The 57,186-nt window shown below is 61.3% G+C and carries 53 protein-coding genes and 1 pseudogene (1 of these 54 only partly in view); 19 read left to right on the plus strand and 35 right to left on the minus strand.

Going from position 1 to position 57,186, the window contains the following annotated elements; translation table 11 throughout:
• Positions 1 to 288: 288 nt before the first annotated feature.
• From ACODSO_RS17195 to ACODSO_RS17220, 6 genes are all read right to left on the minus strand, one after another.
• Complete coding sequence (locus tag ACODSO_RS17195; RefSeq protein WP_489037983.1) at positions 289 to 1,941, minus strand: AMP-binding protein; 1,653 nt, start codon at positions 1,939 to 1,941, stop codon at positions 289 to 291.
• 21 nt (positions 1,942 to 1,962) lie between these two features.
• Positions 1,963 to 3,546, minus strand: a complete 1,584-nt coding sequence (gcvPB, locus tag ACODSO_RS17200) for an aminomethyl-transferring glycine dehydrogenase subunit GcvPB (RefSeq protein WP_489037984.1) — start codon at positions 3,544 to 3,546, stop codon at positions 1,963 to 1,965.
• Complete coding sequence (gene gcvPA, locus ACODSO_RS17205) at positions 3,543 to 4,946, minus strand: aminomethyl-transferring glycine dehydrogenase subunit GcvPA (RefSeq protein WP_489037985.1); 1,404 nt, start codon at positions 4,944 to 4,946, stop codon at positions 3,543 to 3,545. Before gcvPA ends, gcvPB begins: the two co-directional genes overlap by 4 nt.
• Before the next feature lie 35 nt (positions 4,947 to 4,981).
• A complete protein-coding gene (locus tag ACODSO_RS17210; protein ID WP_489037986.1) occupies positions 4,982 to 6,136 on the minus strand; it encodes an ATP-NAD kinase family protein in 1,155 nt (384 codons plus the stop codon).
• Positions 6,137 to 6,253: 117 nt separating this feature from the next.
• Complete coding sequence (locus tag ACODSO_RS17215; protein ID WP_489037987.1) at positions 6,254 to 7,060, minus strand: SDR family NAD(P)-dependent oxidoreductase; 807 nt, start codon at positions 7,058 to 7,060, stop codon at positions 6,254 to 6,256.
• A gap of 294 nt (positions 7,061 to 7,354) precedes the next feature.
• Complete coding sequence (locus ACODSO_RS17220; RefSeq protein ID WP_489037988.1) at positions 7,355 to 8,728, minus strand: APC family permease; 1,374 nt, start codon at positions 8,726 to 8,728, stop codon at positions 7,355 to 7,357.
• Between the two features lie 402 nt (positions 8,729 to 9,130).
• Here ACODSO_RS17220 and ACODSO_RS17225 point away from each other — a divergent pair, with 402 nt between their 5' ends.
• Together ACODSO_RS17225 and ACODSO_RS17230 are read left to right on the plus strand one after the other, a co-directional pair.
• Entirely contained in the window at positions 9,131 to 10,063 is a 933-nt protein-coding gene (locus ACODSO_RS17225; RefSeq protein ID WP_489037989.1) for a LysR family transcriptional regulator, read from the plus strand.
• Between the two features lie 248 nt (positions 10,064 to 10,311).
• On the plus strand, positions 10,312 to 10,581 hold the full coding sequence (locus ACODSO_RS17230) for a hypothetical protein (protein ID WP_489037990.1): 270 nt from the start codon (positions 10,312 to 10,314) through the stop codon (positions 10,579 to 10,581).
• 98 nt (positions 10,582 to 10,679) lie between these two features.
• Here ACODSO_RS17230 and ACODSO_RS17235 read toward each other — a convergent pair whose 3' ends face one another.
• The 6 genes from ACODSO_RS17235 to ACODSO_RS17260 all read right to left on the minus strand — a co-directional run bounded on the left by ACODSO_RS17235 (position 10,680) and on the right by ACODSO_RS17260 (position 17,870).
• Positions 10,680 to 11,345 (minus strand): TetR/AcrR family transcriptional regulator, encoded by a 666-nt coding sequence (locus ACODSO_RS17235; RefSeq protein WP_489037991.1) that lies wholly within the window; start codon positions 11,343 to 11,345, stop codon positions 10,680 to 10,682.
• A gap of 57 nt (positions 11,346 to 11,402) precedes the next feature.
• Positions 11,403 to 12,368 carry a zinc-binding dehydrogenase gene (locus ACODSO_RS17240; protein ID WP_489037992.1) on the minus strand — a complete coding sequence of 322 codons (966 nt, stop codon included), beginning with the start codon at positions 12,366 to 12,368 and terminating at the stop codon, positions 11,403 to 11,405.
• A 16-nt stretch (positions 12,369 to 12,384) separates the two neighbouring features.
• The gene (locus ACODSO_RS17245) at positions 12,385 to 13,512 is read right to left on the minus strand and encodes an NAD(P)-dependent alcohol dehydrogenase (protein ID WP_489037993.1); all 1,128 of its coding nucleotides are present in this window, start codon (positions 13,510 to 13,512) and stop codon (positions 12,385 to 12,387) included.
• A complete protein-coding gene (locus ACODSO_RS17250; RefSeq protein ID WP_489037994.1) occupies positions 13,509 to 14,987 on the minus strand; it encodes an aldehyde dehydrogenase in 1,479 nt (492 codons plus the stop codon). Before ACODSO_RS17250 ends, ACODSO_RS17245 begins: the two co-directional genes overlap by 4 nt.
• 64 nt (positions 14,988 to 15,051) lie before the next feature.
• The gene (locus ACODSO_RS17255; RefSeq protein ID WP_489037996.1) at positions 15,052 to 16,020 is read right to left on the minus strand and encodes an alpha/beta hydrolase; all 969 of its coding nucleotides are present in this window, start codon (positions 16,018 to 16,020) and stop codon (positions 15,052 to 15,054) included.
• A gap of 14 nt (positions 16,021 to 16,034) precedes the next feature.
• Entirely contained in the window at positions 16,035 to 17,870 is a 1,836-nt protein-coding gene (locus tag ACODSO_RS17260; protein WP_489037997.1) for a flavin-containing monooxygenase, read from the minus strand.
• 302 nt (positions 17,871 to 18,172) lie between these two features.
• Between ACODSO_RS17260 and ACODSO_RS17265 the strand changes: the two genes are divergently transcribed.
• The 3 genes from ACODSO_RS17265 (at position 18,173) to ACODSO_RS17275 (ending at position 22,314) form a co-directional block, all read left to right on the plus strand.
• Positions 18,173 to 19,705, plus strand: a complete 1,533-nt coding sequence (locus ACODSO_RS17265; RefSeq protein ID WP_489037998.1) for an acyl-CoA synthetase — start codon at positions 18,173 to 18,175, stop codon at positions 19,703 to 19,705.
• A gap of 22 nt (positions 19,706 to 19,727) precedes the next feature.
• Positions 19,728 to 21,248 carry a class I adenylate-forming enzyme family protein gene (locus ACODSO_RS17270; RefSeq protein WP_489037999.1) on the plus strand — a complete coding sequence of 507 codons (1,521 nt, stop codon included), beginning with the start codon at positions 19,728 to 19,730 and terminating at the stop codon, positions 21,246 to 21,248.
• 64 nt (positions 21,249 to 21,312) lie between these two features.
• The gene (locus ACODSO_RS17275; RefSeq protein WP_489038000.1) at positions 21,313 to 22,314 is read left to right on the plus strand and encodes a zinc-binding dehydrogenase; all 1,002 of its coding nucleotides are present in this window, start codon (positions 21,313 to 21,315) and stop codon (positions 22,312 to 22,314) included.
• Between the two features lie 163 nt (positions 22,315 to 22,477).
• On the opposite strand, the gene ACODSO_RS17280 is transcribed toward ACODSO_RS17275, so the two are convergent.
• From ACODSO_RS17280 to ACODSO_RS17305, 6 genes are all read right to left on the minus strand, one after another.
• The gene (locus ACODSO_RS17280; protein WP_489038001.1) at positions 22,478 to 23,974 is read right to left on the minus strand and encodes a DUF4389 domain-containing protein; all 1,497 of its coding nucleotides are present in this window, start codon (positions 23,972 to 23,974) and stop codon (positions 22,478 to 22,480) included.
• Positions 23,975 to 24,280: 306 nt separating this feature from the next.
• Positions 24,281 to 25,315: a zinc-binding dehydrogenase gene (locus ACODSO_RS17285; RefSeq protein ID WP_489038002.1), complete on the minus strand. Its 1,035-nt coding sequence runs from the start codon at positions 25,313 to 25,315 to the stop codon at positions 24,281 to 24,283.
• On the minus strand, positions 25,291 to 26,883 hold the full coding sequence (gene phnE / locus ACODSO_RS17290) for a phosphonate ABC transporter, permease protein PhnE (RefSeq protein WP_489038003.1): 1,593 nt from the start codon (positions 26,881 to 26,883) through the stop codon (positions 25,291 to 25,293). The genes ACODSO_RS17285 and phnE overlap by 25 nt, the downstream gene beginning before the upstream one ends.
• The gene (phnC, locus tag ACODSO_RS17295) at positions 26,880 to 27,671 is read right to left on the minus strand and encodes a phosphonate ABC transporter ATP-binding protein (RefSeq protein WP_489038074.1); all 792 of its coding nucleotides are present in this window, start codon (positions 27,669 to 27,671) and stop codon (positions 26,880 to 26,882) included. The genes phnE and phnC overlap by 4 nt, the downstream gene beginning before the upstream one ends.
• Positions 27,672 to 27,685: 14 nt before the next feature.
• On the minus strand, positions 27,686 to 28,654 hold the full coding sequence (locus tag ACODSO_RS17300) for a phosphate/phosphite/phosphonate ABC transporter substrate-binding protein (RefSeq protein ID WP_489038004.1): 969 nt from the start codon (positions 28,652 to 28,654) through the stop codon (positions 27,686 to 27,688).
• 41 nt (positions 28,655 to 28,695) lie between these two features.
• On the minus strand, positions 28,696 to 29,394 hold the full coding sequence (locus ACODSO_RS17305; protein ID WP_489038005.1) for a phosphonatase-like hydrolase: 699 nt from the start codon (positions 29,392 to 29,394) through the stop codon (positions 28,696 to 28,698).
• 108 nt (positions 29,395 to 29,502) lie between these two features.
• Between ACODSO_RS17305 and ACODSO_RS17310 the strand changes: the two genes are divergently transcribed.
• Both ACODSO_RS17310 and ACODSO_RS17315 read left to right on the plus strand, forming a co-directional pair.
• Complete coding sequence (locus ACODSO_RS17310) at positions 29,503 to 30,216, plus strand: GntR family transcriptional regulator (protein WP_489038006.1); 714 nt, start codon at positions 29,503 to 29,505, stop codon at positions 30,214 to 30,216.
• 27 nt (positions 30,217 to 30,243) lie between these two features.
• Entirely contained in the window at positions 30,244 to 31,386 is a 1,143-nt protein-coding gene (locus ACODSO_RS17315) for a TIGR03364 family FAD-dependent oxidoreductase (protein ID WP_489038008.1), read from the plus strand.
• 416 nt (positions 31,387 to 31,802) lie between these two features.
• On the opposite strand, the gene ACODSO_RS17320 is transcribed toward ACODSO_RS17315, so the two are convergent.
• The 3 genes from ACODSO_RS17320 to ACODSO_RS17330 form a co-directional block, all read right to left on the minus strand.
• Complete coding sequence (locus ACODSO_RS17320) at positions 31,803 to 32,111, minus strand: DUF1905 domain-containing protein (protein WP_489038009.1); 309 nt, start codon at positions 32,109 to 32,111, stop codon at positions 31,803 to 31,805.
• A gap of 172 nt (positions 32,112 to 32,283) precedes the next feature.
• Positions 32,284 to 32,883: a hypothetical protein gene (locus ACODSO_RS17325; protein WP_489038010.1), complete on the minus strand. Its 600-nt coding sequence runs from the start codon at positions 32,881 to 32,883 to the stop codon at positions 32,284 to 32,286.
• A 250-nt stretch (positions 32,884 to 33,133) separates the two neighbouring features.
• On the minus strand, positions 33,134 to 33,808 hold the full coding sequence (locus ACODSO_RS17330) for a TetR/AcrR family transcriptional regulator (protein ID WP_489038011.1): 675 nt from the start codon (positions 33,806 to 33,808) through the stop codon (positions 33,134 to 33,136).
• A 155-nt stretch (positions 33,809 to 33,963) separates the two neighbouring features.
• On the opposite strand from ACODSO_RS17330, the gene ACODSO_RS17335 reads away from it, so the two are divergent.
• The 7 genes from ACODSO_RS17335 (at position 33,964) to ACODSO_RS17365 (ending at position 40,397) form a co-directional block, all read left to right on the plus strand.
• Positions 33,964 to 35,166, plus strand: a complete 1,203-nt coding sequence (locus ACODSO_RS17335; protein WP_489038012.1) for a cytochrome P450 — start codon at positions 33,964 to 33,966, stop codon at positions 35,164 to 35,166.
• The gene (locus ACODSO_RS17340) at positions 35,163 to 35,360 is read left to right on the plus strand and encodes a ferredoxin (protein ID WP_489038013.1); all 198 of its coding nucleotides are present in this window, start codon (positions 35,163 to 35,165) and stop codon (positions 35,358 to 35,360) included. The genes ACODSO_RS17335 and ACODSO_RS17340 overlap by 4 nt, the downstream gene beginning before the upstream one ends.
• Positions 35,357 to 36,499, plus strand: coding sequence for an NAD(P)/FAD-dependent oxidoreductase (locus ACODSO_RS17345; protein ID WP_489038014.1), 1,143 nt, complete (start codon positions 35,357 to 35,359; stop codon positions 36,497 to 36,499). Before ACODSO_RS17340 ends, ACODSO_RS17345 begins: the two co-directional genes overlap by 4 nt.
• A gap of 10 nt (positions 36,500 to 36,509) precedes the next feature.
• Positions 36,510 to 36,902 (plus strand): hypothetical protein, encoded by a 393-nt coding sequence (locus tag ACODSO_RS17350; RefSeq protein WP_489038015.1) that lies wholly within the window; start codon positions 36,510 to 36,512, stop codon positions 36,900 to 36,902.
• Between the two features lie 288 nt (positions 36,903 to 37,190).
• Positions 37,191 to 38,816, plus strand: coding sequence for an FAD-dependent monooxygenase (locus ACODSO_RS17355; protein ID WP_489038016.1), 1,626 nt, complete (start codon positions 37,191 to 37,193; stop codon positions 38,814 to 38,816).
• A gap of 59 nt (positions 38,817 to 38,875) precedes the next feature.
• Positions 38,876 to 39,133, plus strand: coding sequence for a WhiB family transcriptional regulator (locus tag ACODSO_RS17360; RefSeq protein WP_489038075.1), 258 nt, complete (start codon positions 38,876 to 38,878; stop codon positions 39,131 to 39,133).
• A gap of 10 nt (positions 39,134 to 39,143) precedes the next feature.
• Complete coding sequence (locus tag ACODSO_RS17365; RefSeq protein WP_489038017.1) at positions 39,144 to 40,397, plus strand: MCE family protein; 1,254 nt, start codon at positions 39,144 to 39,146, stop codon at positions 40,395 to 40,397.
• A gap of 120 nt (positions 40,398 to 40,517) precedes the next feature.
• Here the strand turns inward: ACODSO_RS17365 and ACODSO_RS17370 are convergent, their stop codons facing one another.
• Positions 40,518 to 41,114, minus strand: coding sequence for a TetR/AcrR family transcriptional regulator (locus ACODSO_RS17370; protein WP_489038018.1), 597 nt, complete (start codon positions 41,112 to 41,114; stop codon positions 40,518 to 40,520).
• Positions 41,115 to 41,251: 137 nt separating this feature from the next.
• On the opposite strand from ACODSO_RS17370, the gene ACODSO_RS17375 reads away from it, so the two are divergent.
• The 4 genes from ACODSO_RS17375 to ACODSO_RS17390 all read left to right on the plus strand — a co-directional run bounded on the left by ACODSO_RS17375 (position 41,252) and on the right by ACODSO_RS17390 (position 44,704).
• Entirely contained in the window at positions 41,252 to 42,076 is an 825-nt protein-coding gene (locus ACODSO_RS17375; protein ID WP_489038019.1) for an enoyl-CoA hydratase/isomerase family protein, read from the plus strand.
• A complete protein-coding gene (locus ACODSO_RS17380) occupies positions 42,073 to 42,906 on the plus strand; it encodes an SDR family oxidoreductase (protein WP_489038020.1) in 834 nt (277 codons plus the stop codon). Before ACODSO_RS17375 ends, ACODSO_RS17380 begins: the two co-directional genes overlap by 4 nt.
• The gene (locus ACODSO_RS17385; protein ID WP_489038021.1) at positions 42,903 to 44,207 is read left to right on the plus strand and encodes an acyl-CoA dehydrogenase family protein; all 1,305 of its coding nucleotides are present in this window, start codon (positions 42,903 to 42,905) and stop codon (positions 44,205 to 44,207) included. Before ACODSO_RS17380 ends, ACODSO_RS17385 begins: the two co-directional genes overlap by 4 nt.
• 92 nt (positions 44,208 to 44,299) lie before the next feature.
• Positions 44,300 to 44,704, plus strand: coding sequence for a hypothetical protein (locus ACODSO_RS17390; protein WP_489038022.1), 405 nt, complete (start codon positions 44,300 to 44,302; stop codon positions 44,702 to 44,704).
• A 266-nt stretch (positions 44,705 to 44,970) separates the two neighbouring features.
• On the opposite strand, the gene ACODSO_RS17395 is transcribed toward ACODSO_RS17390, so the two are convergent.
• Positions 44,971 to 45,348 carry a hypothetical protein gene (locus ACODSO_RS17395; RefSeq protein ID WP_489038023.1) on the minus strand — a complete coding sequence of 126 codons (378 nt, stop codon included), beginning with the start codon at positions 45,346 to 45,348 and terminating at the stop codon, positions 44,971 to 44,973.
• Between the two features lie 831 nt (positions 45,349 to 46,179).
• Between ACODSO_RS17395 and istB the strand changes: the two are divergent.
• Positions 46,180 to 46,993, plus strand: a pseudogene (gene istB, locus ACODSO_RS17400) (IS21-like element helper ATPase IstB).
• A 106-nt stretch (positions 46,994 to 47,099) separates the two neighbouring features.
• Here istB and ACODSO_RS17405 read toward each other — a convergent pair.
• The 12 genes from ACODSO_RS17405 to ACODSO_RS17460 form a co-directional block, all read right to left on the minus strand.
• Positions 47,100 to 47,858 carry an SDR family NAD(P)-dependent oxidoreductase gene (locus tag ACODSO_RS17405; RefSeq protein ID WP_489038024.1) on the minus strand — a complete coding sequence of 253 codons (759 nt, stop codon included), beginning with the start codon at positions 47,856 to 47,858 and terminating at the stop codon, positions 47,100 to 47,102.
• 79 nt (positions 47,859 to 47,937) lie between these two features.
• Entirely contained in the window at positions 47,938 to 48,951 is a 1,014-nt protein-coding gene (locus ACODSO_RS17410) for a MaoC family dehydratase (protein ID WP_489038025.1), read from the minus strand.
• On the minus strand, positions 48,948 to 49,799 hold the full coding sequence (locus tag ACODSO_RS17415) for an HpcH/HpaI aldolase/citrate lyase family protein (RefSeq protein ID WP_489038026.1): 852 nt from the start codon (positions 49,797 to 49,799) through the stop codon (positions 48,948 to 48,950). Before ACODSO_RS17415 ends, ACODSO_RS17410 begins: the two co-directional genes overlap by 4 nt.
• Before the next feature lie 82 nt (positions 49,800 to 49,881).
• The gene (locus ACODSO_RS17420) at positions 49,882 to 50,676 is read right to left on the minus strand and encodes an SDR family NAD(P)-dependent oxidoreductase (protein ID WP_489038027.1); all 795 of its coding nucleotides are present in this window, start codon (positions 50,674 to 50,676) and stop codon (positions 49,882 to 49,884) included.
• Positions 50,640 to 51,455, minus strand: coding sequence for an alpha/beta fold hydrolase (locus tag ACODSO_RS17425; protein ID WP_489038029.1), 816 nt, complete (start codon positions 51,453 to 51,455; stop codon positions 50,640 to 50,642). The genes ACODSO_RS17420 and ACODSO_RS17425 overlap by 37 nt, the downstream gene beginning before the upstream one ends.
• Before the next feature lie 62 nt (positions 51,456 to 51,517).
• A complete protein-coding gene (locus ACODSO_RS17430) occupies positions 51,518 to 51,874 on the minus strand; it encodes a helix-turn-helix domain-containing protein (RefSeq protein ID WP_489038030.1) in 357 nt (118 codons plus the stop codon).
• Positions 51,871 to 52,674: an SDR family oxidoreductase gene (locus ACODSO_RS17435; protein WP_489038031.1), complete on the minus strand. Its 804-nt coding sequence runs from the start codon at positions 52,672 to 52,674 to the stop codon at positions 51,871 to 51,873. Before ACODSO_RS17435 ends, ACODSO_RS17430 begins: the two co-directional genes overlap by 4 nt.
• Positions 52,671 to 53,159, minus strand: a complete 489-nt coding sequence (locus ACODSO_RS17440) for a hypothetical protein (RefSeq protein ID WP_489038032.1) — start codon at positions 53,157 to 53,159, stop codon at positions 52,671 to 52,673. Before ACODSO_RS17440 ends, ACODSO_RS17435 begins: the two co-directional genes overlap by 4 nt.
• Complete coding sequence (locus ACODSO_RS17445) at positions 53,156 to 54,301, minus strand: thiolase family protein (protein WP_489038034.1); 1,146 nt, start codon at positions 54,299 to 54,301, stop codon at positions 53,156 to 53,158. Before ACODSO_RS17445 ends, ACODSO_RS17440 begins: the two co-directional genes overlap by 4 nt.
• A complete protein-coding gene (locus ACODSO_RS17450) occupies positions 54,298 to 54,690 on the minus strand; it encodes a Zn-ribbon domain-containing OB-fold protein (RefSeq protein ID WP_489038036.1) in 393 nt (130 codons plus the stop codon). Before ACODSO_RS17450 ends, ACODSO_RS17445 begins: the two co-directional genes overlap by 4 nt.
• Positions 54,691 to 55,836 carry an acyl-CoA dehydrogenase family protein gene (locus ACODSO_RS17455; RefSeq protein WP_489038037.1) on the minus strand — a complete coding sequence of 382 codons (1,146 nt, stop codon included), beginning with the start codon at positions 55,834 to 55,836 and terminating at the stop codon, positions 54,691 to 54,693.
• On the minus strand, positions 55,833 to 57,186 hold the 3' portion of the coding sequence (locus ACODSO_RS17460) for a class I adenylate-forming enzyme family protein (protein WP_489038039.1). Its footprint extends 344 nt past the window's final position; 1,354 of the gene's 1,698 nt are visible here — the last part of the coding sequence; its start codon lies off the right edge, out of view; the stop codon is at positions 55,833 to 55,835. The genes ACODSO_RS17455 and ACODSO_RS17460 overlap by 4 nt, the downstream gene beginning before the upstream one ends.

Genomic DNA, 57,186 nt, shown 5'->3' on the forward strand with positions numbered 1-57,186 from the left:
TTCTCGGACACGAAACTCACACAGACACTGGACTTCTACCTGGGGACCCAACCAATAGTTCGGATTCACACTGGGGACCTCGACCAATCGTTTCACGTCGTCGACAATCCTTTCGCGTGAGACCTCGATCGCTGCGAGTACCCGACGAACTGCATCTTCTGTCATGTCCGCGTCCTTTCGAGATTGGTGTGCTCGCTGAGCGATTAGCGAGTGGATTCTGTAACGGTCGGTCGTCGGACCCACCGATTCGCAGTCCTCTGTATGGGTAGATGGATTGGGTGGAAAGCATCAGCCTCGGATCCGCTCTCGCTCTCCACGCCATTCGCGGTCGCGCAACTCGTTCTTGCGAGTCTTCCCGGTCGAGGTCTTCGGTAACTCAATTAAAAATACAATCTCTCGTGGCGCTTTGAAGGCTGCAATGTGGTCTCGTACGTACTGCGTCAGATCGGAATCCGAGATTGTGGAATCTGTTCTGAGAACCACGAACGCTTTGGGTCGCTCTCCCCATTTCGTGTCCGGGACGCCGATCACGGCGACGTCCAACACCGACGGGTGGGACATGAGAACCTGCTCGACTTCGATCGTAGAGATGTTCTCGCCGCCGGAAATGACGATGTCTTTCGCGCGGTCCATGAGCTGTATATAGCTATCCGGGTGCATGACTCCCAGGTCACCAGAGTGGAACCAGCCCCCGGAAAAGGCCTCTGCGGTGGCCCCGTCATCGCCGAAATACCCTTTCATTACGATGTTTCCGCGCATCACGATCTCGCCCATCTCGATACCGTCGCTGGCGACGTCGATGAGTTCGCCATGCGGACCGCGTCCAGCGCGGACCACCCGCACTGGGCCGGAGGCGAGCATTCCCACTCCCTGACGCGCCAGCAGCCTCGCCAGTGTGTCCTCATCGAGCGCGGACCACTCTGCCTGGGGTTCGCAGACTGCACACGGGCCGTACGTCTCGGTCAGGCCGTACACGTGCACTATCTCGGCTCCGAGTGCTCTGACTGCCCGGATGGTGGTCGGGCTGGGTGGAGCTCCTGCGGTAGTGATAGTCAGGCTGCGGTCGAGTGGATGCGCCGCTTCGGCAGTGGCGAGCGTCGTGAGAACAGTCGGTGCACCACTCATGTGGTCGATCTTCTCGCTGTCGATGAGTGACCACATCGCGTCACCGCGAACCGCACGGATACATACGTGAGTTCCAGATGCGGCAGTGACCGCCCAAGGCCCGCACCAGCCATTGCAATGGAACATCGGCAAAGTCCACAGGTATTTGGTGTCGGTGTCGAAGTGCTGATGGTGAATCTGACTGAGAGAATTGAGGTACGCGCCGCGATGGGTGTACATCACTCCTTTCGGACGACCGGTGGTACCCGACGTGTAGTTGATCGAGATCGTTCGGGTCTCGTCGTCGACCTCCCACGGCAAAGGCTCTTCGGCCCCGCGTTCCATGAGTGCTGCATAGGTGATGTGAGACTGCTCGGTGTCCACGTAACCACCGTCCTGCTGCGGCAGTTGAACTTTCTCCCGCACTGTCAGCAGGGACGTATTCTGCAGTTGTTCGAGCAAGTCGACTTCACCGAGGAGAAGAACAGCCTCGGAATGGTTGCATATGTACTCGATTTCCGGTGGCGACAGTCGTGTGTTGATTGCGACCAGTACGCCGCCGATAAGCGGAACTGCATAGTGTGCCGCCAGCAATTCGGCCGAATTGGTTGCCAGATAGGCAACTCGGTCACCGGGTCCGACTCCTGACCCGCGCAGACCATGCGCAAGACGTGTCACTATGGACGCGAGGTCGGAATACGATATGCGCCGCTTGCCGTCGACGATCGCGGTCTTGTTGGGATGTACCTGGGCCGAGCGCTCGAGAAATTTCAGAGGCGTTATCGGCGTGTCCAGTCCTGTCACGAAGGCTCCTTCCATACGAAGCGGTGAGGTCATTATCGTTGCAAGTCAGCGTGTTCAGTCGATTGCCATCGACTGAATCTGCTTCGACTGGGTCCGTGCGGGCGTTCGCTGAAAGGCGCGCCAGGTCATCGCGCGCGTACTGGGGTCGTCGGTGACGCCCGGCTTCAATCGATGGATTGCGTGGTTATGTGGTGACGATTTCACGATTTCAGGATTCGAATAAGCTTCATCCGAAATTTGGGCGAGTACTGCAATCCATCGATCCAAGGACTCTTTTCCATACATCTCGCCGGCCTCGGGCGTGAAAGGCTCAGGTATAAGCCACGGTTCGTGGCTGGTCCACATCGCGTCGATTCCGAAGTCAGTCATACGGTTTTGCACGTCGTGCACGTCGACACCGGTGTCTTCTTTCAGAGTCTGCATGCTGTAACGCGTCATTTCGAGGCGGGGGCTCGTACTCTCTGGGTGCGATCGAGTCACCCCTCGGATTGCGAGTAGCCCCTTCTCCATGTAGTTGTTCCCCAAGACGGAGATGTCGGACGCTTGGGCTATCCCCTCGGCGCCCATTGCTCGCACCCATGCGTACGCTTTGAGAATCACAGGCACGTTGCCCCAGAATTCGCGTATCTTGCCGACACTGTTCGGGCGGTCGTCATCGAGGTGGTAGCGCTCACCGTCGAAGGTGACAAGCGGGGCGGGCAGGAACGGGGCGAGCTCAGCCGAACACCCGTAGGCGCCGGTGGCGGGGCCTCCGACGCCGCTCTTGGGTGCGCCAAAAGTTTTGTGAAGCATGAACATACATGCATCGAAACCAATTTCGCGGGGTCGAATCTTCGACATTGTTCCATTGAAATTGGCGCTGTCGTAGAAACAAAGGCCGCCGGCTTCGTGGACGATCTCCACCCACTCCTTCATCTCCGGGTTGTAGACGCCCATGTCATCGGGATTGCCGACCATCAAGGCGGCGGTCCGATTCGACACAGCAGCCGTCAGCGCATCAAGGGACGGGTAGCCGTTCTCGTCGAGCATCAACGTAATCACCTTGAAGCCTGCGGCGGCAGCCGTCGCGGCGTTGCAGGGGTGAGTTTGGATGGTTGTGATGATTTCGTTTCGCTGTTCCAGCTCACCCCGAGAGGCATGGTAGGCACGAGTGACCGAGGCGTTGACGAAAGCCGCTTCCGCACCTCCTCCAGCTTGAAAAACGAACTGGTCCATGCCTGAGAGCTCACGCAGGATGAGATCCATCCCGTGCACAAGTTCCAGTGTTCCCTGGAGCGTGTCCTCATGCTGCAGCGGATGTACCTCGGTGACTTCCGGCCGCCAGGCAAGTGCCTCGTTGACCTGCGGGTTGTATTTCATCGTGCATGTTCCGAACAGGCTGACACCCATCATTCCCAACGTCTGCTGTGACAAGCGCAGGTAGTGATACAGGACCTCGGGCTCGGACATCTCGGGCAACGCCGGACGGTCGCGTCGGCGGACGGCAGTGGGGATCAAGTCGACCACGGCGCCAACCCGTGCTTCGATGCCTTCCTCGGCCGGCGCGATCACCGCACCCCGACGGCCGGGGTAACCCATTTCCATGATGACCGGTTCGTTCCAAACCGGGGCCTGAATTTCGTTGACCCTAGTACTCATTGCGCAATCACCTTTCCGAGAGCGCCCACCAGGCGATCGATATCAGCTTTCGTTCGAATTTCTGTGACGCAATAGAGTGCGCTGGCACCTAACTCGGGGAACTCCGATGTCAGATTTTTCCCACCGAAGATCCCACTGTCCAACAATGCAGCGTTGATCTCGTCGACGGTCTTGCCCGTGTTATCGAAGTTGACGACGAACTCTTTGAAGAATCCCGATGGGAAGGCGACACGTATCCCTTCGATCTCGGACAACAACTGTGCCGCATAGTGCGAGCGCTGCAGGATCGTCCCCCCGATGTCCTCGAACCCTTGGGGACCCATCAACGCCATGTACGTGGTGGCAGCGATGGCCCACATGTACACCGAATGACCGGTCCAGTCGTTTCCTTTGTCTCGCAAACCATAGGAGGATTGCTCGAAGAGACTCAGACCGAATCCGTACTCCCCCGTTTTGATCGTTTCGGCAATGCTGATGAACAAAGTGGGGTACTGATGAGCGTAGCGATCCTCGTCGCGTGAGGCGATGAAACCACCGACTCCTCCGCCAGTGTGCATGTGAATGCCAAGCGGCTGAATTGTTCCGACAACGATGTCCGCGCCGAAGTCCACTGGAGATGAAAGAACGCCCAGTGAAATGGGATCGACACCGACGATCGTCTCCGCGCCCGCGGCACGCGCAATAGCCGCGATCTCGGCCCCTTGCTGCTCGATTACGCCGAGATAGGATGGCGTCTCGAAATAGACCGCCGCAGTCTGCTCACCGACTGCTGCCCGGAGATCGTCCAGGTCGATCAATCCGCTGGCAGGATCGTAGTCGACCAACCGGACTCCGATGTGGCTCTCCATCTCCGTCGGTTCACAGTAATTGCGGATGACGGACAACCGCTCTGGATCGATCGCACGGACAACCGCGACTTCAGCGCGTCGAGTAATCCGGGCAGCCATTCGCAGGGCATGGCCCGCAGCGGAACCCCAACTCCGGACAGGTAGCCCCACCAGATCGAGTTCGAGCAGCTCACCCAGTTGGCTACAGAACTCGAACCATGCTTGATTGCGGCCGTGATCCGAGCTGGGCTCGCCGAAGACCGAGGTAAGCCATTCGTTTCGGCGAACCACCTCGTCGCACGCCGCGGGCACGTGGTGTTGCCACAGTCCTGCCCCAAGGAAGTTCAAGTTTTGCTCGCACGTTCGGTTCTTCGCGAGGATGTTCACGATATGCCGTCGCAGTTCAGCTTCACCGAGCGCCGGCGGCAGATCGAGTTTCCGAGTCGTGCGATGGTCGGTGGGTATTTGTTGAAAGAGCTCCTCGATGGTGGCAACGCCTATCGCCTCGAGCATCTCCTGTTGAAGCTCGGGCACGGAATTCGCCATGTACGGATGTGCTGTGGAGTTGATCATCGATACCACCTTATGTCTCATCTCATTGCCTAATTTCATGAAGCGACCTTGTAAATGACGCTGCGATCTTCGCCCGTCCGAACCTTGATATGACCGGCAAGCCTCTCGTCCAATTCGACGTCGCCGGTGTCGACACGGAGCGGCTCACCGCCCAGCGCAATCAATTTCTCGATAGAGGAAAGAACGACAATATTCTCGGGCCCAGCATTGCGAATTACTGTCGGGCTGATTTGCTGGTTGCCGCGCCCGAACAGGCTGCCTTGGCCGCCGAGAACGCCGACGACTATTCGACTCTCTCGGCCACTCATCAATCGAAGTAGCGTACTTTCATCGACGTCGGTTCCGATCAGCTTTCGGTCGAGAATGGCATCGACGCCCAAGAGGGTCGAGTGCAGATTCAACGCACAGGCAATGCGTTGTGTAGTCGTTCCCGGGCCAAGAACATACAGACACTCGGGCCGCATCTCTCGTACCAGCTGGTGAGCCGCAGCATCCATATCTTGCTCGCTCCCAGGCCGCGAGCCAGACTTCGCGTTCTGGACGAGATGACGCTCGAAAGGGCTGCGCGCATAACCGTAGAGGCGCGCGGACACTCTGTCGTTGCGAATCGCCGCCTCGTCGAGGTCCATGATCTCTGCCTCGCGTAGCCTGGCCGCAGGATTTCGGGTCAAGTGCAGTCCAGCCAGTCGGCCGGCATTCGCAGGGTTCGTGCCGAACACTGCCGAGTGCATCTTCACACCGGCAGGCACTCCGATCACGGGTAGTCGATCGCCGACTGACGAAAACACATCCCGTGCAGTGCCATCGCCACCGACGAAGAGGATCAGGTCAACCCGGAGAGCGGTCATGATGGCCGCGGTTGCGCGAGTGTCGGCAGCGGTTGAGCAGTCAGCCCGCAGTTCGTACACTACTTCCGGCGTCAGACCTGCTGCGCGCGCTGCATCTTCACCCATTTCGGCAGGACCGGTGACAAGCCGGAAGGCTACTGCGGTCGCGGCGAGTTGCGCCAAGGCCAGGCTGGCTCGAGCTTGCGCGGCCGGCCGGGCGCCACGGAATTGTGCTTCGCGGAGTATGTCGGCTCCGTCGGTACCCTTGAGACCCACGGTGCCGCCCATCCCTGCCACCGGGTTGATGATCAGGCCCAGTGTGGGCGGTGTCGCGTCCTCATCACCTGCGCAGACTACTTGCACGTCGATCTCCTATCGGAAAGCCGCACAACGCGATCGATTGCTACGGTGCGAATCGGAGCGCGGTGAAGACAATAGTTGCCGATCCCATGGAGTGGGTCGGTGCTGGCAGGCGGTCACTCAAAGGACCAGTTCACCAGGCCCTTTGTATTCTTGGATCATGTTTCCGCCATCGACGGTGATCAGTTGACCGGTGACGTACGAAGACTCTTCAGATGCGAGAAAGCCAACAAGAGCACCGATTTCGCGAGGTTCCCCGCTTCGCCCAAGCGGGGTGTTTTCGCCGCCGGTGCGCATTCCGGGAGTCAACGCTGCGGTGTTGACGTATCCGGGCGCGATCGCATTCGCTGTGATTCCGAACTGGCCATTCTCCAGTGCGATCGACTTGGTGAGTCCGACAACACCTGCTTTGGCTGCTGCGTAGGCGCCCAGGCCCGCGATAGCGCCGACAGGCCCGGTCACCGAGGAGAAGTTGACGATTCTGCCGTATCTCTTTTCGATCATGTGCGGCAAAACAGCACGTACACAATTGAATTGAGTGGTGAGATTGATGGCAAGGGTTCGCTCCCATGACTCTATCGAGGTCGTGGCAAGTATCGGCACATCGAAGTCGACATCGTCACCCTTCTTTGCCCTAGCTGCAATCCCGGCAAGATTCACCAAGCCGTCGATGACGCCGGCTTCTTTCACGACCTGGTCGATCAAGGCGACAACATCCACATGATTCGTCAGATCTACAGTGTTGGACCGGACATCGAACCCCTCGCGCTCGAGATCATCTCGGCGCTCGTGGACCTGCTCGGAGATGTCCACCAGCGTCAGCAGTGCACCCTTTTGCGCCAGCACCCGGGCGCTCCCGAAACCGATGCCTCGACGATCGGCGACTCCGGTGATGACGATATTTCTGTTCTCCAACTGGCCGGTCATGGTGTTTTCTTTCTGTAGAACGATGCCACTCGCCAATTCGGTGAGCAGAAGATGGCGTGCAACCGCGCAACGAAGTCTCGGAGGTTGCCGTATTGGTTCATCAGATGCGACACCCTTGCGGAGTCCGCATCACATCCGTTGTAGCTCTGATTCTGTCGGAGTTCTTGCGACGAGAGAAACAACGAGTCCATCCTGATTCACGCACTTTTGTTGTGGATTGATGTGATCGGATTGACGTTGCATGCCCAGATTTCTGCGTGCCGTTGTGGCTTCAGCAAGCCGAGTAACTGGCCACTACAGATTTCTCGCCGCAGACCTGCCCAACAGCGCGCTTGCTGCTCCACCGACGAATGCGATGGCCAGCACCGCGATCAATGCCACTGCCACGCCGTAGCCGCCGACCAGCAACGGAAAATTCTTGACTACCAAGAATACGAGTCCCCCGAACGCCACCAGCGACACAGTGGGCGCAAGGAACGTCGTCAGCCATGATCCTCGTTCGTGTCCACGGAAGAACACTATGACCGCCAACGAGGTCAAAGCCATCAACACGATGATTCCCAGAGTCGCTGCGCCGGAGAACCACGTGTAGAGATCGAGTACAGGGTCCAACCCCAGCCCGACGGACCCTGCAATAGCGAGCAAGCAGTACATGGTGACAACCAGAGATGCTCGCGACGGTGCGTGATGGCGGGGATGGGCTCGACCCAACGCTGAGGGAAGCAAACCTGCCGCGCCGAAGTTGAATGTGAACCGAGCGAGCACGTTGTGGAAAGTCAAGAAGCAGCCGAACAGACTTATCAAGACAAGAATCTGAACGGCGTCCTGCCCGAAGACCCCTAGGAACGTCCATGCAAGTTCGGTGATCAGGGTCTGCGGGGACTCGGTTGCTTTCGCGACGAGACTGTTGGGGCCGGTACCTATCGCGACAGCAAAAAGACTGAATGCGTAGAACAATCCGATGGCGATGATGGACACGTAGGTCGCTCGGGGAATTGTTCGGTGCGGATTGCGCGCCTCGCTCCGGAAAATGACGGTGGCCTCGAAGCCCACGAAACCGAAGAAGGCGAACATCAGGCCGAGCGACGGCGTGCCTTCGTTGAAATGGAGTGGGTTCAGGGGCGATGTGGTAAATCCCTCGGGCCCGCCACGGAACACCATGACGAAATCGAGCACCAGCATGATCGCGACTTCGAGCACAAGCGAAACGCCGAGAACCTTGGTACTCAACGCGATGTCGCGGTATGCCAACACACCAGTGATGAACAGCCACAACGTGCTCCACGCCCACCACGGAATCACGGCACCGGCGAAGTACTCGACGGCACTTGCTGTCGAAGCGCCCAGATATCCTACGAGCGCGACGAACAGCAGCGCATACGACACCAGCGCCAGTGTGGCCGCCCCCCGGCCGAAGACGTGGCCCAGGCCTGCACGAATGAAGTCGTAGAATGCGTTGGCGTCTGTGACTTCATGGGCCATTCTCGTGAAGCCGACGGCGAACACAGCCAAAGCCAGCGCCGCGACAATGAAGAACAGGGGCGACACAGGGCTTTCGCTGGCACTGACCACAACTGGAAACACCGCTACTGCGGCGGCAAGCGGGGCAGCACCGGCAGCGACCAGGAATACGACACCTCGGACGCCGATGCCCCTGCCGATAGGCACGTGGTCGGTGCTGGTATCGACACCGACGACTGAGCCAGAAGATGTGGAGGACGATTGTTGAGACATAGCTGCCTACCTGACGTGGTGGTCATTCTCGCCGATCGGGCGAGTGCGAGATGATGATTGGGGTCCAATCGATTCAGTCGTCGAGCACCGCACACGCGTTGGACGTGCGTGGTCCCGAACGCAGCGCCTTCCCGTCGTAGGCGAAAGATGACGCTCCTTCACAATCGAATCGATAGACCCGCAGAGATGCGCGTCACATTCGATGTGAGTGTGCCGCAGGACGCAGCGGCGAGGGAAACAGAATTCTCGCTCCAATTTACGCCGATCTGTTGTGAATCGGCGGTGGGCGGTCCATGATGAATTGCGTCGCAGCTGCACAGACCGAAAGCGAGTTCGATGGATGTTCATACTCGTCGTTTACGGCACTTCGTGGCGGTGGCAGAGACCCTTCACTTCACCCGTGCAGCAGAGACTCTCTACGTTTCGCAGCAGGGTTTGAGTCGCAGCATCACCGAACTCGAACACGATGTAGGCGTACCGCTACTCAACAGGACAACGCGAGCCGTCGAGCTGACGGACGCCGGCAAGGCCTTCCTCCGTTCAGCGCGTGAGGCCCTGGTAGTTCTGGACGCAGGTGTGGCAGACGCGCACCGAGCGCACTCCAAAATGTCAGGTGTACTACGCATCGGGTTTTTCGCCGCGTCAGCACTGGAACTGACCCCGTTGATCATCTCGGAGTTCAGGAGTCGGCACCCGTCCGTCAGCCCTCGGATCGAAAGCTACGACCTGACAGATCCCTCCTGTGGTCTGCGGTCCGGAGAGACCGACGTGGCGTTCTTGCGGTTACCCATCGATCTGACCAACTTGAACACCGAGGTGTTGTTCACCGAACCGCTCGCAATAGGGATGACGAGCTCACACCCTCTTGCTGCACAGGAATCGGTGCGTTTATCCGATTTGCAGGATCAGGTGATTTCGGCGCCGCGTACCGACGACGCACGTTGGCGCGCGTTTTGGACACTGCGTGATCTCGGGATCGACGACGACCGTTTGCCCCGCATCAGCAGGGACACCGCAACAATGGACGAAGAACTGGACAACGTAGCGGCCGGCGTTACTTTGTCGGTTTCTGTGCCGAGCACGGACCGATTCGCACACCGGGCGTCGCTGGTGTACCGAGTGCTCGGCGAAGTGCCGGGATCGACGCTCTGCGTCGGATGGCGCGGACAACCGACTCCCCTGGTCCAGGCATTCATCGCCGTCTCGAGAAAGGTCCGCGACGAGCGCCGCGACCTCGTAACGCGAATAGAGAGCGGTAGCGCCGAATGATGGGTGGTTCCTACCTACATCGAGCTCGACCGCGGAGCTGACCACTCGGCATCTTCATCACGTGGTAAACGCGCCGAGTGGATTCGAGACCAGGGTTGCCCGGTCGAGATCGAGCAGTTGGAGGTCACCTCGCACTCGGCGCATCGACGACCGTCCTGCTCGGTCAGACAGTGGCCGTCGATCTGCAGGTTGATGAAAACAACATCCTCGGGACTCCGTGAGACCTCCAGCTCGCCGTGGTTGACCAGTTGAGTGCACGATGCGATCTCGACAGCGGCAAACCCGCAACCTACGCACGCGCTGTCGATATCCCTCTCGCCGTCGATTGGTTCCGCTACTTCGCCGGCTGGCCGACGAAGATAGAAGGGACCACCATTCCGGTGTCAGCGGTCGTCGGCGACAGTCTCGCCCCTGACTCTCAGATCGGCCCGCTTGTTTCGCAGCGCCAGCTGGACCGCGTCCTGGGCTATCTGGACAGCGGCGAGGCTGAAAGGAGCGAAGACGGTGACCGGCGGTAGGCGCAAGGGCCGCGCAGAACATGACGCCGTGGAACTCGCATGACTCGTCGTCGCACAGGTTGCCCACCCTGCGACCGACCGGTTGTGAATCGCGCGCGTCAGGCCGAAGGGACGATTCCCCATGCAGAGGCGAGCCATATGGCATTTACGTTTTCGAGCATTCTGCGTGTGTCCTCTGGTGCGCAGCTGTTCAAGCGATCTTGGTAGAACAGGTGCATGGTCATTTCGAGCAGTGCAGTGATCAACGCGGGGACATCTGAGGCGACAGGGTGCGCGAGGCCCGCGGCTCGGTCCTTGACGACCTGCGCGCTCAGAATATCGGCGAGTCGTTCATTCCACGACTTCCACATTGCTGCAATCTGCTCGTCGAGCGGTATGGCCTGAATGGAAGCAACGAGGACCGCGTCGTGAGCGTGCCACGTGTCGACTGCGGTGCCGGCGGTACGGGCGAGGTAGTCCTCGATGGATTCGGTGTCCGATCGTACGAACGCCTGTGCTTTGTCCATCAGTTCGGTCCAGATGTCCGATGTCATCACCGCTAGCGCGGTGTACTTCGATTCGAAATAGAAGTAGTAGCCGGACCTGTTCACCCTGGCCTCAGCTGCAATCTCACCGATGGTGAGATCACTGATCGGACGAGTCGCCAGCAGCGAAGTCAGTCCATCGAGGATTGCTTGGCGCTGCCGTTCACCTTTGCTCGGGCTCAGGCGGTCACCGAGCAATCCCGAACGATTGCTACTGGACCGGACCGAACTGGTGGACATGCCGTCGATTCTATCTGCGGTATCGGTCCAGTCGAAATTCAGGATCACAGGTGCGAGTCACACTCCGGGCCGAGTGACCAATCGACCACGCACCTTGCCGGCCTCCAATCTGCGAAGGGCCGCGGGGAGCTCCTGGAACGGAAACTCCTCGACGACTGGCGAAAGCGATCCATCTGCGATCAAACCCAGCACCTCTCTCAGCTCGTCCAAGCTGCTGCCGATGGAACCTCTGATCTGAACGTTCTTGGTCACCAACAGATGGGTTGGAATCGTCGCTTCGGGTGAGCCGAGTCCGACGACCACCACGCGCCCGCCGGGCTTCACCAACTCGACCGCCTGGGCTGTGGTGGTGCCCATACCGGCGAAGTCGACCACTACGTCGACCACCCCGGGAACATCGGCAACGCTGGAGTAGCAGGCTTCGGCCCCCTGGCTCTCGGCTGTTCCGAAGACGGTGTCATCGATATCGACGCCGTAGACGGTCGCGCCCCGCAGAGCGGCGATCCGGACACCGTTGAGTCCAAGTCCGCCCAAGCCGACGATGACGATGTTCATGCCAGGTGCAGCTTCGGCTTCGACTGCAACTGCGTGGTACGCGGTTGCAGTCGAGTCGGTCGCCACTGCGGCGAGTGTCATCGGCACCGAATCCGGAATACGAATCAGATTGAGTTGTGGCACCGCAACTTTGATGGCGTAACCGCCGTCGAAGCCGAGTCCGATCGCATCCGCGAAGTCGGCTTGCTCGACCGGATGCGAGATTAGTGCGACTACGACGCGGTCGCCGACCGCAAAATCGTCTACGCCGGGTCCGACGTCGGAGATCGTTCCGGCGACTTCGTGGCCGAGCACGATGGGTCGCTTGCGCAGCCATGCGTCGCCATGCCCGTTGACGATATGTACGTCGGATTGACACATACCCGCGGCTTCGACATCGAGAAGCACTTGGCCGGGCCCCGCTACCGGTTCTGCGATGTCGACCAAGGTCAGGCCGGTGTCGGGAGATTCGAATTGGTAGGCCTTCATGATGTCCTTCTTCCGATCATGACTTACCCCGGTGAGGTGAATCCGGTCGAACCTCGACGAGCAGGACTGGTTTGACAATGCTCCCAGCGAGAGCCTGCTCTTCTGCTGTATTGATCTCGGAGAGAGGAAAGGTGGTGATCAGACGATCGAAGGGAAAGAGCCCTGCTTTCCACAGTGCTATGAGTGTGGGGATGAAGGTGTGCGGGTTGGCGTCGCCTTCGAGGATGCCGGTGATAGTTCGACCGGCAGTCAGAGCAAGCGGTGCAACGGCTAGATCGCCTTGCTGAACGCCGACCAGAGCCAAGGTGCCGCGTAGCGCTATCGCGTCGAGCGTCGCGGAGATGACTGTGGGCATACCGGTGGTGTCCAGGCCGTACTTGACCCCATCGGGTACGACGTCCCTGATTTGCGCGGTGAGATCTCCGGTCCCGGCGACGATCGTCTCGGTCGCACCGAGTTCACGGGCGAGATCGAGTCGTTTCGTGTTCAGATCGACTGCGATGATCGGCGACGCACCTGCCACCCTCGCTGCCATGATCGCGGACAGACCGACTGCACCCGCCCCTACCACGACGATGCCCTCGCCTGGTCGCACTTTCAGGACCTCGAGAACCGCACCCGCACCAGTCTGCACTCCACATCCGAGGGGGCCGAGCAATTCCAGCGGCAGAGCTTTGTCCACCACAACGACGTTGCGCGCTTCCACTACTGTGTGCGATGCGAACGAGGACTGGCCGAACCATCGGCCTGCGACAGGGCCGCCTGCAGCGTCGGTAAGCGGCGTAGTCCCGTCCAGCGCATAACCACCGAGGTTTCGAGCCAGGAAGGTCTGGCAGTAGGCGGGGTGCGCGTCGATGCAATTCGGGCACGTACCGCACGAATCGAAGCTCAACACCACATGGTCACCCACCTCGGGCGTGGTCACTGCGGAGCCGACCGCCTCAACTACACCGGCCCCCTCATGCCCGAGCACGATCGGCGGCGTACCGAAACCAGCAACGGCCCGGGGCAGGACGTCGGTGTGGCAGTGTCCGACGCCGACGATTCGAACGAGCACTTGATGTGCTGCAGGCTCGGCGAGATCGAGTGTTTCGATGACGAACGGTGAATCTTCGCTTCGCAGAACGGCTGCTTCGATCTTCATCGTGTGGCCCTGTCTATCGATTCTGGCGTGTTGGATGTCAGATAGATCGATTTCGTCTTCTGATAGGAGGCAAGACCTTCCGGGCCGAGTTCCCGGCCGAGGCCGCTGGCCTTGACGCCGCCGAACGGTGATCCGAAGTCGAGCGCGTAGTTGTTGACGCCGATGCTGCCGGTGTCGACGCGGCGGGCGACATCGAGGCCACGCTGCTCATCGCTCGTCCACACCGTGCCCCCAAGACCGAAGTCGGAGTCGTTGGCGATGGCGATGGCCTCGTCGACGTTGCTGTATGGAATGACAGCGAGAACGGGACCGAAGATCTCTTCTCGCGCGATGGTGTGGGAATTGTCTACGTCGGCGAAAATGGTTGGCTCCACGAACCATCCATCGCCGTGATCAACCGGCCGCCTCCCCCCGGTAGTGACTCGGCCACCGTCTGCCACACCCTTCGCAATGTAGCCCCGCACGCGTTGTTGCTGATTCGCCGTGGCCAACGGGCCGATCTGCGTCGCGGAATCGAGGGCATTGCCCACGGTGAGTGAGCGAGCGAAGTCGGTCAGGATGTCGACGGTTTCGCTGTAGCGGCTACGAGGTGCGAGCACCCGGGTGCCCAGGTAGCACGTCTGACCATTGTTCATCAGTGTTGCGGCGAAGAACTGTTCGAGGAGTGAGGGCAGGTCGGCGTCGTCGAGGATGATCGACGCTGACTTGCCTCCGAGTTCGAGTGTCGCCCGTCGGATGAGCCGACCGCACACTTCTCCGATCGCACGTCCTGCGGCTGTGGAACCAGTGAAGGCCACCTTGTCGATACCCGGGTGGGCGACCAGGTACGCGCCGATCTCCCGGCCTCCGGTGATGATGTTGATTACACCGTCAGGAATGTCCGAAGCGGCGATTGCCTCGGCGAGAATGTAGGAATCGAGGACGGTTTCCGGCGAAGGTTTGACCACGACGGTGCATCCCGCAGCCAGGAGAGGAGCCAGTTTGAAGAACGTCAGGGTCTGCGGAAAGTTCCACGGCGCGATGGCGGCCACGACGCCAATTGGTTCCTTCCGAACAATCGTTGTTCCTCCGGCAAACCCGGCCCGGTGTTCCTCGCTCGGCAACTGGGTGGCGAGCTCGGCGTAATAGCGCAGCAGGGTTGCGGGTATGACGGATTCTGTGGCGGAGGAAATCGAGATCGGCATCCCGTTCTGAGTGCTGACCGCGTGCGCGGTGGCTGCAGCGCGTTCATCGAGCGCGTCTGCGAGACTGTGTATCGCTTTGGATCGGGCCTGTGGACTCCAGGTTGACCATTCGCCCTCGTCGAACGCGCGTCGTGCAGCACCGACCGCGAGGTCGACGTCCGCTTCGGCAGCTTCGGGAACACTGTCGATCGAGCGCCCGGTGCTGGCCTCGATCACCTCGATTCGTTGCTGCGTCGTCGGATCGGACCAGCGCCCGTCGATGTAGAACCCTGCAGGTTCGGTTGCAGTCATGAAGTTCCTCCTGAGATGGTTCATGGGCCGGAAGGTCGAGCGAACGGGTGAGTGAATCGATCGTTCATTCCCACAACGTGCTGTTCAAGAACCTCGTGACCGCGTCGACGCCGTGCGCCTGGGCCTGCAACCCTGGCATGGTCATGAAGCCGTGGAAGGCTCCATTCATTCGCTCGACTTGCACAGCGTTGCCCGCGCTTTCGAGGAGTTCGGCATAGTGCAGCCCGTCGTCCCGTAGCGGATCGTGACCAGCGACAACGACCAGTGCGGGCGGAAGGTCGGTGAACACCTTCGCGTTCGCCGGCGTAGCTCGAGGGTCGGTCCGATCCGATTCGTCGCTCAGGTACTGATCCCAGAACCACACCGTGTCGCGAGCTGTCAGTACCGGGGCCTCTGCATTCTCGACCCACGATGCCCTCTCGACCGCGTATTCGGTTGCAGGATAAAGCAATATTTGCGCGGCCAACGGTGGCTCGGCGCCGCGGTCGAGATGGGTGACGGTGGCCGAGATGTTGCCTCCCGCGCTGTCGCCGCCGATCGCGATGCGAGACGGATCGATCTCGAGGGTCGTGGCATCGGCGCGAAGCCAGGCGAGCACAGCGGAAGCTTCGTCGACTGGGACGGGAAACTTGTGTTCAGGTGCGAGGCGGTAGTCGATGGACACTACGGTGATTCCGCTTGCCGCAACGATGCTTCGGCACAGATGATCGACGCCACCGTCGATGGTTCCGAAGGTCCATCCTCCTCCGTGTATGTAGATGAGCACCGGAGTCGGCTGGTGGGATGAGGGGTGGTACGCCCGAACAGGGATGTCTCCGTGGGGGCCCCCGACCTGGTGGTCGGAAACGCTGTGAACATCGGGGGGCGGTGGAGTCTGCGCGTCGCTCTGTCGGCCGAATTCTCGGACCCCGGCAACTCCGAGGCTCGACAGTCCTCCGGGAATGACGGCGGCCAGTTGGTCCGCTATTGCGCTGGCATCGGGATCGAGCGAAGTGCGAGTGCCATCGATAGTCGTCGGATCATTGATAGTCATCAGGTATGCCTTTCTTACCGAGCAGCAGTGGCGGCGGATCGGGCGAATACGAGGCCGTCGAAATCTTTTGTGTCCCACCAATCTTCGATCATATTCCAGAAGTCGATCTCACTGACGTTGTGAACATCGGCGAAAAATCCACGAGCTACGTCACCCTGCCCGCTGTAATAGCCAGGGGTACATGCTTGGTAGTAGGCCGCTCGCATCCGACCCGATTCACGGGTGCGCTGAACCCAGTCCTCCTGTGCGGCAGGGGTGGGTTCGATCGTGCCGGCACCGATAGCGCCGGCGTGCGCGATCACCCGCGCGGCGTGCCGTGCCTTGCGGTCGAGCATGTACGTGAAGTTGACGACGAATGCGTTCTGGCTCAGTCCGAGTTCGACGAAGTTGGGAAATCCATGCGAGAAGAACCCATGCAGGGTCCGAGCGCCGCCCGAAAAATGTTCACGCATCGACAGTCCGTCGCGCCCGACAACGTCGTATCCGTAGCGATCCGTGGAGGCACTTCCGGTTTCGAAACCGGTTGCGAAGATGATGCAATCGACCTCGTAGGTTGTGCCGTCGACGACCACGCCGGTCGAGGTGATGCCGTCGATGCCGCCCGGCGCGGACACCAGGTTCACTCCCGGTCGGTTGAAAGCTCCGAGATACTCATCGTTGAAACATGGCCGCTTGCAGATGAAACCGAACCAGGGCTTGAGCGCCTCGGCAATAGCCGGGTCGTCGATGGACGCGTCGATTCGTTGATGGTTCTCGCGCATGAGCGCCATGTCGGCAATCTCGGCCAACGCCATCTGATCCTCGACAGGCAAACTGTGGGCGGGGACGTCAATGAGGTGTTGGCCGGTCATGCCAGGCATCAGGTGGGTCCAGATGTCGTCGACCAGGTCTTCGTCTTGCGGGTGCCCGTTCATCAAACTTATGAAGTTGTGTTGACGGGCATCTTGCCAACCGGTGCCCAGCTCGGCGGTCCACTGCGGGTCGGTAGGCCGGTTGTTTCGCACTGCAACGACACTGGGGGTTCGCTGGATGACGAACAGTTCTGCGGCATCGCGGGCTAGGAACGGGACCGCCTGCACTCCCGTTGCTCCGGTGCCGACGATTGCGACCTTCTTGTCCCGAAGGTTGTGGAGATTACCGCTAGGGTCGCCGCCGGTGTAGTCGTAGTCCCACCGGCTGGTGTGAAAAATCTTGCCCTGGAATTCGTTGATGCCCGGAACACGCGGGATTTGGGGCTTGTTGAGTGGCCCGTTGGCCCGCAGCAGGAACCGTGCCCTCAATCGGTCACCGCGGTCGGTTCGTATCTCCCATCGTTCGCTGTCGTCGTCCCATTCGGCCGAGGTGACCGCGGTGTGGAACAGCGCTGTGCGATAGAGGTCGAAATGCCGCCCAATGCGCTGGGCGTGCGCGAATATCTCGGCGCCGTCGGCGTACCTCTGTGTTGGAACGTAACCGGTTTCTTCCAGCAGTGGCATGTAAATGTACGACTCGACATCGCACTGAACGCCGGGATACCGATTCCAGTACCACGTACCACCGAAGTCCCCGCCCTGCTCGACGATACGAAAGTCGCTGACACCGTTCTGCGTGAGGTGCGCCCCCGCGACCAGACCCCCGAAGCCGCCTCCGAGGACGGCAACCTCGAGTTCCTCGACCACCGGTTCGCGTGGCTCCAAGTCGGCGTAACGGTCGATGCTGTCCAACTCCAGAGTGTCCGACAGTCCCTGGAACTGCGCCAGGTTTTCTGGCCTCAGTCGCCTGGAGCGTTCGCGGGCGTAGCGCTCACGAACCTCGGCCGGGACGAAGTCGACGGAAACGGGAATTCCTGAGATGGGCAACGTGACGGTCATATCGAGTTCCTCTGTCAGAAGTGTGTGCATGTGTCGAGCAGCGTTTCAAGGGTTCAGACGCACGTTCCGGCGCATGCCGGACTGGTCGTCGGCCGACGTCGAGGAGAAGTCGACCGGCAGTTTCGCAAAGTTGACAGCCTGTTAAATCTGAACAACACTCTGTCATAATGTTGAATGGATCACAATAGTTTGGGTCGACGGTTCGGATCACTGCCGCTACGTAGCCGATCCTCGTCGGGCATCTGGCGAGATTCGGCGACAGTCCGTCTCCATAGCAGGAATCAGCCCCAGGAGTACTTACGATGTATCCCGGCACCTTCGCTGGCGCAAGCCCGGACAAGCCGGCCTTGATCATGGCCGCCTCCGGCGTCACCGTCACCTACGGAGAACTCGAAACGCGGTCCATCAGGCTCGCTCACTACTTCGGTGCCATCGGTCTGCAGCGGGGGGACCACGTGGCGCTGGTCTCGACAAACGAACCCGAGATCTTCGAAATATACTGGGCAGCAATGCGAAGCGGGCTGTACTTCACCGCAGTCAACAGTCACCTCACCGCGCCTGAGATGGCCTACATCATCGATGACTGCGAGGCCAAAGCCGCCATATTCTCCAGCTCGCTACGTGACATCGCCCTTGACGACGAGTTGGTCGACGGCACACCGCGGGTACGCCATCGCCTGGCTTTCGGGGGTGAGATTACGGGTCACACACTGTTGGATGTTGCGGTCCGGAACATGAGCTCCGAGCCACCAGCCGATCAACCGCGGGGCGCGGACATGCTGTACTCGTCCGGCACCACCGGCAAACCCAAGGGCATCGAGCCGTCGCTGCCGGATCGCCAGATTCACGAGCCGGGAGATACGATGACCGCCCTGGCGTCGGCGAAATGGGGATTCACCGAGCAGACGATCTACCTCTCCCCCGCCCCGCTCTATCACGCGGCCCCGCTCCGGACATGCGCAGCGGTCCACGCCCTAGGTGGCACGGCCGTTGTGATGGACCGGTTCGATCCAGAGAAGGCTCTGCAGCATATCGAAGACTTCCGAATCACCCACAGTCAATGGGTCCCAACGATGTTCGTACGCATGCTCAAACTACCCGAGCACGTGCGCTCAGGTTACGACACCACGTCGATGCAGGCGGCAATCCACGCCGCCGCTCCATGCCCCGTCGAGGTAAAACGGGCAATGATCGGATGGTGGGGGCCAATCTTCCTCGAGTACTACTCGTCTACCGAACTGAACGGAATGACACTGATCACCTCTGAGGAGTGGTGCCGCAAACCCGGGTCCGTGGGCCGCGACGACGTCATCGGCACGGCTCACATCTGCGACGAAACGGGGACGGAGCTACCCGCCGGAGAGATCGGATTGCTGTACTTCGAGAGGCCTGAGCTGCCGTTCCAATATCACAACGACCCAAGCAAGACCGCCGGCGCCCAACACCCCGCCCATTCGACGTGGACGACCACCGGGGATATGGGTTACCTCGACGACGACCGCTATCTCTTCTTGACGGACCGGAAGTCGTTCATGATCATCTCGGGCGGCGTGAACATCTACCCGCAAGAAATCGAGAACCTGCTCACTTTGCACCCCGCCATTCTCGATATCGCGGTGATCGGTGAACCACACGCCGAGATGGGCGAATCCGTTCTCGCCGTTATTCAGCCGGCAGACGCCGACGCTGACCACGCGTCCACAGAAGCTGCCATCCGCGATCTCGCCGACCGTTCCCTTGCCCGGTACAAACGCCCCAGACGATACCTTTTCGTCGACCAGCTTCCTCGCACGCCGACCGGAAAGCTCGCGAAACATCGAATCCTTGCACCATAACCCCTCACACGAAAGCGCCACGATGCACAGTCCCGCCGACATCCTCCCCCGTTCCGCACAACAGTTCGGAAACAAGACAGCTCTGATCACCGCAGGCCGAACACTGACTTACAATGAGCTCGACGAAGCTGCGAACTCAGTTGCCCACGGCTTGGCAGAGCACGGTATTCGACCGGGCGAGACCGTTTCGATCTACTCGCAGAACAGATGGGAGTGGATAGTCGCCTATCACGCCGCCCTGAAGGCAGGCGCCGTAGTAAATCCGGTGAACGTGATGCTCACAATGGAAGAATTGACGTTTGTACTCGACAACTGCTCGGCCACAGCAATATTCGCGTCCGGTCAACATGCCGGTCGAGTCCAAGACCTCGCAGAGTCGCTACCCGATCTGAAGACGGTCATCGCATTCGACGATGCACCGCCCGGGACAGTGCCATTCGGCGATCTCGCAGCGATCCGCCCCGCCCCGCTGACGGTGCCGCGGGCCGAGCCCACCGATCCGAGCACCATCGGGTACACCTCAGGGACCACAGGACACCCAAAAGGCGCGGTGCAAAGCCACAGCGCCGTGTTGACGAACTGCGCCATGACAGCAACGATGCACGGCCGCAACGCCGATGACATCGTGGTAACTGCGCTGCCCGCGCCCCACGTCTACGGAAACGTAGCCATCAACAGCACATTCCTCACTGGCGGAACAGTAGTGCTGATGGACCGTTTCGAACCGGCGACTGCCCTCGAGTTGATCGAAGAACACCGCGCGACGATGTTCGAAGGTGTGCCGGCCATGTATTCGATGATGCTTGCCGATGCATTGTTGGCCGACGCCGATCTCAGCTCCTTGACTCGGTGCACGGTCGGCGGTCAGACATTTTCCGTATCGACCCTCCACCAGTGGGAGTCGATATCGGGTGCAAGGCTTATCGAGCTGTGGGGGATGACTGAAATCTCAGGTCTGGGAACGACTCACGCTCTGCACGCAACACCTGAGCCCGGTTCGGTCGGGGTGTCGCTCCCCGGCGTCGATGTCCGGATCGCCGACATGGAGGACCCCGCGCGTTCAGCGCCTACAGGCACACCCGGCGAATTGTTGGTGCGCGGACCAATCGTGATGCTGGGCTATCACGACGACCCCGCCGCCACAGCCGAGGCGATCGACCCCGACGGGTGGATGCACACTGGCGACATCGCGGTCATCGCCGAGACCGGTCATGTGAACATCATCGACCGCCGCAAAGACATGATAATCACTGGCGGATACAACATCTATCCCGCCGAAATAGAGCGAGTTCTCGCTGGCCATCCACATGTCGCCCTCGTCGCAGCAGGTCCCATCCCCGACCCAGTGAAGGGCGAACTGGCATGCGCATACGTCGTGCGCGCCAGCGGAAGCTCCCTCACCGAACAGGAACTTCTCGATTACAGCCGAGATCGCCTGGCTGCCTACAAGCGGCCCCGAACCGTCAAGTTCGTGGAGTCGCTTCCAACGACGTCCTCAGGGAAGATCATGCGCCGCAGGCTGATCGAGGAATTTCCCAGCTGAGCGCCAACCCGACCAAGACCTCCCAAGCACACTGAACACAGGAAGTAGATAAACCATGCGAACCATGAAAGCTGGAGTAATCGATTTCGGAAGCAAAGAATTCGCCATTCGCGAGGTTCCGATACCGGAACCTCGCCACGGCGAAGTGCGCGTGAAAGTAGGAGCTGCCGGGGTATGCCTCTCGGACGTGCACCTGATCAGCGGATTGGTAGCACCACTGCGTAATTCACAAGCACAGCGCACTCTTGGACACGAAGTCGCCGGCACCGTCGACGCTCTCGGCCCGGATGTCCAAACCTGGAAACAGGGGGATCGCGTGACCCTACAGGCTGTAATCGCCAGACCCTGGGGTGTTGACACGATGGGAGTCGATTACGACGGCGGCTGGGCGGAATACGTCGTGGTCCCCGAACAGGTACTGGTTCCTATCCCCGATTCGTTGCCCTTCGACCAAGCCTGCATCATTCCCGACGCGGTCTCGACGCCCTGGGCCGCGATCTGCTCGACAGCGAAGGTGCGGCCAGGGGAATCGACGGCCGTGTGGGGCGTCGGCGGTCTCGGCATTCACGCAGTACAACTGCTACGAATGATCGGCGCCGCACCGATCATCGCAGTGGACCCACATGCCCCTGCGCGGGAAAACGCACTCTCTCGCGGCGCCGATGCAGCACTCGACCCCACCGATACCGACTTCGCCGCTCAGCTGCGCAACATAACCGGCGGGAGTGGCATCGACGCAGCCTTCAATTTCGCCGGCTTCCCCGGAATCGACGAACAAATTCTGCCCTTGTTGTCACCCGGCGGACGGTTGACCATCACGGGATTGAGTGGTCAACCGTTCACAGTCGAGAACACTGTCGCACTGATCGCCTACCAACACTCGATCCTGGGCCACTACGGTTATCTTCCTCCACACGTGGGCCAACTTGTGCAACTGGTGGACTGGCACCGCCTCGATCTGTCGAAATCGGTCTCGGACCACCTTCCGCTCGAACAGGCCGCAGAAGCAGTTCGCAGGCTTGACCAAAAAGTCGGAAATCCCATCAGACTGGTTCTTGTTCCCTGACAGCTCGACTCACCGCTGCGGCAGCGCGTTCCGGGAGATCGCCGGTTCGCGCTGCCCTGGGCGAAAGACCGACCACTCGCGACACCCCTTGACGAAGTGAGCTACCGCGCCGGCAGGGGGTATTCCGTTGCCAGCACCGACTGACCTGTAGCCTTCCGCGGTGTCACCTGTGCCCTAACGAAGACGTGACCGATTCGTCTTGTGATACCGAGCCGTGGCCTGCGGGGTCCGTACTCCGAGGACCAGGGCCAGCGATGTCGGCTCCGGGTTCACGCGGACCCTGATCCAGCCGGAACGGGGGGTACTCATCGCGCATCAAAGCCGCGTAGGCCGCGACGCGAAAGGCCCAACGATTGATGCCCATGATGAAGTCGCCCAGTTCTTTCGGATATCGACCGACGAACAGAAGGCTCAGTCCGACGATGACGACGAGAATGCCGAGTAGGGAACTGAAGAGGTAAGGGCGCGCATTTTCTCCGTCGACCACGTAGAAGCCCGCATACCAGCCACCTGCCAGTAGAGCTAGGACGATGTAGTGCGGGATGGCCAGCAACCACCATTTGACGAGGACGAGGCCGCGCGACAGTTTCTCGGGGTACTCGACATCGAAGTCGGCCGGATAGTCGGTGCGCTGCAGGGTGAACGGAGGGTAGCGATCGGTTCCAAGGGCCGAGTAGCCGTAGAACTGCACCCGCCACGCCCAGCGAAGCACGCCGACGTTGAATTCGAACAGAGTGCGCGGATATCTACCGGTGAACAGGATGGCAAAGCCAGCGACGATGGTCGTGACGAAGAATGCGATACCGAGAAACATCAGGACGATGTAGTGAGGAATGGCCAGCAGCCATTTCACCAACCACAGGCCACGAGACAGGGATGGGTCGCGGATACCGGTGAGTGTGGCCGGGTACGGCGCGATTGGGTTGGAAACCTGCACCGACACACCAGTTGGTTCTGTGCCGCCCGAGCTGGCTTCGACCTGCATTTTCCGGCCCATTCCGACCGTGCTCACCACGATCAATGGCACTCCAGCGATGAGGAATACCGCCGCAGCTCCCAGTACCGCCAGGGTCAGCGCACCGAGGAAATCGAGATGAGCCCCGGGCTGCAGCTGCACCGCCACACCAGGACTGGCATCTGCGTTCATCACGACAGCGGTCCAAGAGCCGTCTCTTAGATCCCACTCGAGTGTTTGGACGCCGGGCCCGCTCGCGCTCGAAGACCACAGTTGTTCTTCGACGGGCGGAGTTGCCGCACGGTCTCCCGGTATCTCGTCGTAAGTCACCGAGAATGGACTGAACGAGACTTCGTCGATCCGGGCGCGGGCAACACCATCCAAGTATCGCGAAACTTGATCAGTTGGGCCTATCCCGATGAACACCTCTGATTCGGTGTCGAGGGGCGTCGCCTTCAACGTGACGTAACCAAGGTTGTCGATTCCCAGCGCGTCGAGGCTGCCCTCGGATTCGAAAATGTCGAAGTTGTCGGAGATGAGCGCACTGGACGTAGTTCGATACTCCTCTGTCGGGAGTGTGGTCTCGTCCCCGTCGCGCTGAACGAAATAACCCCAGGACAGAAAAGCGCCGGCGGCAAGCAACGCGATACCGATGAGTGCGAAGAGACTACCGAAAACGAGCATGACCACTTTGCCGGGTTTCATCGAGGCTCCTTCGATGGATGACGGTGGAGATCGACGACAATCGAGAGATCGTCGCGTAGCCATCGTGCGATTTCGACGCAGGCGGCGATGAGGGTCAGTGGTCACCAGCTTGCTGGGATTTGGTCACACTTTGCGGGCGACAGGTAGCGACGCAAGCGTCGGAAGCCGGCAACGACGCGCGTCACGAAACCGCTGACAGCGCGCTACGCAACTACAACTCGACCGCGTTCTTCGGCACTGCGCCGGGCACAGCCGACATCTCGAGAGCGCATAACCAATGCCGCAGCACTGGGCGGCGCTTATCGCCTATGCGGAATCGCTTCGCTTACGCGGGTCGACCGACGAACGCAACACCCCCGGTGGAGCGGGCCGCATCACGGTATTCAGCAGATCCAACCTCACGGGCGGTTCGACGAGGTCGGACCAGGGATACGTGTCGCCAGTATCGTCCAGGAAGGCCACCGCTTGCGCTAGGTGTCGAGGCTCGTAGTTGTGTACCCCTTTAATCGTCAGCCACTTTCGTACGATGGCTTCGGGGTCCACGGCCACTGCCGGCCCAGGTGCCACCGAACCGGCGAGGACGAGGCGGCCGCCGATGTCGAGCCGGCCGAGGGCCGCCTGGACGGCGGACGATGCACCCGAGAAGTCCACGGCGACATCTACCGACCTGCCGTCGTCTCCGTCGGCTCCGAACGCACGCGCATGTTCCTGACGCACTGCGTCACGATCGACTATGCGCACCGACGCACCCGACTCAGTGGCCACGGCAGCAGCCGTCACGCCGAGCATGCCTGCGCCGACAACCAAGACACGTTTTCCCACCAGGTCCCCTGCCGCTTCCATGACAGCCATCACGGTGGCCGTCGCACAGGCTGCCGGAGCGGCGACGACGTCGGGCATCGAGTCGGGAACGGTGACGACCGCGGTGCCGTGAGGAAGAACGATATGTTGGGCGTAGGAACCACTCAGAACCCAGTCGTTGGTGGCCGGTTCGTGGCCAATCTTGCGCACATCGACACACTTGGCAGTGAATCCGGAAACGCAACGCGAGCACCTGCCGCATGCAACGGTGACCGACCACACCACTCGCTTGCCAACGAGATCGTCGATGCCGTCGCCGACCGCAATGACCGTACCGACGGCTTCGTGCCCGAGGATCGAGGGATACGCTCCGGACCGCCGCCCGGACACGGTGTGCAGATCGCTCCCGCACACCGTGGCGAGGTCGACACGTACCAGTAGGTCTCCCGAATCGAGGGTGGGAATCTCGATGTCCCACATCTCGATACCACTCCCCGTCCATACGGCGGCCTGTGTCAGACCAACAGCGACCTGATCCATCCGGAAATCCTTTCCACGATGTACACGACGACGAAGATGACGAGAACGATGGCACCGGCGACGTCGAAGTTCAGGGTCCGAATGGACTCGAAGAGTAGGAATCCGATACCTCCCGCACCCACGATCCCCAAGATGGTCGACGTGCGGATGTTCACGTCGAGTAAATACAGACTCGACCCGATGATCGCTGGAACAGTCTGTGGTACAACGGCACTCAGTGTCCGATTCCACCAACCGCCACCGACCGAAGCCACCGCTTCGAGAGGACCCGGATCGATCTCCTCGATCGCGTCGGCGACGAGTTTGCCGAGGAAGCCAACGGATCCGATCGCCAGCGCGCAGGTTCCGGCCACCGGGCCGAGTCCGAGCGCCGCAACGAACACCACGGCCAGAATGAGTTCGGGGACAGCGCGAACCAGCAGTATCCAGGATCTCGCGAACCAGTACACCGCGAGATGCGGAGTTGCGTTGCGCGCAGCCAGGACTCCGATGGGGATGGAGAGCACGATACCGATCGCGGTGGCCAGGACTCCGATGGCGACGGTCTGTACGGCGGCGTCGAACAGATCCGCCCCCAGGGACGAGAAGTCCGGTGGGACCATCCGAGCGAACACCTCGATCGACGGCCCGACCCATGTCAGTAGCGACCGCGGATCCAGCTCGAGGACCAGAAACGATGAAATGAGCGCGACGACGAGCACAGTCGACGCAGAGATCCGCATCAGCCGATCGCGCTGAGGTCCCGCCACGGAGGGCACCAGCAGCATGCGACGAAGAGCCATCGCTGCCAACTCCATCGCAGCGATGATCACCAGGATCACCAACACGATACCGAGCGCACGCGGGTAGATCAGTCCACGCAGGGCGTCCTGCAGGGCAAAGCCGATACCGCCGGCCCCGACGAACCCGAGGACTACCGACATGCGTAGGTTGATGTCGATTCGATAGACGAAGGCTCCGATCCACGCCGGAATGACCTGCGGAATCACGCCATTGACCATCTCCCGAACATAGCCGGCTCCGGCAGCCCTGAGCGCCTCTCGCGGCCCCACATCGGTCTCTTCGATGGCATCGGCGAACAGTTTGCCGAGCATGCCGATGGAATGCAGCGCCAGAGCCAGGATGCCGGGTAGCACTCCGATACCCAGAGCCCTGACGAACAGCACCGCGAACAGCAGGTCCGGCATCGCCCGGCAGAACGTGATGACGGCGCGAGCGACGCTGTAGAGAACCGGATGCGGCGAGGTGTTTCGGGCCGCGAGAAACGCCAACGGCACCGAGACGATCGCTGCGAGCACAGTGCCCAGCACTGCCATGAGCAACGTGTCGAGTGCGAGAGAGACGATCCTGCCGGTGTCGTCGACTCGAGGCGGCAGCATCCGTTCGAGAAGGTTGCCGACATCTTCCAGACCATCGATCAAAGTCGTCGGCGCGAAGTCGATGTACCCCGCCGACAGCACCGTCAGAACGAGCGCGGCGACGCCCAGCGCCGGGAACAGCCATCGACGTCGACGTGGATCATCTTGCGCTGCGGTCTTCGTGGGCTTCGGCTCCGCGGTGACGGTCATATCGGTGCCACCGCGGTCACGGCCCCGGGATGGGGTGTGATTCGCTGATAGATCGGCATGATGTCCTCGCGCTGGAGACCGGCCGCCGGGCGATCGAGCACCACCTGGCCGTCACGTAGACCGACGAGGCGATGCGCCCAACCGAGCGCGAGATCGACCTGATGCAACGTGCACACGACGGTCAGCTTTTCCTCACTGCACACCCGCTGCAACAGATCCATCACCACGCCGGCATTCTCGGGATCGAGCGAGGCCACTGGTTCGTCCGCGAGCACGATCCGCGGCCGCTGCATCAGGGTGCGTGCAATCGCCACGCGTTGCTGCTGCCCGCCGGACAGCGTGTCGGCGCGCCGTTCGGCGAAGTCCGCCAGCCCAACTCGGTCGAGACACGCGCGGGCCTCCTCTCGCATCACCTTCGGGTAGGTGAGTGCCCCGTAGCGCGGAATCGACAGGCGGCCGATACCTCCCACAAGTACGTTCTCGAGGCAACTCAACCGTCCGACGAGATTGAAGTGCTGGAAGATGAATCCGACATCTCGGCGCAGTACGCGCACACGGCGACGGTTCGCGAGGTCGACTCGAACGTCGAGGGCGGTGACGCTACCCGAAGTGACGGGATGCAGGCCGTTGATGCACCGCAGCAGCGTCGACTTGCCGGAACCCGAAAGCCCCAGCAGCACCAGCATTTCACTGCGATGCACATCGAGATTCACGTCCCTGAGCGCAGTGGTGGATCCGAACGCCTTGGTGACGTTGCGGACGCTGACCACGACATCGCCGCTGTCCATCGATGCGGACACGATCAGCCCGTGCACTTCTCGGAGCCGGTGACCTCGCACACGTTGCGCACGCCGTCGTAGTCGCCGTCCTGCGCCGGCACGACGCCCCAGGCGTCCTCGTCGGTGATGCGGCATTCTTCGGCGCAAATGCCGTCGGCGACGAAGGCGTCCGAGTTCATGCCCTCACTGAAGACGTCCTGGAGCTTCGCGATGGCGTCGGCACCGAGGTCGTTGTTGGCGGCGAAGAGCGATCCGGCGATCATCTCCGACTTCCACACGGTCTTGAGCTCACCCTGTGCGAGTTCACCGTTGTCGATCATCGTTCTGTCGACCATGGTGTCGAACGCAAATCCGGCGTCGCAGTCTCCCGCTTTGACGGCGAGTGCCGATGCATCATGTCCGCCGGCGTAGATCGGGGTCATCGCGGCGGAGATGTCGGCCTCGGAACCGGAGGAAATGACGTTCTCCTCGATGAGTCCCGCTGTCGGATAGAGGAATCCGGAGGTGGAGCTCGGGTCGACGAAGCAGACCTTCTTGCCTGCATAATCGGCGAGACCGTTCACCGAGGCATTGTCCGAACGAGCGATTCCGTACGACCGGTAGCCGGGAGGAATTCCCTCGTCCTGGACGACGGCACCCAGCGGTGTCATCTCCGCACCGTTGATTCCGGCAACGACATAGGCGAACGGGCCGAAGAACGCGATGTCGACGTTGCCTGCAATGAGGCCCTCGACCACACCGGCGTAGTCAGAGGCCTGGATGAACTCGACCGTCGCTCCGGTCTCGCTCTCGAGGCGCTCGATGACCGGATCGTAGCTGGCTCTCAGGTCGCTCGAGTTCTCGGCGGGAATAGCTGCGAGCGTTATGGTTTCCGGGAATCCTTGGTCGGTGGTGGCACCGCCGGAGGAGCTCGAGCAACCGGCTGCGACCAGAGCTGCGGCAGACAGCACGGCCGCGGTGGTTCCGGCACGACGGCGAGAGGTGGTGATCATGGCGTGGTTTCCGTTCGGTGAGGTTCGAGTGTGACAGGAATTCAGGTCAGAATGATGGGGGGAAGGTCGGCGACGCTGTCGAGTACGTGGGTGGCTCCGGCCTCGCGCAGCTGGTTCTCGGAGTGAGCTCCGGTGAGCACCCCGACCAGCAGGGACGCGCCTGCTCGGCGACCGGACAAGATGTCGCTCGACGTGTCACCGACCACGGCGACGGCAGAAATGTCACTGACCTCGGCGAGCAAAGCAGCCGCGAGGACGAGATCCGGGTGTGGACGGCCACGACCGGCACTCCCGGGTGCGAGGAAGGCGTCGGGCAGATCCCGCCAGCCGAGCGCGTCGATGATGCGATTTTGGGTGGGTGCCGAGAAGCCGGTCGTCAGAACAACGGTGATGCCGGATTCGCGTAACTTCGTGATGGCCTGGGCCGCACCGGGAACGGATACGACTCCGTCGTCGATTCGGGCATCGTAGGCAGATTCGAATGCATGGTTGGCGGCCTGGGCGCGATCCTCGGTTCCGAACAGTGCACGGAAGACCTCGATCTTGGACTGTCCCATCGTGTCGAGGACGTAGCGGCGGGCGTCGTCGCGTTCTGGTCCATTGTCGACGAGTCCGACGGCGGTGGCTGCGGCGTCGAACGATTCCAGTACGAGACCGTCGTCGGTGACGGTGGTTCCTGCCATGTCGAGGACGACAAGTTCGATAGAGGCGCTGATGTTCGAGGTGGTGGAGTTTGGCATATGGAAGAGACTGCCGTTTGGTATAGACCATTGCGTGGAACTCGAGTGAACGAACCGTGAACGTCACACCACAATTAGGTCTAGACCAATCGATGCTATGGTTGGTCCATGGTTGTGTACACCGAACCCCGGGTGCTCAAGCACCAGATCGTGCGCAGAAGCCTCGACGCGATGCTCGACGGCATGTCGGCGGGCGACGCGTTCCCCTCCGAACGTGATCTTGCCGATCGATACGACGTCTCCCGCGAGACACTGCGCCAGGCCATTCGAGAACTGTTGGTAGCCGGTCGAATCGAACGACGCGGTCGTGCGACGGTGGTTGCCGAACCCAAGGTGGTACTGCCGCTGGCCATCGGTTCGTACACTGAGGCCGCGCGGGAGAAGGGAATGAGCGCTACCCGAATTCTGGTCGGGTGGGACGTGTCCCGAGCAGACGGAGTACTCGCGGACCTCCTCGGAATCGAGACCGGCGCAGAGGTGGTACAACTCGAGCGCGTGTTCACCACAGGAGACGTCCGGGTGGGCCTGGAGACGACCCGCATTCCCGCATATCGAATTCCGGGGTTGCAGGACAGCTTCGATCACCGAACGTCGCTGTATGCCGAATTACGATCGCGTGGAATCACTTTCGGACGCGTCGTCGATACCATCGAAACCGTCCTCCCCGATGCCAGAGAAGCGGCATTGCTCACCGTCGACACCCGAACGCCGATGTTTCTGCTCGGCCGCGTCTCGTACGACACGGACGGGGTTCCCATCGAACACCGACGGTCGCTCTATCGCGGAGACCGGATGACCTTCACCGCCGTCATGGATGCCTGACATGACCACAGAAGAAAGACACCTCTCATGACATCGACATACGACGTCGTGGTCGTCGGAGCCGGTATCGTCGGCCTCGCACACGCCTACCACGCTCATCGACGCGGGCTCACCGTAGCGGTGGTCGATCACGCCGACCGTGTCGCAGGCGCCTCGGTGCAGAACTTCGGACACGCCTGCATCACAGCGCAATCCGGTGCCGCGCTCGAATACGCCCGCACCGGGCGCAGTCACTGGCTCGACCTCGCACGTACGGCGGGCTTCTGGGCTGCGGAATCGGGGACGCACTGCGTTGCCCGGCACGAGGACGAGTTCGCGGTGCTCGAACAGTTCGCCGAACTGCGCGGCGGCGACCACGCGCAGTTGCTGGACCGCAACGAGTTACTTGACCGGCTCCCCATTGCCGATACCGACGTCGTGGGCGGCATGTATATGCCGACCGATGTTCAGGTGGACCCACGTACTGCCGCACCGGCCATCGCGCGGTGGCTCGACAACTCCGGGGTGAACTTCTACTGGCGCACCGCCGCAACGTCGTTCGCACCGGGCGTCGTCCACACCTCGCGCGGCGAGCTACATGCCGGCACCACCTTCGTCACCGTCAACCACGACATCGATCGATTGTTTCCCGAGTACGCCGAACGAAGCGGACTGGTGCGGTGCCGACTGCATATGCTGCGCGCCACAATGCCCCTGCGCGTACCGCTCCCCTCTCCGCTGTTCACCGGTTGGTCGCTGCTCCGGTATTCGGGTTTCGAAGCCCTGCCAGCCGTCGCAGACGTCGCTGCACGCCTGCAGGCCCACCATCCCGGCTACGTCGAACTGGACCTTCATCAGATGTATACCCCACAACCGGATGGGTCGATTCTGCTGGGCGACACACACGTTCGCGAGATCACCACATCCCCGTTTCAGAGCGAAACGGGCTTCGAGGTGCTACTTACCGAAGCCAAAGCACTGTTCGGAGTCGACCGCATCGACGTCACCGAGCGGTGGCAGGGCACCTACTGCTCGGCACCAGGATCGGAATTCCTGCTCGAACAACCCCTCGACAGAGTGCACATCGTCACCGTCACCACCGGCATCGGGATGACCACCAGCATGGGACTCGCCGAGTCCCAGATCATCGATGCTGGACTCGACCGGACCAGCCCACTCACGCCTTGCTGAGCGGCCAGGAGCTGGCTATTCGCACTTGCCGAACGCGTCGACTCGGCGCAACGCTCACTTGCCACAGCGCCAATTGCACCGTCCCAGGCATTTTCTGAGTCCTATTGCGCACAAACGTCGGTACCGACGCAGGGTGGCGCACCACCTCGGTTGAGTCACTGCACCTTCCCGACCTCGCCCATTCGCGCACAGAAAGCTCGGTCGTTCTTCTCCGAGTGGCAGAGATCAGATGCGCTGGTCGACTGACCAATCGCAGAGAGGCAAGATAAATCAACTAGACGGCCTCATGCTGTCAACGCGACACACAAGGGTGACTGACAGGATTCCCGCGATCTCCAACTGGCACGAGGCCCGTCCACCGGCGCAAATCCTTGGGCGCCGGCACGGCACTTCAGGCCGATGGCTGGCCTGGGCAGTCAGTTGCGACGCTCGGTGAGGTGCACGGTCACCACATCGCCGTCGGACTTGCCGATCGCCTTGCGGACCGCAGAGTTGACCGGGAGCTTGTGGGTACCGTCGCCGAGCGCCATGAACGCACCCTGGAAGGGGTGACCGTCGACGGTCCCAGTGACCTTGACCAAGCCGCGGGTGCCGAGAATGGTCGCCGAATCGGGCAGCTTCACGCACGTCCACGTGTCCCCTTCCTGCGCTTTACCGAGGGTTGCGGTGAAACGGATGTCCAGTGGTCCGGGCATGGGATGCTCCTGCCGTGCGTTGGTGGTCATGATGGATATAGACCATGTCAGACGGTCGAACTCATCGCTGTCGTCAGGCCGGTTCGATCACTCGGTTGTGCCGAACCGTGACAGCGGGACTGGATCCTCTTCGTCTTCGGGCAGCCGCACCTCGAATCGCCCCACCGACTGAGTTCCATCAGCGACCGCCTGCCCGGCGAATTCAGTTGCCGTGGCCCGCGCGGAGGCCGGGGGCCATCGCGATGTCAGTCAGTTGCTGAACCGTCAGGACGCTGTCGGCGGACGCGTCGACTCGGCTGCCGTCGGGCGCGTATACCCTTACTCGACTCCTGGTCTCGCCGGACGTCGTGTCGACGGCGGTGCCGTCGCCGAGGGTTCGACGCTCGTCGACGTACCCGGCGAAACACGGCCCGACGGGTTGGTCGGATGTCGATAGCATGACGGTCAGGTCGCCCACCGCCCCGCCCAGTGAGATAGTTCCGTGCGCGGTGGCGTCGACGTCGAACGTGAGCGGCGGGAACATCGGATCTGGTTTCACTGTGGTACCAGAGGGCAGCGCCTGAATCAAGGCGTCGGACATGGTTGTGGCGTCGAACCCCGTTGGCGCGGAGTCGTCGCCGACGAATGCGTAGTTGATCCGCTGCATGTCCTCGGGCTGGATGACCTCGTCGCAGCCGGGAATCGCGACGGCGTCAGGCTGCGAGTCGTCGAGCAGCCCCGCGACAAGGATGCCCACCGCGACGATGCCGACGACGACCGCCGTCGTCGACCACGCCGATTTCGAACCACGCTCGCTTGCCATCCTGTCACTGTGCCTCGCCGGTGATGGCTCTGTTCGGGCGGGGCTCGAACGCCGGATCCGCTCGTGTTGGTCGCGCACGATCCCCACGGACCCAGACCGTGCCGTCGTTGCATAGGGTGAGGGTCGACGGCAGCCGGAGCTCGCTGCACGTGCAACGCGACTATGCCCAAGTCGAGGGCGTCACGGATCCCACAGGCCGTCGACGAGGTCGCTCCGCTTTTCAATCGACTCAGGTCGATCACCGAGCTCGTCAGTGGTGTTCGCTCGCGCTGCCAGTCGTGTCGACGGTTGCACGCACGTCGACGCCGTAGATTTCCGGAAGCTCGGTACTGCAGAGTCCACGAGCCTCGCTGGCGGAGACACCCAAAGCTCTGAGCACACGCTCCGTCGTGCCATCGACGGTTGTCGCCTCGTCTCGCTCAGGTTGGGCGAGCAGCAGCCGCCCCATGGACAGCAGGGAACCGGCCACGATCGCGAGTGCGAGATCTGCGTCGTCCACGTCGAATCGTCCTTGGGCGAAGGCTGATTCGATATCGCGGCGTGAACGCGGCGCCAAACCTCTGGCTGCGGCGAACGCCGCAGCCTCGGAGTTGAGCAGGACGAGACTCAGTTGCGGCTCGAGGCGGAAGAGTCGTCCGGACAACCGAAAAGACTGGGTGAACTTCTCGACCGGGTCGTCCAGGCCGACAGTGAGTGAATCGAGGTAGTCGCCGATGGATTCGAGTGCTGCATCGATGGCCGCCTGCCACAGCTCCTCTTTGGATTCGAAGTAGTTGTAGAACGATCCGTTGCTGACGTCGGCGGCCTGGGTGATTTCCAGAACGGGTGCGTTGGTGTTGCCGCTGGCCAGGAAACCTTGCGCAGCCTTGACGAGCGCGGCTTTGGTGCGAGCCTTCCGGCGCTCGATTCGGTTGACTTCGGCCAAGGTGTGCTCCTGCTCGCGGGATTAGACGGGCAGCCTATCGCGGAACAAAAATGACGAATTCGTCAAAAAAGCTTGACGGGGGCGGCTCCCATGGGTGACGATATCGTCAAAGACTGGCGAGCATCGCCAGATCCGTGGCTGTCTCGAGGACTTTGATGACAACGAACGTTTCGATCCCGCAGTACCGCACAGACATCTACTCCACCCAGAGCATTCTCGATCCGTACCCGCATTACGCGACGCTACGCGCGCTCGGCCCCGTGGTGTGGCTTCCGCATCAGCAGGTGTTCGCCGTTTCGCGTTACGCCGACTGCAAGGCAGTGTTGCTCGACGACGAGACATTCGTCTCGGGGGACGGCGTCGCACTCAACCCGGTGGCCAACAGATTGGGCCGCGGCACGACTCTCAACAGTGACGGCGACGAGCATGCAACGAAGCGCTCGGTCCTGGCTCACCGCCTGACCCCCAAGGCAGTGCGAAAGATGACGTCGGCGGTGGAGGAGAAGGCCGAGAGCATCGTCGACGCGGCCCTGAGCAAGCAGTCCGTCGACGGTGTCGATGATCTCGCGACGGCTCTGCCGATGTCGATCGTGCCCGATCTCGTGGGTTGGCCCGAGGACGGGCGTGAGGATCTCCTACGCTGGGCGGGAGCAACATTCGACTCACTCGGCCCCGTCAACCGGCACTCGGTCGCCGCCGTCAAGGGCGCCGCCGAAATGCTGGCCTTCTCGAGGCGGGTGGTGCGAGAACGATCGGTAATTCCCGGGAGTATGGGCGACGACGTTCTGAAAGCCGCCGACGAGAACAAGATCGCCAAGTCCTCGTGCCCGGCACTGATGATCGACTACCTCGGACCCTCGCTCGACACCACCATCGGTGCGATCTCCGGTGCACTCGACCTGTTCGCTCGCCACCCACAGCAGTGGCAGGCGATCCGGCAGAACCCGGATCTGATTCCCAATGCCGTCAACGAGGTCGTCAGATACGAATCGCCCATCAGAGCCTTCTCGCGCCGAGCTGTGCGCGACGTCGAGATCGACGGATCACGAGTCCCGAAAGGTGCACGCGTACTGGTGATCTACGCGTCGGCCAACCGCGACGAGCGCGAATGGGACAGCCCCGATTCCTTCGACATCACCCGAGACGCTGCTCGCCAGCTCGGCTTCGGATCCGGCGTGCACGGTTGCGCGGGCCAGGGTCTCGCGCGCTTGGAAACGCAAACCATGCTTCGGGTGCTGGCGCGACGGGTCGAACGATTCGTGCCCGCCGGAACGCCCAAGCGGGCCGTCAACAACGTCATTCATCGATACGAACGTCTGCCACTGCACTTGGTGGCGGCAGAAGGGACACAGCTGTGAGAATCGACGTCGATTGGGACCGGTGCGAGGGCCATGGAATATGCGCCGACCAGGCACCGCAAGTGTTCAGCCTGGACGACGAAGGCGAACTGCATTACGCATTCGACAACGACGACATTCCCGACGACCTCGCGCCCTCGGCGCGGTCGGCCATCGGTGTGTGTCCGGTCGCGGCATTGAGAGAACAGGCGTGACGTCGGTCGCTCGCAGCATCGTCATCGTCGGAGATTCCATCGCCGGATGCACCGCAGCTCGTGAGCTCCGTGCTCGCGGGCACGCCGGCCCACTGATCATGATCGGTGCCGATCCCGACGGTTGCTACGCAAGACCGCCGCTGTCGAAGCACGTCCTCAAAGATGACGCGGTCAACGCGGAAACGTGGGACCTGTCGGATCTCGACCTCACGTCGATCGTCGATCGCGCGGTGTCGGTGAATACCGAAGCCCGCACCGTTACCACCGCCGTCGGCACCGACATCTCCTACGACGCTTTGATCGTGGCCACCGGCGCGGCCGCGCGTCGCATCGCGGGTCCGAATCAATCGGGCGAGACCGTATTGCGGACGTTCGCCGACGTCCGTGCACTGCGCCCGACATTGGACGAGGCTCGAACCGCAATCGTCGTCGGTGCCGGCTTCCTCGGGATGGAGGTCGCCAGTGCCTGCGTTGCGCGCGATATCGCGGTGACCGTTGTCGATGTCGATCCTCCGCTGAAGCGGCTCCTGGGCCCCTACCTGTCCGACGCGATCGTGGCGAGGGCCGCAGCCGCATCGGTCGAGTTCGTACAGGCTGAGAGCCCGGTCGCGTTGACCGGAGATCGTGTCGTGGGCATAGAGATCGCAGATCGAATTCTCACTGCCGATCTGGTCGTCACGTGCGCCGGCGATGTCCCCGAGACAGGGTGGCTCGACGGCTCCGGTATCGCCGACGGGCGCGGGGTGGGTATCGACGACCTGTGCGCGACAGCGGTTCCCGACGTATTCGCTGCCGGAGATGTCACCTACTCGCGAGCGGCGTCCGGCCGAGCACCGTTCTGGTCGAATGCGGTCGCGCAGGGCAAAGTGGCCGCGGCATCCGCGCTCGGTCTCGAGACGACGTGCGCACCTACCGACGATTACTTCTGGACCGAGATCCTTGGGCTGTCGATCAAAGTTGTCGGTCCACTCCCCCTGCTCGGTGAGCCGGCCGTCATCGAAGGCTCCGTCGCGGACGGATCGGCATTGCTGCAGTGGAGTCACGACGACGGCCGCACCACCATCGTTGCCTTCGGAATCAAGAAGTCCGTCGGTCTACTCAGACGGTTGGCTCGCGAGACCGCTATCCCCACCACATAAGGAAATGCTCATGAATTTCGCCTCCCCCTCCAACCTCGCTCGTCGGCTCCCCGAGGCGGTCGGACTCGCACGCGCAGCGATCGGCATCGCCCACATGATCGCACCCACTCGAGCCAACGAATTGCTCGCCGGACCCGAGGCTGCGGTCGCCACAACGCGAGCTGCCGCCCGCACCTTCGGAATTCGCGAAATCTACATCGGCGGCGGACTGTACGCCGCAACCAGGTATGCCCCGAAGACGGTGCGCACGCTGCTTCGCGCAGGCGTGGCCGTCGACATCTGGGATACCGCAGCCTTCGCTCTCACCGCACACTTGCCCCAGAGGACGCGGGTGGCCGGCTGCGCCATCGCCGGCTCCTTCGTGATTGCCGGAGCCCTCGCAGACATGCAACTCGCCCGATAGATTCGGTCGACCTCAGCCCTCTACTCGAAATGTCGGTGGCCATCGGTACCGGCCGGATTACTACACCGGAGCCGGCAATGAGAACAATCGGAATCCAACTCCGCTGACGCCTGCCCTGCGCAACGACGGTGCGGACACCGATCGTGGCTCCACCGCAACGAAGTAGGAGCCGCGACGCCTGCACGTATCGGTAAAAATGCTCCTGTGCTTCCCCTCCCTGGGGAGTCGACCGGTGCCCGCTCGAATAACGCCTTTGCGTACCTGTACAGATCACCCAGAAGGAATAGTATGACCAGCAACAACATTCGCTTGCTCCGGGACGTCGACGTGGTCATCATCGGGTTGGGTCCGACCGGTGCGACGGCAGCGAATCTTCTAGGACAACGGGGTATCACCACTGCGGTGATCGAACGCGACATCTCGATCTATCCGCGCCAACGAGCGATAGCCTCGGACGAAGACGCGCATCGTGTCTGGCAGGGGCTGGGTTTGTTCGACGAGATGATGGCCACCATGTCCGCTGACGTCCGCGTGCATTTCAAGCACGGCGGCAAGACGTTTCTGTCGATGTTGTCGGCGGAAAGTCGCGATCAGGGCGTGCCGGGTATGGCTTACTACCATCAACCCGAGCTCGAGCGCGTACTTCGCGCGGGAATCACCCGGTTCCCCACTGTCACCGTCAGGTCGGGCTTCGAAGCCGTCGGTGTCAGCCAGGACGCTGGCTCGGCCACCATCATCCTCCGTCCCGTCGACGGCGGTGAAGACCAGCTGATCAGGTCGCGCTATGTGATTGCCGCCGACGGTGGATCGAGCTCGATACGCAAGCTACTCGGTATTGCTTTGCCGGGCAAGCACATCGAAGAACCGTGGTTCGACATTCAACTGCGGGCGTGGTACGACCTCCCCTCCGATGCCCCGTTGGATTTCACTTTCATTTCCGACCCCAGGCGGCCTGGTGTGGACTGCCCGTGTCCGATGGGCTACCACCGTGTCGAGTACCGGGTCAACAAGGGTGAAACAGTAGAGCAGTTGCAGACCGAGGCAGGCCTTCGCGGTCTGCTGGCCGAACGCGGAATCGACTACGACCAAGTCGAAATATTCCGTAGCTGGGGTTACACCTTTCATATCAGACAAGCCGAACAGTGGAGCAAAGGGCGGGTGTTCCTGGCCGGAGATGCCGCGCATATTATGCCGCCGTTCGCCGGACAAGGCGTGTCGTCCGGTGTCCGTGACGCCGCGAACCTCTGCTGGAAGCTCGATGCGGTGCTCAACGGTAGCGCCGATGCGGAACTACTGCAGACGTACGAAGCCGAGCGCCGACTCAATGTCGAACAGCTGACCAAATTTTCGCTACGCATCGGCCGCATCGTGATGCTCGAGAACGAGACCGCGGCGCGCATACGCGATGGCCTCTTCGTGGCGGCGTCGAAAGTGCCAGGTGTGTCGCGCCTACTCGCGGGCAATGGGCTCAAGCCGTTGTACAAACTCGGCACCAAGGGCGGGTTCTTCGGTATCGAATCATCGCGCCACAGTCCACGCGGAACATTCATCAAACAGCCCTGGGTGGTGGGATCGGACCTCACACCCGTACGCCTGGACACCGTGCTCGACAACAAATGGACCTGGGTCGGCTTCCCGTCAGCGCCGATCCCAAAGCAACTGGCGGAGGCCGGAGTTGCCGAGGTGAAACTCGAATACGCCTCGGCGATCGCCAGCCACCAAGTCGCCGCGGGCCATTTCGTGGACAGCGAAGGTGTGCTCGAGCGGCAGATGCGACGAGCCCGCGCCGACGGCTTTCTTGTTCGACCCGATCGGTTCATATACTGCAGCGACCACGAGTTCGCCCCGGGAGATCACCGCAGGGTGGCCGCGGCCGTGGTGGGTGGACTGCACGTTGCCGAGAACCGAGCCTGATGCTCACCGGGCGAGATCAACCGCGCATCGACAATGCACCCGAAGATGGGTCGTGGCGGATGCGCGGCGCCTGTCGCCAACTACCCAGTGACATCTTCTTTCCCCCGCCCGGGAATCATCGGCTTCGATTGGAACGGCAGGCCAAAATGATCTGCGGCCGCTGCCCCGTCCTCATGCAGTGCCGAAGCTTCGCCATCGCACACCAAGAACCACACGGCATCTGGGGCGGTCTGACGGCCCGCGAGCGAAACCGGACGGCACGCGCAGTCCTGCGCGGTAGATCGCGACCAACACTCAGACAGAACGACATTCGATAGGGATGACGCTGTGGTCACACCACTGGTAAGGATTCAGCTGATCGCATTCGTCGTCGTCGCGGTGATCGGCATCGTCTACATCGGCGGCAAGTACGTCCGCCTCGACAACCTGCTCGGCTTCGGGCAATACCGCGTGACCGCAGAGTTCGCAGACTCCGGCGGTATCTTCACCAACGCAGAGGTCACTTACCGGGGTGTGCCCGTCGGGACCGTCGGCACCTTGTCGCTGACCCGCGCCGGTATCGATGTGGAGCTGCTGCTCGACACAGGAGGTCCGAGCATTCCGGCCTCGGCGCTCGCCGTTGTGGCGAATCGATCGGCCATCGGCGAGCAGTACGTCGATCTACAGCCGACACACACTGACGGGCCGTTCCTCGAGGAGGGGTCGACCATTGCTCCCGTGGACACTCGAACGCCCGTACCGGTCGAGAACGTGTTGGCCAGCACCGATCAGCTCATCAATACCATCCCACTGGACAACCTCGCAACAACGGTCAGGGAACTCGGTGCCGCGTTCGACGGCAGAGGAGAAGATCTGCAGGTTCTCGTGGACTCACTCGGCACTGTGTCGGAGACAGCCGAGGAAGCACTGCCAGAGATGCTCGGACTCATCCGGGACAGCCGAACAGTACTCGACACCCAGTCCGAGCAGTCGTCGGCGATCGGGCAATTCAGTGCAGACCTGAACGCCGTTACGGCACAACTACGCAGCAGCGACCCTGATATCCGGCGCCTGATCGAGACAGGCAACGCCGCAAGCGATCAGGTCGGCGCACTCGTTGCTGATGGCGGTCCGGCGCTGACGACAAACCTCGGCAATATCAGTTCGGTCACCTCGCTGTACGCCCCGAAGGCGTTCGCCCTTAGACCTCTACTCATCTTCCTGCCGTCCATATCAGCGGCAGCGCACACCCTCGTCCAAGGCGACGGCTCCATCCATCTCAGTTTCGCTGGTTTGGAAGTCAACAACCCACCGCCGTGCACCATCGGGTACGAAGAGTCGCAATCGATCCTGGATGCGGAGAAGGCGAAGAACCCGAACTTCGATCCCACCCGAGAGGACTATCCGTTGAACTTGCAGGCGAACTGTCTGACGCCTCACGGCAGCGTCACCGGTGTCCGTAGTTCCAGCCGCATCGTGTACGCGGATCCGGAAACGCCGCAGCCGTGGGACAGCAAGCCGAAGGCCGATCCGGACAAGCTCAACCTCAATCCCATTGCCACGCAACTCGCACCCCTGATCGGGGTTACTCCGCGTAGGTAGCAGGCCAGAGTGCATCACTATCGCGCACTCCCACCGGCAAACTCATCAAGCCGCATTTGCGCGAGCACTATGTTCCCGTAGAGACCGACTGACTGCACGACCATCACAGATCCCACGCACTCACCGGTCCCACTCCGGGCCGAGGAGTCGGTCGTGCGCCAGCTCCTTCCATGCCTTCAGGTTGGGCTCGGTGCTCGGCCTTCGCCGATCGAACGCGTACGTCAGGGCAACACCGCGCATGCTGGTGTTGAGCAGTTCACGCACTACAGGATAGGCCGGAGCGTCGATCAGTGGCGCACCGAACAATGCGTCGGTTGCGGTGCGGACCCGTCTGTTCAGTGCGCGTTCCACCGGGACCAACGCGGTTCGTAGATCGTTGTTGTGCCTAGCGCCGATCCACAGTTCGGTGGCAGCCCAGAAGTAGTCCTGCTGGTACGTCGCCCACATGGTGTCCACTGCTGCGCCGATCCGTGCGCTGGGCGCAGCTGGCCACTCCACCCGCGCGCCTGCGTCGTCGACACGGGCCGACGCCAGGTGCGCAACGGCCGCGACCAACAGCTCGTCCCGAGACGGGTACTGATGCAACATCCGCCCACGACTCACACCTGCCAACTCTTGAATTTTCACGGTCGAGGCACCCGCATAGCCGAACTCGACCAAGGCTTGCACTGCGGCATTCAGAATGCGGTTCTGCGTGACCAGGCTGCGTGATTGCATGCGTCGAGTGTTGCCGTTGAGTTCGCCCACGGCAAACGCTCCAGACATGGGGCACTGCAATTCTGCGGTACGCGAACATCTCTGACTGCGATCCAGCAAAACAGTCAAGCTTGACTGTATCGGGGAATGAGTGTCCGATGATCACTATGGGAAACACTGTCCGACTCTCGATGCTGCCTCGAGCCGGCATGTCGGTGGGCTTGATCGAACTCATCCGACCCGACCGAGGCAATGCCATCGACTTCGAGTTCGCTGCCGATCTGCACGCTGCCGTGGCCGGCATCGGCCCCGACGTCGGATGTGTCGCAGTCCTGGCCGACGGCAAGAACTTCTGCGTCGGCGGGAATCTGGCCGACTTCGCGGCGGCGCCCGACCCGGGCGCACTGGTGGGAGCACTTGCTGTGGAACTTCATCGGGCCCTGTCGGCACTGGCTGCTCTGACCACCCCCGTCGTGCTCGGCGCCCAGGGCTGGTCCGTGGGCGCCGGTCTGAGCTTGGTCCTTGCCGCTGACATCGCCGTGGTCGAGTCCTCGTCGCGGCTTCGCACGGCATACGGATCGGTGGGTCTGACCCCCGACGGCGGAATGTCCTGGGCACTGCCCCGCGCCGTAGGACGCACCATGGCCTTGGATCTGCTCCTGACCGGACGCACTCTGGACAGCGGAGAGGCACTGAGTGCCGGTGCCGTCAGTCGCGTGGTGGCCCATGGAACCGTGCGTGACGAAATAGTGGCTATTGCCAATGCCATCGCCGACGGGCCTGTCGACGCGGCCCGAGTGACCAAGAACTTGGTCGACGCAGGTTCTGCGCGCACCCTCGACAGCCAGCTCGCCGCCGAAGCCGAGGCCATCGGCCGCGCGGCAGGCGGCCCCGAAGGCCGCGAGGGAATCTCCTCGTTCACCGATCGACGCTCACCCGTGTTCACGTCCCTCCAATACCCGACCGAAAGCAGTCATCAATGACCGAACGCAGTTTCGAAGGCCGAACCGCAATAATGTCCGGCGGCAGTCGCGGAATCGGTTTGGCGATCGCCCTTGCGATCGCCGAACGTGGTGGGAATCTCGTACTTCTCGCCAAGACCGACACCCCCGATCCTCGCCTTCCCGGCACGATCCACACCGCTGTCGCCGAGATCATCGCCGCAGGCGGGGCCGCGGTTGCCGTTGTCGGCGACGTACGCAACGACGACGACATCGCGAATGCGGCACAGACCGCAGTGGACCGCTTCGGCGGGATCGATATCGTCGTCAACAACGCCAGTGTCCTCAACCTCGCTAAAACGATCGATCTTCCGATGAAGCGGTTCGATCTCATGCAGCAGGTCAACGTCCGTGGCACCTTCGCGTTGACCCAGGCATGCCTGCCCCATCTTGTCGAATCACCGAACCCACACGTTCTCACGCTGTCGCCACCGCTGAACATGTCACAGAAGTGGCTCGGCGAACATCCGGGCTACATGCTCGCGAAGTACGGCATGACGCTGGCGACACTCGGGTTCGCCGCAGAATTCGCACATGTTCCGATCTCGAGCAATTGCCTGTGGCCGCAGAGCACGATTGCCACTGCCGCAGTGGAGAACCTCCTCGGAGGCAAAGCCGGAGTGGCGCATTCGCGATCGCCACAGATCATGGCCGACGCTGCTGTGGCCATTCTCGACCGCAAGCAAGGGGAGGTCAACGGTCGAACACTGATCGACATCGAGGTCCTTGCCGAATCCGGGGTCACCGATCTCGGTCCCTACGGCGGCGAAGTGCCGATCTCCCTCGACATCTTTGTGGATCCCACTCCGTGACAGAACGTACGAACACCGCCGACGACCACACCGCCGCTGAACGGATCCTGATGACACACACCATCTCCCCCAGTAATACCCGGCAGGATGTGCCACGCCTGCAGGACCGCATCTCGACCGACGTGTGGATTCCGAAGGAGGTCATCGATCTACGCACGCGGGCACGCGCCGCCGTCGTCAAGGCCGTACAACCATATGCCCAGGACATCGGGGAGCGCGAAGAATCACGAGAGAGTTTTCCGTGGGCTGCATTTCGCGGCCTCGCCGACGAGGGTATGTTCGCGGTGCCCTTCGAGGCTCACTACGGTAGCGGGTTCGACCACCCGATGCTCGCGACGTGCACTGTCACCGAGGAGATCGGCTATCACAGCAGCAGTATGGCCGGCGTCTACGACGGCCAGTGCATTCTGATGGCGCAGACCCTCACGTTCGCTGCACCCTCTCTACAGGAGCAGCTCATCCCGGCTCTCATCTCCGGTTCCTCGGCCTTTTCCTTCGCCACCACCGAACCCGAAGCAAGCAGCGACCTTTCGGCCGAGACACTTCGCACGATCGCCACCGAGACCGAGGGGGGATTCATCGTCAACGGCCGAAAACGGTGGATCACCAACAGTATTGTCGCGGATTGGGCGGCTATCCTGTGCGGCGATGGGAACCGCACCACGATGCTGCTCGTCGACCTGAAGAATTCCCCCGGTGTGCGGATCGGCGAACCCGATCTCAAAATGGGGCATCGAGGTCAGGTCACGGCCGACATCGTCCTCGACGGTGTCTTCGTGCCTTCCGAGAATGTCCTCGGCTCGCGCGGCGGAGGAATGAAAGTCGCCCTGTCCGCGCTGGCTCGCGGACGAATCGGGATCGGTGCCGCAGGCGTCGGCGTCGCACAGGCTGCCTTGGACCTGGCCGTCGACCGGCTGCGCACGCGCCATGCGTTCGGCGGGCCACTGGGCAAGCTGCAGTATTGGCAGTTCAAAATCGCCGAACACGCCACGAACATCGAGTGCGCACGCATGCTCTACCAGAAGGCGGCGATGCGGCTCGACACCGAAGGTGGAACTGCCGAACCCGAGGCAGCGATGGCCAAGGCATATGGAACCCGGGTCGCGGTGGACGTGGTCCGGGATTCGCTCCAGATACACGGGGGCTTCGGGTTCGCGCGCAAGATCAGTGAAACCGGTGAATCGGTCCGACTCGAGGAGCTCTACCGCGACGCCAAGATTCTGGAGATCTTCGAGGGCGCAAACGAACTGCAGCAGTGGATCATTGCGCGCAACGTGATCGGTCGCGACGTCACCGGCTAGACATGGACCCCCACCTCGGTAGAACCTGTGGGCCGCCGGCCCCCACATTGTGTGCAGCATCGGGGGGCTGATCGGCCCAGGGATTTCGGACGATGGACCCGCTTGGAATAGGGATCTACCGAAATGAGTCCGACCAGTACGAGCAGATCGCGTCGATCGTTCAGTCATCTCCATTGTCCGAAATCCTCGTGGCAGATCAGAGTCCGAAGTCCTCTCACGACGTGCAGGAGACTGGTGTCGCATATACGGCGCCGGCTTCTACATCGACCGAGGTCTACGACTTCGATCTTTCATCTGTTCCCGGAGAAGGCGGTACTGTCATGGCCTTCGATGATGTTGACCTGTACCAAAAGACTGTGCAGAGCTACGAGGACGCCGCTGTCCTAGCCGGCCCTCACCGTTACGGATCGGAGCCAGCCTTGATCTTCGTACAGATCAATGAGGGGCTTTCGTCGAGCGACGGACAGAAGGTAAAGGGAATCGTCGACTCGCTCTAGTTGCTGCCCGCCGCCACCCATTGACCCTCTGTACGAAACGATCGCGAAAAGGCGTCGCTGGGGAGTCGGTCAGGCGGGAGCAGGACTGAAGGTTGCGAAGCGGGTTGTCGGGAGGTTCACCCCGAAAAGTGCACAGAAAAGCCAGCCATGCTTACCGAACCAGATCTGACGTTGCCAAGGATCGAAGACAACCAACGTCTGTGCATCTGCGGCGAGTCGACGCCAACTACACCTGCTCGGCGTGCTATCTCACCCGCGACTGAGCCTCACTGAACGTACGTCTCCACGTGGGCACCGGTGACCACGCCGACATTCGGCACGATTGCACCCCACCCTGAGCTGCACGTACCTGATGCCTGACCTGTCGCTCCGAACGAGCTGGTCGACGCGTTGTACGGCCCGACCGCGTAGAACGGGAAAGCATTGGGGATGCCATGAAGACCCCAGCACTCGATGCTGAGGTAGTACTCTCTTCGCGGCGGAGCGCCGGTGTCGTGGCACGTTACCGACGCACTGAAAGAATCGTGCGCGACGGCGCAGTCCTGAGGGCCAGCGGAGGCAACGCCGGAACCGACGATCGAAGCAGCGGCCAGACCGGATATGACCGCGCTAACTCGTAGTGCTGCAATAAACTTGCTTCTCATAGACATTCATTCGCTGGTGCGCGATGGGGCGTTACGTCCGCGGCCCCAGAACAGCAGCGCTTCGAATGCAGCTACGGTCCGGGGTCGAGCGCCTCTTCCCTTCGCCGGTGCGGGCGTTGAAGGCGCGCACCGCACATGCCCAACCCTCGACACTCGGGGCGCCCGCATCCAGACACACCAGGACTTGGTCGCGAGGGTTCGCCCTGATCGACTTATAGATGTGTGTTTCGTTGGGCACCGCTGCGGTGACGAGTCCACCCGCGCTCGATCCAACGACACTTCGGTGCAAGCGGGTTGCTCCCTTACTTGCGGACGCTTTCAGAAATGGAGAACCATCTACCGGGGTGGGTGCCGACGGCAGCAATGACGCCCGAAGTCGGAGCTTGTCACTGTTATGCGCGACCCATTCGATAAGTCGTTCGTCGGATTCGTCGTCTGGATGCCCGCTGGCATCCACGCTCCCCGGTGCTGAACATTTGACGACTTCTTCCTAACGGTAACCGGCGGCACCGACAACCTGCGCGACCGAACGGACCGTTCGCATCCCAGGGGACGACACAACGCCGCAGAGGACAACCTCGCGGACTGACCGCCCTGCTGGCCGACGCGTCTCGGAGTCCTCGACTGGCACGATTCGAACCCCAGAGCAGCCGTTCTGGAAGTCGACTCGGGATGCAGCAGGATATACCTCGCGAACTGGGCGTATACCAACGCATACCGCAGCCCAGGCCTGCCGGTGACGCGCTGATCCTGGATCTGCCGACCGCTCAGAAACCGATCGCTGGATGCCTACGCCGCCGGTCGACGATCCGGTGATCAGCAGGTGCCGTCATGACCGACACCAACACCGAAGGCGCTCCGAGTAGACCCATTACCGTTGCACCTCAGCTGGTTCCTGATCTGGCGGCTGATCTCGTTGCCGGGTTGTGGTGACTCGAACTTGCTGCGATCCGCCGCACCGCACCCGAAGTATTGCTCATCGCCAAGACACAACGGTGGACACCGGAGGAAGTCCTGCGGACACTGGTCGAACCCGAGCTCGCCCGCCCGAGACGCCTCGAACATAGTCGCACGACTCAAAGCGGCTGTGTTTCCGGTGACGAAGAGGTTGGGATCCTTCGACATCGCTTCGTTGTCGATCCGACCGAAGGTGTTCGACTACCTCTCCAGCCTGGAATGGATTCGGACGCAATCGAATCTAGCGATCATCGGACCCGTCGGAACGGGAAAGTCGCACACCCTGATCGGGCTCGGAGTCGCAGCGATCCACGCCGGTCACAAGGTCCGCTACTTCACCGCCGAAGACCTCATCGAAACGCTGTATCGCGGCCTGGCCGACAACACCGTCGGCAAGATCATCGAATCGCTGTTGCGGGTCGAGCTCATCATCGTCGACGAAACGGGCTTTGCGCCGCTCGCCGACACCGGAACCCAACTGCTGTTCCGGCTCGTCGCCGGCGCCTACGAACGCAGTTCGTTGGCAATCGCCGCGCACTGGCCGTTCGAGCAATGGGGCCGATTCCTTCCCGAGCACACCACCGCAGCATCGATCCTCGACCGACGGCTTCACCACGCCACCATCGTCGTCACCGACGGCGAGTCCGACCGTGTGAAAGACGCGCAACACCGAAAGGACCGCCCCTGAACAACCGGAAACATCAACACGGGTGAGGACTTTCAGTTGGCCACCAGCGGGGACTTCGTACTGGCCATTGACACGACCCAGCCGGTATTAACGCGCGGTATTTCGGTCACCCAACGGCAACACTCATGCCCCCGTCGGCCATCACAATCGATCCCACGACGTAAGCAGCTTGATCGGAAGCCAGAAACGCAATGATCTGCGCAATCTCGTAAGGCTGCGCTGCGCGGCCGATCGGTGACGTGCTGCCGTGATCGGCGAGGAAACCCGGACCGTCATCGTGTATGTCGTCGAGGATGTGAGTAACCACGTCACCCGATCCAACAGCGTTGACACGAATCCCGTGCTCGATGACTTCGAGAGCCAACGTTCGAGTCAGCTGAGCAAGGGCACCTTTCGAGGCGGCATACGCCGCGATCGTGGGAAACGACTGAAAACACGCATACGAACCGACATTGACGATCGCGCCTGACTTCTGCGGAATCATCGCCCGTACAGCCTCTCGCGAGTGCAGAAAAGCGCCTGTCGCGTTGACTGCCAGAATTGAATTCCATTCGTCAAGACTCATCTCGGCAACGGTCTTGTTGATGATAATTCCCGCGTTGTTGACAAGAATGTCGAGTCGGCCGAATTGCTCCCGCGCCAATTCGACAGCACGGCGTGCGCTGCCTTCCTTGCTAACATCGGCAACCAGCGCTGTGACACTCGTCCCAGCGATTTCTTGGACAGCCTCGTCGAGGTCGGTTGCCACGACCCGGACTCCTCGTTCTACGAACAGCTCCACGGTGGCGCGGCCAATTCCGCTAGCCGCGCCTGTAACGATTGCAACTTTACCCGCGAGGTCGTTTTCCTGGTTAGGTGCAGTCATGTCGATGCCTTTCGTCATTTTTATGTCGCGATATACGGAAAGATGCCGCCATCCGCTTCAGGTCGATGGCGAGTGCACGTCAGGCCATCAAAGCCGTCAATCGCCAGTCCAGCACTGGCGTGCCGACCGCGATCGTATTGTGGGAGAAGACTATTGAACGCAGGTGAACCGCCCACCCGTCGACGAGTCTGTCGGCGCCTACGATCTGTAGTTCGCTGGTCAGGGTGTCGCCCTCGGAGACTGGTGCAGTATGGTCGCAGGAAGTCCATCCCAAGATCGTCACCAGATTCGGCAGTGCGCGGCCGACCTGGGCCAGGGCGAGACCGATCGTGTGCCCACCGTAGACGAGGCGCCCAGCTTCGCTTGTGCGCTCGTCGTGGTGAGTGGCTGCGATGTTGAGTGTGAGCCGCGCCAGCTCCGGGGCATTCGTCACTACGTCACCGCTACTGCGAAACACGGATCCGATCAATTCTTCGTCGAAATGCTTGCCCGGCACCCGACTCCGATATTGTTCAAGATCCCAACCTTCGGGTACCTGGTAGTCCGGAACATCCGCTGGTCCGATCCTCGACAGGTCGCTGCTGTGCACCGTGCGATTCGGGTCTGCCGTGGATGAGAGTGTCAGCATCGCGCATCGATAGAAATCCAGGACCGTGTTGCCATCATGGTCGGTAGTCGTTACTCGTAGAGCCGCCATACCGGTTGGCGCACGCCCGGGCTTCGAAGAATTCTCGCGGAGACCCACCACCACTGTGCGGGTGTGAAGAGTGTCTCCGAGATGCGGAAATCGGTGGAACTGCAGGCCACGGTAGAACAGGTTGGCGCGAACATGGTGGGTGGCCACGGTCGACTGTCCGATCGCTATGTCCCATGCTAACCCGGGGTGTGCGATCGCGTCGGTCGATCTGGTCACCGCGGTGGCAAGGTGCCGGTCCAGCGCTAAGTGCAAACGGTCACCCACAATGGCCTGATGCGCCGCAGACAGACCACTTGTGAGAGTTACAGCTGGCGCCGAGTCGAACACTTGGCCAACGGTAAGATCGTCGAAATAGGGTCCACCAACCTGGATTTCGTGTGGGCGCGATTCGGTCATGATCGAAATCCTCCGGCCCGCGCGAGCGTACGACGAGCAGCGACCGCCAGAGCCTCATCGAGCATCTGTCCATCAAGTTGAACAGCACCCGTTCCGAGTTCCGCCGCGTCGGAAAGGGTTTGCAGAATGCGCCGGGCTTCGTCGACGGCATTCTCGGACGGGGTGAAAGTGGTCATAACGGTATCCACCTGCCGGGGATGGATTACCCACTTACCGTCGAAGCCAAGCGAGCGGATCCATGTGCACGACCGTTCGAATGACGCGTCGTTCTCGACGCCGAGGTGGGGACCGTCGATCGCTGCAATTCCGGCGACGCGTGCGGCCACCAACACGGCGTCCTGCATGGACAACCATTGCTCAGGTGGCGAAGATCGTGATCGGCCCAGGGCAGCGCCGAGGTCGGCGTATCCGAGGACCAATGCCTCCAGTCGTTCGGTCGCGGCGGACAGGCGCGCCACGTTCTGCACGCCCCGGGGTGTCTCGACTAGCGCTTGAATTCCGACCGAGGTGCCCTTCAAGGCCTCACTTACCATTTCGAGGTCAAGTCCGGTTTCGGTTTTGGGAACGATGACGCTCGTCAGGCGTGGTGCCGTTGCGCACATGGCGAGGTCATCGTGTGCCCAGGGGGTATCGAGACCGTTTATTCGCACGGAGATGCTTCCGACGCGTTCGGTCTCGACCATCAGATGGCGCACGAACTCGCGTGCTTGCACCTTGTTGGAGACAGCTACTGCGTCTTCGAGATCGAGAATGACTTCGTCCGCGTGGGAGGCCAATGCCTTGCGGACCTTCCGATCGTCTGACCCAGGCGCAATCAGAACCGAGCGCCGAATAGTGATGTCCTTCATGCGAACTCCCTTCCAATGATGTGTCCGCTTGCACTCATCTGTGTATCTGCAAGCCTCGTTCGAGGTGCTGTCGTTGGGATGATCAGAGTGACAGGCCGCCATCTACGATCAGCTCTGCACCGGTCATGAAAGGGCATTCCTTCGAAGCAAGAAACACTACTGCTCGGGCGATTTCGTCGGCGGTTCCGCGTCGACCGAGAGGTGTCGACGCTGTGACTGCCTCGATCTGCTCTCTTGGCATTGCGTCGATCATCGTGGTATCGATGAAACCTGGTGCAACGGAATTGACTCGGACGCCGTATGGGGCAAGCTCCACCGCTGCGCATTTCGTCATCCCGCGTACTGCCCATTTCGTTGTCGAGTATCCGATTTGATTGGCGTACCCCCGATGCCCACCTATAGAGGACAGATTGACGATCGAACCGGCGCCCTCCTGCTTCATCCTCCCTGCGACAGATCGTATGCCGAGAAAAACGCCGAGTTGATTGACGCGGTAGTGTCTGTCGAAGTTCTCGACACTGGTTTCGGTAATGTCGTCACCGGAATCGAGCACGCCGGCGTTGTTGACCAGTACGTCGATCGATTTGAATTCAAGTCGGACGGCGTTGACCAAGTCTTCCCAGGAATTTTCGGAGCTGACATCGTGAGGTACGTATCTGTGCTTCGCACCCAAACGGTCGATCAGTGCGGCAGCGTGCGTCTCGGACCCGCCCGCGATGACAACGGTCGCTCCCGCCGAATCCAGCGCCGAGGTGATCGCCGCTCCGATACCGCGGCTGCCACCTGTGACTATCGCCGTATGGCCGGACAGGTCAGCGACAGTCCGTGATTTGGTGCCGGTCATGATCGAGCCCACGACGGTTGCTGGGTAAGCCACGTAGCAAGAACATCCGTGACTGCGTCTGGTTGTTCTTCGGTCACCAGATGGCCGGCGTCCGCGATGATGGCCAACTCGGAATTGGGCAGCCGGTCATGCATCGCACGTGCACGGTCGACCGATATTCCGTTGTCGTCCTCGCCGTGAATGATCAGGGTCGGTACGGTGATCTGCCGCAGGTCACTCAGCCGGTCCGGTTTGTCGATCCACGAGCGGTATTCGCCATAGAGCGAACGCGCCGGTCGTTGCCGCCACTTGTCGCACCACCGCGTCACGAGGCCAGGTGCACTGCCTAGCGCACGTTCACCGAAGATGACCGGTTTGAATGCGTCCACCACCGACTCTGGTATTGAGCCTTCACAATCGAGTGGTTTCAACAGGCTACCGAACTGGGTGTGCTCGGAGTCGGTGTAGGCGTCCGCTTGTGTGGACATCAGTACGAGACCAGCGACTCGATCGGGATACCGCAATGCGAAATCGATTGCCATGAATCCCCCTACGGACATCCCGACCAGAACTACTCGATCGATGCGCGCCCCGTCGACGACTGCCAGACAGTCGTCGACCAAGTCTTCGATCGATCGCTCGGTGCCGAAACGAAGTGTTCCGGCACGTGAGGTGTAGGCAATGGTTCGGTACCGATCGCTCAAGGCCTCAACCTGTGGGGCGAACATTGTTCGGTCCAGAAGGGTCCCGTGACTGAAAACGACCGCGGGGCCCTGCCCATGATCGTAGATGTCCTCGGTTGGCAATTTCGCCGAGTCGAGTGAGGGTGTCATATCGAAATCTCTCCATCTTTGTGGGCTGAGTGCAAATTCACCTCGAGTGATCGACGTTCTCCTCAACGGCAAAGAATGACGAGATCCAATCGACTTCTCGCCTTTTTCTTCCGGAGAATGCTCGAAACGTGAAACCTAACTGTGTTCTCGGAAATGAAGAGGCTCCGAGCAATGTCCTTGTTCTTCATTCCCATCAACAGATATCGCATGATGTCCACTTCCCGCGCGGTCAAGCCCACGCGTTTCTCGTCCCAACTGGCTGTTTCGGCGTTGAGCAGAACCTTCAGCGCATGGGCACGCGCGGTTCTGTCGTCTACCGCGGGCGCCGACAATGCTGAGATCACCTCACGAATGAGCGTGAACGGGTGACCGGCCTGCGGGCAATCCATGTCACCGTCGGGGCGTCCGGAGATGGTCACCGGCCGGGAGTAGGTCGCTGGGCCGTTCTTATCGAACCGCTGATACTTCGCCCCCCGCACACGGTGATCGTCTGGCCGGTGATGTATCCACCGCCCTTGTCGGCGAGAAACGCCACTGTGCGGGCGACGTCCTGCGGTGTGCCGACGCGACCGATCGGAATCGATTGGCGGACGCGGTCGATGATTTCGCTCGGCATCGAATTCGACATGGGGGTCTCGATGAATCCTGGCGCGATGCAGTTGACTGTGATGTTCGACGAGGCCAACGACAACGCCAGACTGCGGCTGGCGCCGGCGATTCCGCCCTTGGACGCCGAGTAGTTGGACGATCCGAAATTCCCGAGCCAGGCCCTGGATGTGAGTGAGACGATCCGTCCACTTCCCGAAGCCCTCAGGTACGGAATCGCGACGGCCGTGGTTTGCAGCATGCCGGCCAGGTTGATGGACACGACTTGGCGGAACAGTTCAGGTTCCATCTTCGGCACTCGCGCATCGTTGAGAATTCCCGCGCAGTTGACAAGTACGTCGATTCCGCCGAGTTCGCCGGCCATCGAATCGACGACGAGCTGGACGGAGTTCGGTTGCGACAGATCGGCAGCGACACCGACCACCTTGGTCGTGACGGCGTTACTGAGCGTGTTGCGTACCGAGTCCACCGCGGCAGAGTCGAGGTCGGTCAGCCCGACGTCATACCCGAGATCGGCCAAGTACGAGGCGATGCAGCGTCCTATTCCGCCAGTTGCACCCGTCACCACCGCGCTGCGTGCATTTCCGTTCGGATGGTTGACGTGTTCGGTCATGGGTGCAACCTTCCTAGATGCAGACCGTCGGTCACGAAGATCTCCTGGCCTGTCGCGATGCCTGACTTATGGATCAGAACGTCGATCAGATCTTGGCATTTTCTGTCGCTGATGTTCTCCTCGAAGAGGACCGTATTTGCGCTGCCTCCGGATTTCTGAAGTTCGATTGCGACCGAGCGAACGAAACTGATCAGCGCCCCTACCACTGCAGAGTCGAAAGGCCGGTCGGGATCTCCCAAAGCTGCGGCTGCAGGCGCAACGACTACGACGCGCCCCGCATCACCTGCTGCTACAAGGGCATCCCACTGGTTGTGAACAACCGTGAAGGCGGTCACCAACGGATCAGTCACGCGGGCTTGAACCAGCTCGGTCTCCAAGTCTGCGTAACTGGATCCCTTGTAAACAAGGACGATTGTCGGCGACGCGAGATCGCTGTGATCGGTCTGTTTGCAGATGTCCACGGCAGTCGATGCTGTGGGTGTCATCGGGCCACCATCAACACGGTTACCGAGCCTCCATCGGTTCCCGACACAGTTCCGCCCTTACAGTAGGCAAGCCCGACGTTTGCTCCTAAGACTTGGCGTTGGCCAGCGGCGTCGCTCAATTGCCATGTCAACTCACAAATTTGAGCAACTCCGGTTGCACCGACTGGATGGCCACGGCTCAACAGACCGCCACTGGCGTTCACGGGCAGCTTTCCACCTATCGACGTATCTCCGTTCTCTGCCCACTTCCCGCCTTCGCCCACTGGCACAACTCCAAGGCCCTCGAGCCGGACAACCTCCGCGATGGTGAAGCAATCGTGCATCTCGACGATGTCGATATCTTCGGGACCGTACCCGGATTCGTTCCATGCTTGCTCACCCGCGCGTCTGCTCACATCTTCCTCGTTGATGCTCGCTGACGCGAGCACGAGGCTGCCGGAAACCAAGGCGCTCGCCACGAGTTTCGGAGCCGACGTCCGGCCGAGCTTTGCCAGCCCAGCTGCGCTGCACAACACGACAGCGGCTGCCCCGTCACTGATAGGGCTGCAGTCGTACAAGCCGAGCGGGTCCGCGATCAACCGCGCTCCGACTACTTCTTCCAGGGAGATCGGGCGCTGGTAATGGGCGTAGGGGTTGTGAACCGAATGAGCGTGGTTCTTCACAGCCACCGCCGCGATCTGTTCGCGCGTGGCGCCATGATCGTGCATGTATCGCCGGGCACTCATGCCATGGTTGGCAGCCATCACCAGTCCATTGATGGCGTCGAGGTCGGTAGGGTCGGGTAGGACCCCACCCGAGACTCGATCGGTCATCTTTTCGGCGCCGATGACAAGCACCGTGTCATACAGTCCGGCCCTGATCGCGATCGAAGCTTCTCGTATTGCTGTCGCGCCACTGGCACAGTAGTTTTCGTGGTTGGAAACAGGAAGACCACCCAGGCCCATCTGTGCCGCAACGCGTTGGCCGGCGACAGGACCTCCGAACACGTGTCCAACGTAGACTGCCTCGATGTCCGGGGCTGTCACGGCGGCGTCCGACATTGCCGCGCGAGCCGCGCCGAGGGCGAGCTTCTCGAAGGTCACCGTGACGGGGAACTTTCCGAATCGGACCATGCCCGCACCGGCGATGAATGTCTTACTCATTTGCTGTCTCCTTGTGGACGAAAGTGGTACCACCACAGCGGATCATCATCGGAGTCGGTCGCGATCGGAGCGAAATCGACCGTGACCTCGGTGCCGATTTCGATGTCGCCCTCGACTCGGCCGAGCACTCTGATGTCATTGTCGAGGTCGACTGTCGCCAGTGTGTAAGGCGTTTCGGTCGGAGGCGGTGCTTGCCGTACCGTCGTCCAACTCACCACTGTCCCGTGTGGCCGGATAGTGATGTCTGCGACGGAGTCGGACCCGCAATGCGGGCAAAGTTCACGGTTGGGGAACGAGGATCGTCCGCAAGCACCACAGTCGCTTCCACGTAGTTCCGGGGGGTGGAGGGTGAGTACATCGGCGCGCATTGGCTTGTCTGTGGTCGACATCTAGATACCTCCTCGCGAGATGAGTTGTGCGGTGATGACGTTCTTCTGAATCTCGTTGGTGCCCTCTCCCACGATCATCAAAGGTGCATCTCTGAAGTAGCGTTCGACGTCGTATTCGGTGGAGTAGCCGTATCCGCCATGAATTCGGACGGCGGAGAGTGCTATTTCCATAGCGCTTTCCGATGCGAAGAGTTTGGCCATTCCAGCTTCCATGTCGCACCTTTCGCCGGAGTCGAATCTGTCGGCGGCGTACAGGGTCAGTTGCCGCGCCGCGGCCAATTTGGTGGCCATGTCGGCGAGGAGGTGGCCGATGGCTTGGTGTTTCCAGATCGGGTGGCCGAACGATTGCCGATCTTGCGCATATTGAAGTGAATCCTCGAGCGCTGCAGTTGCTACTCCCAGTGCTCGGGCCGCGACCTGGATGCGCCCGGTCTCGAGCCCCTTCATCATCTGCGCGAACCCTTGTCCGGCTGCGCCTCCGAGAACCGCTGATGTTGATGTGCGGTAGTTGTCGAAGTTGAGTTCGCAACTCTCGACACCTTTGTAGCCGAGTTTCGGGAGATCCCGCGACACCGTCAGTCCTGGTCCGTGTTCGACGAGAAGTATCGACATGCCGCGATGGACCGGCGTTGCTGCCGGATCCGTCTTGCACAGCAGTGCGATAAGGCCGGATCGGCGGGCATTGCTGATCCAAGTCTTGGATCCGTTGACAATGAAGTGCTCTCCCTCGGCGTTGGCAGTGGTGCGCATCGCTTGCAGGTCCGATCCGCCTCCTGGTTCGGTCAAAGCCATGGTGGCGCGGACTTCGCCGGTGGCCATGCGCGGTAGGTAAGTCTGCTTCTGTTCCTCGGTCCCGAAGAGGCTCAGCAACTTTGCAACAACGGTGTGTCCGCCCATAGCGCCGGCCAAGCTCATCCATCCGCGCGCAAGCTCTTCGGTGACATGTACGTAAGTGGGCATCGAAACCGGCGTTCCACCGAACTCTTCGGGGACGGCGAGACCGTAGATCCCGATGGACTTCATCTGCTCGATGAATTTCTCCGGGTACTCGTTTCTGTGTTCCATTTCGTTCACCGCGGGTTTGACGTCGCGGTCGATGAAGTCCCGCACGGTGCGGATGAGCATTCGTTCTTCGGCAGAGATCATGGAGTTGGAGCCCTTCGAGTCATGGCTTGGTTGGTGAGGGCCTGTACAGGCATACCTGCTTCGTCCAGGCCGAGTTCGTCTAGCGCCACGCGGCGCAGTAGCACCTTCGGTACCTTGCCGCTCGCGACGTGTGGCAGTTCGTGCGTGTTGCGGAACAACACGTGGTGAGGTGTCTTGTATTTGGCTGCGGTCGTTCTCACGTGTTCGATCACCGTGGCTGATGAGATTTCGGGATCCGCACAGTCGACGAACGCGACAATTGCTTCGCCCCGGGCAGGGTTTGGGATTCCGACCACGTGGACTTCACGGACACCTGGGATCTGTCCGATCAGCAACTCGACTTCGAGGGGGCTGACATTGATTCCACCGGGCTTCATCATCTCGGACAGACGCGAGTGGAAGTAGAGAAATCCTTCCCTGTCGACCCAGCCCAGATCCCCGGTCCGGAAGTAACCGTCGTCGGTCATCACCTCCCGGTTACGTTCGGGATCTTTGTGGTAACCGCGCATGACATGTCCCCGAATGAGGATGTGCCCGATCTCCCCGATGGCAAGGGGCTTGTCGGATTCGGGATCACCGATACGGATGTCCCAATCGGGAAGGGCACGCCCGATGGACGTATCGACGAGGTCTTGGGGGTCTCGCGAGTCGGTGAGTGCACATAGTCCGTACGACTCGGTCAGCCCGTAGATGCTGGTGCCGAGGTCGAGGCCGAGTTCGGTGCGTGCGATCTTTCGGTCCGCTGTGCTCAGACCCAGTACTCCTTTGCGCAGGCGGAGAGTACGAGCGGGGCGGTGGGGGTGCTCGACGAGGCTGCGGGTCATGTTGCCGAGTCCGAAATAGGCGGTGCAGCGCTCGGTTTCCAGCAGGTCCAACGCGGCACCGGGTTCGAATACCTCCATCAACACCACGCACCCGCCATGAGTCCATGTCGCGCCCAGTGCTTGTATCAGCCCAAGGCCGTAGAAGAGGGGTGTCGCCAGGAACGAGCGATCGGTCTCGTCCAGTGCTTGCCGTTCGCCGATGTTGAACGTGTTGGTGATGGCGTGTTCGTGTTCGAGGGTGACGCCCTTGGGTCTGGCGGTGCTGCCACTGGTGTAGATCAGATACACCAGGTCGCTGGGCCGGACGGAATCTGCGGCGTCGGTGAGGGTCTCGTCATGCACCGCACTACCCTGCGTGAGGAAGTCTGCTATGTGAGTTGCGCCGAGCAGTCGTCGGGCACCCAGTTCGACCACCTGCCGCAGGCGCGGGAAGCGCGGGTCGCCGAGCTCGCTGCCCGAAATCGGTGGTGTGGAGGTGGCAGATATCGTTGCCTCGATGATCGGTGCATAGTCGGTCGATCGGAGC

The organism is Rhodococcus sp. FG69 (assembly GCF_057808915.1).

What these genes read in the sequence shown, in the direction of transcription:
- ACODSO_RS17195 (WP_489037983.1), bottom strand. Translation starts at nt 1,941, where the DNA reads ATGACCTCACCGCTTCGTATGGAAGGAGCCTTCGTGACAGGACTGGAC.
- gcvPB (WP_489037984.1), bottom strand. Translation starts at nt 3,546, where the DNA reads ATGAGTACTAGGGTCAACGAAATTCAGGCCCCGGTTTGGAACGAACCG.
- gcvPA (WP_489037985.1), bottom strand. Translation starts at nt 4,946, where the DNA reads ATGATCAACTCCACAGCACATCCGTACATGGCGAATTCCGTGCCCGAG.
- ACODSO_RS17215 (WP_489037987.1), bottom strand. Translation starts at nt 7,060, where the DNA reads ATGACCGGCCAGTTGGAGAACAGAAATATCGTCATCACCGGAGTCGCC.
- ACODSO_RS17225 (WP_489037989.1), top strand. Translation starts at nt 9,131, where the DNA reads ATGGATGTTCATACTCGTCGTTTACGGCACTTCGTGGCGGTGGCAGAG.
- ACODSO_RS17235 (WP_489037991.1), bottom strand. Translation starts at nt 11,345, where the DNA reads ATGTCCACCAGTTCGGTCCGGTCCAGTAGCAATCGTTCGGGATTGCTC.
- ACODSO_RS17240 (WP_489037992.1), bottom strand. Translation starts at nt 12,368, where the DNA reads ATGAAGGCCTACCAATTCGAATCTCCCGACACCGGCCTGACCTTGGTC.
- ACODSO_RS17245 (WP_489037993.1), bottom strand. Translation starts at nt 13,512, where the DNA reads ATGAAGATCGAAGCAGCCGTTCTGCGAAGCGAAGATTCACCGTTCGTC.
- ACODSO_RS17250 (WP_489037994.1), bottom strand. Translation starts at nt 14,987, where the DNA reads ATGACTGCAACCGAACCTGCAGGGTTCTACATCGACGGGCGCTGGTCC.
- ACODSO_RS17255 (WP_489037996.1), bottom strand. Translation starts at nt 16,020, where the DNA reads ATGACTATCAATGATCCGACGACTATCGATGGCACTCGCACTTCGCTC.
- ACODSO_RS17260 (WP_489037997.1), bottom strand. Translation starts at nt 17,870, where the DNA reads ATGACCGTCACGTTGCCCATCTCAGGAATTCCCGTTTCCGTCGACTTC.
- ACODSO_RS17265 (WP_489037998.1), top strand. Translation starts at nt 18,173, where the DNA reads ATGTATCCCGGCACCTTCGCTGGCGCAAGCCCGGACAAGCCGGCCTTG.
- ACODSO_RS17270 (WP_489037999.1), top strand. Translation starts at nt 19,728, where the DNA reads ATGCACAGTCCCGCCGACATCCTCCCCCGTTCCGCACAACAGTTCGGA.
- ACODSO_RS17275 (WP_489038000.1), top strand. Translation starts at nt 21,313, where the DNA reads ATGAAAGCTGGAGTAATCGATTTCGGAAGCAAAGAATTCGCCATTCGC.
- ACODSO_RS17280 (WP_489038001.1), bottom strand. Translation starts at nt 23,974, where the DNA reads ATGAAACCCGGCAAAGTGGTCATGCTCGTTTTCGGTAGTCTCTTCGCA.
- ACODSO_RS17285 (WP_489038002.1), bottom strand. Translation starts at nt 25,315, where the DNA reads ATGGATCAGGTCGCTGTTGGTCTGACACAGGCCGCCGTATGGACGGGG.
- phnE (WP_489038003.1), bottom strand. Translation starts at nt 26,883, where the DNA reads ATGACCGTCACCGCGGAGCCGAAGCCCACGAAGACCGCAGCGCAAGAT.
- phnC (WP_489038074.1), bottom strand. Translation starts at nt 27,671, where the DNA reads ATGGACAGCGGCGATGTCGTGGTCAGCGTCCGCAACGTCACCAAGGCG.
- ACODSO_RS17300 (WP_489038004.1), bottom strand. Translation starts at nt 28,654, where the DNA reads ATGATCACCACCTCTCGCCGTCGTGCCGGAACCACCGCGGCCGTGCTG.
- ACODSO_RS17305 (WP_489038005.1), bottom strand. Translation starts at nt 29,394, where the DNA reads ATGCCAAACTCCACCACCTCGAACATCAGCGCCTCTATCGAACTTGTC.
- ACODSO_RS17310 (WP_489038006.1), top strand. Translation starts at nt 29,503, where the DNA reads ATGGTTGTGTACACCGAACCCCGGGTGCTCAAGCACCAGATCGTGCGC.
- ACODSO_RS17315 (WP_489038008.1), top strand. Translation starts at nt 30,244, where the DNA reads ATGACATCGACATACGACGTCGTGGTCGTCGGAGCCGGTATCGTCGGC.
- ACODSO_RS17320 (WP_489038009.1), bottom strand. Translation starts at nt 32,111, where the DNA reads ATGACCACCAACGCACGGCAGGAGCATCCCATGCCCGGACCACTGGAC.
- ACODSO_RS17325 (WP_489038010.1), bottom strand. Translation starts at nt 32,883, where the DNA reads ATGGCAAGCGAGCGTGGTTCGAAATCGGCGTGGTCGACGACGGCGGTC.
- ACODSO_RS17335 (WP_489038012.1), top strand. Translation starts at nt 33,964, where the DNA reads ATGACAACGAACGTTTCGATCCCGCAGTACCGCACAGACATCTACTCC.
- ACODSO_RS17350 (WP_489038015.1), top strand. Translation starts at nt 36,510, where the DNA reads ATGAATTTCGCCTCCCCCTCCAACCTCGCTCGTCGGCTCCCCGAGGCG.
- ACODSO_RS17355 (WP_489038016.1), top strand. Translation starts at nt 37,191, where the DNA reads ATGACCAGCAACAACATTCGCTTGCTCCGGGACGTCGACGTGGTCATC.
- ACODSO_RS17360 (WP_489038075.1), top strand. Translation starts at nt 38,876, where the DNA reads ATGCGCGGCGCCTGTCGCCAACTACCCAGTGACATCTTCTTTCCCCCG.
- ACODSO_RS17370 (WP_489038018.1), bottom strand. Translation starts at nt 41,114, where the DNA reads ATGCAATCACGCAGCCTGGTCACGCAGAACCGCATTCTGAATGCCGCA.
- ACODSO_RS17375 (WP_489038019.1), top strand. Translation starts at nt 41,252, where the DNA reads ATGATCACTATGGGAAACACTGTCCGACTCTCGATGCTGCCTCGAGCC.
- ACODSO_RS17380 (WP_489038020.1), top strand. Translation starts at nt 42,073, where the DNA reads ATGACCGAACGCAGTTTCGAAGGCCGAACCGCAATAATGTCCGGCGGC.
- ACODSO_RS17390 (WP_489038022.1), top strand. Translation starts at nt 44,300, where the DNA reads ATGGACCCGCTTGGAATAGGGATCTACCGAAATGAGTCCGACCAGTAC.
- ACODSO_RS17395 (WP_489038023.1), bottom strand. Translation starts at nt 45,348, where the DNA reads ATGAGAAGCAAGTTTATTGCAGCACTACGAGTTAGCGCGGTCATATCC.
- ACODSO_RS17405 (WP_489038024.1), bottom strand. Translation starts at nt 47,858, where the DNA reads ATGACTGCACCTAACCAGGAAAACGACCTCGCGGGTAAAGTTGCAATC.
- ACODSO_RS17410 (WP_489038025.1), bottom strand. Translation starts at nt 48,951, where the DNA reads ATGACCGAATCGCGCCCACACGAAATCCAGGTTGGTGGACCCTATTTC.
- ACODSO_RS17415 (WP_489038026.1), bottom strand. Translation starts at nt 49,799, where the DNA reads ATGAAGGACATCACTATTCGGCGCTCGGTTCTGATTGCGCCTGGGTCA.
- ACODSO_RS17425 (WP_489038029.1), bottom strand. Translation starts at nt 51,455, where the DNA reads ATGACACCCTCACTCGACTCGGCGAAATTGCCAACCGAGGACATCTAC.
- ACODSO_RS17435 (WP_489038031.1), bottom strand. Translation starts at nt 52,674, where the DNA reads ATGACCGAACACGTCAACCATCCGAACGGAAATGCACGCAGCGCGGTG.
- ACODSO_RS17440 (WP_489038032.1), bottom strand. Translation starts at nt 53,159, where the DNA reads ATGACACCCACAGCATCGACTGCCGTGGACATCTGCAAACAGACCGAT.
- ACODSO_RS17445 (WP_489038034.1), bottom strand. Translation starts at nt 54,301, where the DNA reads ATGAGTAAGACATTCATCGCCGGTGCGGGCATGGTCCGATTCGGAAAG.
- ACODSO_RS17450 (WP_489038036.1), bottom strand. Translation starts at nt 54,690, where the DNA reads ATGTCGACCACAGACAAGCCAATGCGCGCCGATGTACTCACCCTCCAC.
- ACODSO_RS17455 (WP_489038037.1), bottom strand. Translation starts at nt 55,836, where the DNA reads ATGATCTCTGCCGAAGAACGAATGCTCATCCGCACCGTGCGGGACTTC.